The 41,799-nt window shown below is 69.2% G+C and carries 40 protein-coding genes, 1 rRNA gene and 1 pseudogene; 26 read left to right on the top strand and 16 right to left on the bottom strand.

Annotated elements, in window-relative coordinates:
* The 6 genes from rrf to ACWELJ_RS16650 all read left to right on the top strand — a co-directional run.
* A 5S ribosomal RNA gene (rrf, locus tag ACWELJ_RS16675) occupies window positions 1–82 on the top strand; the annotation flags it as partial.
* Window positions 83–203: 121 nt separating this feature from the next.
* Entirely contained in the window at window positions 204–935 is a 732-nt protein-coding gene (locus ACWELJ_RS16670; protein WP_452367015.1) for a rhomboid-like protein, read from the top strand.
* A gap of 63 nt (window positions 936–998) precedes the next feature.
* Entirely contained in the window at window positions 999–1,676 is a 678-nt protein-coding gene (gene nucS, locus ACWELJ_RS16665) for an endonuclease NucS (RefSeq protein WP_354850151.1), read from the top strand.
* Window positions 1,677–1,680: 4 nt separating this feature from the next.
* Window positions 1,681–1,986, top strand: a complete 306-nt coding sequence (locus ACWELJ_RS16660) for an ATP/GTP-binding protein (protein ID WP_452367014.1) — start codon at window positions 1,681–1,683, stop codon at window positions 1,984–1,986.
* Window positions 1,987–2,104: 118 nt separating this feature from the next.
* Window positions 2,105–2,596, top strand: coding sequence for a hypothetical protein (locus tag ACWELJ_RS16655; RefSeq protein WP_452367013.1), 492 nt, complete (start codon window positions 2,105–2,107; stop codon window positions 2,594–2,596).
* 33 nt (window positions 2,597–2,629) lie between these two features.
* Window positions 2,630–3,127, top strand: a complete 498-nt coding sequence (locus ACWELJ_RS16650) for a hypothetical protein (protein ID WP_452367012.1) — start codon at window positions 2,630–2,632, stop codon at window positions 3,125–3,127.
* A gap of 84 nt (window positions 3,128–3,211) precedes the next feature.
* Here the strand turns inward: ACWELJ_RS16650 and ACWELJ_RS16645 are convergent, their stop codons facing one another.
* Together ACWELJ_RS16645 and mce are read right to left on the bottom strand one after the other, a co-directional pair.
* Entirely contained in the window at window positions 3,212–4,183 is a 972-nt protein-coding gene (locus tag ACWELJ_RS16645; RefSeq protein ID WP_357289344.1) for a coiled-coil domain-containing protein, read from the bottom strand.
* Window positions 4,184–4,269: 86 nt separating this feature from the next.
* Window positions 4,270–4,740 carry a methylmalonyl-CoA epimerase gene (gene mce, locus ACWELJ_RS16640; protein ID WP_452367011.1) on the bottom strand — a complete coding sequence of 157 codons (471 nt, stop codon included), beginning with the start codon at window positions 4,738–4,740 and terminating at the stop codon, window positions 4,270–4,272.
* A gap of 114 nt (window positions 4,741–4,854) precedes the next feature.
* Between mce and ACWELJ_RS16635 the strand changes: the two genes are divergently transcribed.
* The 3 genes from ACWELJ_RS16635 (at window position 4,855) to ACWELJ_RS16625 (ending at window position 7,470) form a co-directional block, all read left to right on the top strand.
* Entirely contained in the window at window positions 4,855–6,039 is a 1,185-nt protein-coding gene (locus ACWELJ_RS16635) for an acetyl-CoA C-acetyltransferase (RefSeq protein ID WP_452367010.1), read from the top strand.
* 143 nt (window positions 6,040–6,182) lie between these two features.
* Window positions 6,183–6,554, top strand: coding sequence for a DUF3817 domain-containing protein (locus tag ACWELJ_RS16630; protein ID WP_452367009.1), 372 nt, complete (start codon window positions 6,183–6,185; stop codon window positions 6,552–6,554).
* Window positions 6,555–6,612: 58 nt separating this feature from the next.
* Complete coding sequence (locus tag ACWELJ_RS16625) at window positions 6,613–7,470, top strand: tetratricopeptide repeat protein (protein WP_452367016.1); 858 nt, start codon at window positions 6,613–6,615, stop codon at window positions 7,468–7,470.
* A gap of 70 nt (window positions 7,471–7,540) precedes the next feature.
* On the opposite strand, the gene ACWELJ_RS16620 is transcribed toward ACWELJ_RS16625, so the two are convergent.
* Window positions 7,541–8,902 carry a TrpB-like pyridoxal phosphate-dependent enzyme gene (locus ACWELJ_RS16620; RefSeq protein ID WP_452367008.1) on the bottom strand — a complete coding sequence of 454 codons (1,362 nt, stop codon included), beginning with the start codon at window positions 8,900–8,902 and terminating at the stop codon, window positions 7,541–7,543.
* Window positions 8,903–9,023: 121 nt separating this feature from the next.
* Here ACWELJ_RS16620 and ACWELJ_RS16615 point away from each other — a divergent pair, with 121 nt between their 5' ends.
* On the top strand, window positions 9,024–9,644 hold the full coding sequence (locus ACWELJ_RS16615; RefSeq protein ID WP_452367007.1) for a TIGR03086 family metal-binding protein: 621 nt from the start codon (window positions 9,024–9,026) through the stop codon (window positions 9,642–9,644).
* 5 nt (window positions 9,645–9,649) lie between these two features.
* On the opposite strand, the gene glgB is transcribed toward ACWELJ_RS16615, so the two are convergent.
* The 3 genes from glgB to ACWELJ_RS16600 are packed head-to-tail and all read right to left on the bottom strand — an operon-like array spanning window position 9,650 to window position 14,494.
* Complete coding sequence (glgB, locus tag ACWELJ_RS16610) at window positions 9,650–11,821, bottom strand: 1,4-alpha-glucan branching protein GlgB (RefSeq protein ID WP_452367006.1); 2,172 nt, start codon at window positions 11,819–11,821, stop codon at window positions 9,650–9,652.
* Complete coding sequence (locus tag ACWELJ_RS16605; RefSeq protein WP_452367005.1) at window positions 11,818–13,821, bottom strand: maltotransferase domain-containing protein; 2,004 nt, start codon at window positions 13,819–13,821, stop codon at window positions 11,818–11,820. Before ACWELJ_RS16605 ends, glgB begins: the two co-directional genes overlap by 4 nt.
* Window positions 13,822–13,843: 22 nt before the next feature.
* A complete protein-coding gene (locus ACWELJ_RS16600) occupies window positions 13,844–14,494 on the bottom strand; it encodes a PaaI family thioesterase (RefSeq protein ID WP_452367004.1) in 651 nt (216 codons plus the stop codon).
* 91 nt (window positions 14,495–14,585) lie between these two features.
* Between ACWELJ_RS16600 and glgP the strand changes: the two genes are divergently transcribed.
* Entirely contained in the window at window positions 14,586–17,159 is a 2,574-nt protein-coding gene (glgP, locus tag ACWELJ_RS16595) for an alpha-glucan family phosphorylase (protein ID WP_452367003.1), read from the top strand.
* Between the two features lie 6 nt (window positions 17,160–17,165).
* Here the strand turns inward: glgP and ACWELJ_RS16590 are convergent, their stop codons facing one another.
* Window positions 17,166–19,220, bottom strand: a complete 2,055-nt coding sequence (locus tag ACWELJ_RS16590) for an AMP-binding protein (protein ID WP_452367002.1) — start codon at window positions 19,218–19,220, stop codon at window positions 17,166–17,168.
* Window positions 19,221–19,489: 269 nt separating this feature from the next.
* Between ACWELJ_RS16590 and ACWELJ_RS16585 the strand changes: the two genes are divergently transcribed.
* Both ACWELJ_RS16585 and ACWELJ_RS16580 read left to right on the top strand, forming a co-directional pair.
* A complete protein-coding gene (locus ACWELJ_RS16585) occupies window positions 19,490–20,857 on the top strand; it encodes an NCS2 family permease (protein WP_452367001.1) in 1,368 nt (455 codons plus the stop codon).
* A gap of 144 nt (window positions 20,858–21,001) precedes the next feature.
* Entirely contained in the window at window positions 21,002–21,529 is a 528-nt protein-coding gene (locus tag ACWELJ_RS16580) for a DoxX family protein (RefSeq protein ID WP_452367000.1), read from the top strand.
* A gap of 162 nt (window positions 21,530–21,691) precedes the next feature.
* Here ACWELJ_RS16580 and ACWELJ_RS16575 read toward each other — a convergent pair whose 3' ends face one another.
* The 3 genes from ACWELJ_RS16575 to ACWELJ_RS16565 all read right to left on the bottom strand — a co-directional run bounded on the left by ACWELJ_RS16575 (window position 21,692) and on the right by ACWELJ_RS16565 (window position 26,081).
* Window positions 21,692–23,737 carry an ATP-dependent DNA helicase gene (locus ACWELJ_RS16575; protein ID WP_452366999.1) on the bottom strand — a complete coding sequence of 682 codons (2,046 nt, stop codon included), beginning with the start codon at window positions 23,735–23,737 and terminating at the stop codon, window positions 21,692–21,694.
* 159 nt (window positions 23,738–23,896) lie between these two features.
* A complete protein-coding gene (locus ACWELJ_RS16570) occupies window positions 23,897–24,466 on the bottom strand; it encodes an isochorismatase family protein (RefSeq protein ID WP_452366998.1) in 570 nt (189 codons plus the stop codon).
* 301 nt (window positions 24,467–24,767) lie between these two features.
* The gene (locus ACWELJ_RS16565; protein WP_452366997.1) at window positions 24,768–26,081 is read right to left on the bottom strand and encodes a nicotinate phosphoribosyltransferase; all 1,314 of its coding nucleotides are present in this window, start codon (window positions 26,079–26,081) and stop codon (window positions 24,768–24,770) included.
* A 164-nt stretch (window positions 26,082–26,245) separates the two neighbouring features.
* On the opposite strand from ACWELJ_RS16565, the gene clpS reads away from it, so the two are divergent.
* From clpS to ACWELJ_RS16515, 10 genes are all read left to right on the top strand, one after another.
* On the top strand, window positions 26,246–26,572 hold the full coding sequence (clpS, locus tag ACWELJ_RS16560) for an ATP-dependent Clp protease adapter ClpS (protein ID WP_452366996.1): 327 nt from the start codon (window positions 26,246–26,248) through the stop codon (window positions 26,570–26,572).
* A 22-nt stretch (window positions 26,573–26,594) separates the two neighbouring features.
* On the top strand, window positions 26,595–27,164 hold the full coding sequence (gene aosR / locus ACWELJ_RS16555; protein WP_452366995.1) for an oxidative stress transcriptional regulator AosR: 570 nt from the start codon (window positions 26,595–26,597) through the stop codon (window positions 27,162–27,164).
* Window positions 27,165–27,224: 60 nt separating this feature from the next.
* On the top strand, window positions 27,225–28,286 hold the full coding sequence (locus ACWELJ_RS16550; protein ID WP_452366994.1) for a P1 family peptidase: 1,062 nt from the start codon (window positions 27,225–27,227) through the stop codon (window positions 28,284–28,286).
* Window positions 28,287–28,417: 131 nt separating this feature from the next.
* Window positions 28,418–28,837 (top strand): Mov34/MPN/PAD-1 family protein, encoded by a 420-nt coding sequence (locus ACWELJ_RS16545; protein WP_452366993.1) that lies wholly within the window; start codon window positions 28,418–28,420, stop codon window positions 28,835–28,837.
* Window positions 28,838–28,887: 50 nt separating this feature from the next.
* Window positions 28,888–29,166, top strand: coding sequence for a MoaD/ThiS family protein (locus ACWELJ_RS16540; RefSeq protein ID WP_452366992.1), 279 nt, complete (start codon window positions 28,888–28,890; stop codon window positions 29,164–29,166).
* Between the two features lie 2 nt (window positions 29,167–29,168).
* A complete protein-coding gene (locus ACWELJ_RS16535) occupies window positions 29,169–30,131 on the top strand; it encodes a PLP-dependent cysteine synthase family protein (protein WP_452366991.1) in 963 nt (320 codons plus the stop codon).
* Between the two features lie 40 nt (window positions 30,132–30,171).
* Window positions 30,172–30,891: a rhomboid family intramembrane serine protease gene (locus ACWELJ_RS16530; protein WP_452366990.1), complete on the top strand. Its 720-nt coding sequence runs from the start codon at window positions 30,172–30,174 to the stop codon at window positions 30,889–30,891.
* Between the two features lie 75 nt (window positions 30,892–30,966).
* Entirely contained in the window at window positions 30,967–31,731 is a 765-nt protein-coding gene (locus ACWELJ_RS16525) for a cyclic nucleotide-degrading phosphodiesterase (RefSeq protein WP_452366989.1), read from the top strand.
* A 22-nt stretch (window positions 31,732–31,753) separates the two neighbouring features.
* Entirely contained in the window at window positions 31,754–32,524 is a 771-nt protein-coding gene (gene rph, locus ACWELJ_RS16520; protein ID WP_452366988.1) for a ribonuclease PH, read from the top strand.
* Window positions 32,521–33,126, top strand: coding sequence for a non-canonical purine NTP pyrophosphatase (locus ACWELJ_RS16515; protein ID WP_452366987.1), 606 nt, complete (start codon window positions 32,521–32,523; stop codon window positions 33,124–33,126). The genes rph and ACWELJ_RS16515 overlap by 4 nt, the downstream gene beginning before the upstream one ends.
* Window positions 33,127–33,215: 89 nt before the next feature.
* Here ACWELJ_RS16515 and ACWELJ_RS16510 read toward each other — a convergent pair whose 3' ends face one another.
* Genes ACWELJ_RS16510 through ACWELJ_RS16500 form a run of 3 tightly spaced genes read right to left on the bottom strand, consistent with a single transcriptional unit; the run spans window position 33,216 to window position 34,993 of the window.
* Entirely contained in the window at window positions 33,216–33,620 is a 405-nt protein-coding gene (locus tag ACWELJ_RS16510; protein WP_452366986.1) for a DUF3817 domain-containing protein, read from the bottom strand.
* On the bottom strand, window positions 33,617–34,075 hold the full coding sequence (locus ACWELJ_RS16505; RefSeq protein WP_452366985.1) for a transcriptional regulator: 459 nt from the start codon (window positions 34,073–34,075) through the stop codon (window positions 33,617–33,619). Before ACWELJ_RS16505 ends, ACWELJ_RS16510 begins: the two co-directional genes overlap by 4 nt.
* 42 nt (window positions 34,076–34,117) lie before the next feature.
* Entirely contained in the window at window positions 34,118–34,993 is an 876-nt protein-coding gene (locus tag ACWELJ_RS16500) for an oxidoreductase (RefSeq protein WP_452366984.1), read from the bottom strand.
* A gap of 172 nt (window positions 34,994–35,165) precedes the next feature.
* On the opposite strand from ACWELJ_RS16500, the gene ACWELJ_RS16495 reads away from it, so the two are divergent.
* Window positions 35,166–37,205, top strand: coding sequence for an MDR family MFS transporter (locus ACWELJ_RS16495; protein ID WP_452366983.1), 2,040 nt, complete (start codon window positions 35,166–35,168; stop codon window positions 37,203–37,205).
* Window positions 37,206–37,234: 29 nt separating this feature from the next.
* Here the strand turns inward: ACWELJ_RS16495 and ACWELJ_RS16490 are convergent, their stop codons facing one another.
* From ACWELJ_RS16490 to ACWELJ_RS16480, 3 genes are all read right to left on the bottom strand, one after another.
* Window positions 37,235–38,440 carry an FAD-dependent oxidoreductase gene (locus ACWELJ_RS16490; RefSeq protein WP_452366982.1) on the bottom strand — a complete coding sequence of 402 codons (1,206 nt, stop codon included), beginning with the start codon at window positions 38,438–38,440 and terminating at the stop codon, window positions 37,235–37,237.
* Window positions 38,441–38,642: 202 nt separating this feature from the next.
* Window positions 38,643–39,311 carry a PadR family transcriptional regulator gene (locus tag ACWELJ_RS16485; RefSeq protein ID WP_452366981.1) on the bottom strand — a complete coding sequence of 223 codons (669 nt, stop codon included), beginning with the start codon at window positions 39,309–39,311 and terminating at the stop codon, window positions 38,643–38,645.
* Window positions 39,312–39,368: 57 nt separating this feature from the next.
* Window positions 39,369–40,166, bottom strand: coding sequence for a helix-turn-helix domain-containing protein (locus ACWELJ_RS16480; protein ID WP_452366980.1), 798 nt, complete (start codon window positions 40,164–40,166; stop codon window positions 39,369–39,371).
* 155 nt (window positions 40,167–40,321) lie between these two features.
* Here ACWELJ_RS16480 and ACWELJ_RS16475 point away from each other — a divergent pair, with 155 nt between their 5' ends.
* A complete protein-coding gene (locus ACWELJ_RS16475) occupies window positions 40,322–41,344 on the top strand; it encodes a zinc-dependent alcohol dehydrogenase family protein (protein WP_452366979.1) in 1,023 nt (340 codons plus the stop codon).
* A 167-nt stretch (window positions 41,345–41,511) separates the two neighbouring features.
* Window positions 41,512–41,799, top strand: a pseudogene (locus tag ACWELJ_RS16470) (hypothetical protein); the annotation flags it as partial.

Here is a 41,799-nt window from a genome sequence, read left to right as displayed (position 1 = left end):
CATTCCGAACCCGGAAGCTAAGGCCACCTGCGCCGATGGTACTGCACTCGACAGGGTGTGGGAGAGTAGGACACCGCCGGAACATCATTCGCGAAGGCCCCCAGCAATCTGCTGGGGGCCTTCTGCGTATTCTGATGTCACCCGGGTATATACCCACAGAGAGTTCCCAGCCGAAAACCGGTCCCGGCTGGATGAGAAAGACAATGATCGACAGCATGGTCCTCGCGCCCGCGTCTCCGCGGCCCGTCACCGCCCGCCGCTTCCGGTGGTCGGCCCTCTGGCTGCCCGCCACCTACAGCTACGTGGGTGTGCTGATGGCGGTGGCTGTCGCCCTGACCATGGTGAGCGCGCCCCGCGAGACGCGAATCCTGCTGCATGCCAGCACCAACCTGCACAATCTCACCAATGGCCGTTTCGCGACATTGTTCTCCAGTGCCTTCCTGGTCGGTGAGGGCGCGGCCACGGTCTTCTTCATCGTCCCCATGCTGGCCTGCCTGCTCGCGTTGGCGGAGCGCCGGTTCGGGGCCGTGAAGCTTGTGCACACTTTCTTCGTCGGCCATATCGGCGCGACCGTCCTGGTCGCGCTGGGTCTGTGGGTGGCTGTGCAGTCGCAGCTGATTCCCGGCAGCATCGCCATGGCCCAGGACGTGGGTGTCAGTTATGGCTCGATGACCGTGGTGGGCGCCCTGGTGGCCGTGCTGCCGCCGCATCGCCGGTGGGTGTGGGCGGGCACCTGGCTGTCGTTCGCGCTGGGCGGGGTGGTGCTGTGGCACACCTTCACCAATGTCGGTCACTTCCTGGCGCTGTGCCTGGGGCTGGGGATCGGGCGGTTGACGATTCGCCGGCAGGGTGGGGCGGTACGGCCGTTGAACGTTCCGGAGTACCTGTTGCTGGCGGGCGGGTCGCTGTTCGCCTGCCTGATGCTGCTGGGCTGAGTCCGACGCCGCGGGGTCGAGGCCGCGTCACCGCGGCCGCCGCCCGGTCACTAGACTCGACCGGTGCGCCTTGTGATTGCTCGTTGCCAGGTCGATTACGTTGGCCGTCTGACCGCCCATCTGCCCATGGCTCGTCGTCTGCTGATGATGAAGGCCGACGGCTCGGTGCTGGTCCATTCCGACGGTGGTTCCTACAAGCCGCTCAACTGGATGAGCCCGCCGTGCTGGCTGGAGGAGCGGGAAACCGATTCCGAGACAACCCAACTGTGGGTGGTGTCCAACAAGGCCGGCGAGGAACTGCGCATCACCGTCGAGGACATCGAGCTGGATTCCAAGCACGAGCTGGGCGTGGACCCGGGTCTGGTGAAGGACGGCGTCGAGGCGCACCTGCAGGAGCTGCTGGCCGAGCACATCGAGACCCTGGGTCCCGGTTACACCTTGATCCGCCGTGAGTACATGACGGCCATCGGCCCGGTCGACATCCTGTGCCGCGACGCCGACGGCGCCACGGTGGCGGTGGAGATCAAGCGTCGCGGCGAGATCGACGGCGTGGAGCAGCTCACCCGCTATCTCGAACTGCTCAACCGCGATCCGCTGCTGGCGCCTGTCGCGGGCGTCTTCGCCGCCCAGCAGATCAAGCCGCAAGCCAAGACCCTCGCCGCGGACCGCGGCATCCGCTGCCTCACCCTGGATTACGACGCCCTGCGCGGCACGGACTCCAGCGAATTCCGCCTCTTCTAGGGTTATGCCCCGCCGCAAGCCCCGCCCGAAGGATTCGGCGCGATCCCATCGGGATCCGCGCCCCCTGGGCGATGTCTTCGGTCGCACCGAGCCCGGCCCCGGCACCGACGAATCCTTCATCGTCCGAACGGTTCCCGGCACCCGCGCCACCAAGTCCTACCGCTGCCCCGGCTGCGATCAGGTTATACCGCCCGGCACACCGCATATCGTCGCCTGGGCCGCGTACGAGGGCGAGGACGATCGCCGGCACTGGCACACGGGCTGCTGGAAGGGCCGCAACACTCGAACCATCACCCGCCGCTGGTCCTGAGCCCAAGTAACCAGGGGCCGCGGTTCGGACGTGTGCTCCCTCCGGTATCGCTACTCTCCCATGAACTGAAGAGTGCGTATTTCAGATGGAGTTCGGGATGAGAAGAGTTCGGATTGGATTGGCGCTGACCGCTTTTGCGGCCATCGCCGGTAGCGTTGCGGGAAGTCCCCTCGCCACCGCGGACATTCAGGCGGTGCAGGTGAACGCCAGTGATGCCGATTACGCCGGCTTGAGGCCCTGGACCATCGAGGTGGCTATGACCTGCGACCCGGCCGCCACGCCTATCGCCCCACCAATCTATTTCACGGATAACGGACAGCCGATGGCTGGGAGTCCGTTGGTGGCGGGAAACAGATATCCCGTCGGTGATGGTGTCCCTGCACAGCCCGAGTGCTTCGCGACCGGCGCCAGCCCCCAGTACCCCCAGTATCAGGCGCTGTCGCAGATGTCGTACCTGCCGAAGACCGTCGGCACGCACCATATTGTTGCCACCCAATACAAGCCGGATGGATCGGTCCTGAGCACGAACGCCCAGGACGTGACCGTTGCCGCACTGCCGCACTGCTTCGTCAATGTCGGAAGTGCGCAGCTCCCCAAACCCTGTTTCTGAGTCCTGGTGCGGAACTCTCATGAGGAGTTCGGGTTGAGAAGAAGTCGAATCGGGTTGGCGCTGAGCACATTCGCCGCAGTCACGCTGAGTCTGTCGGGAAATTCGATCGCGGCGGCCGACATTCAGTCGCTTTCGGTGAACGCCACCAGTCGCAGCTATGACGCCGGCATGTTGGCCTGGACGGTCGAAGTGTGGGCCACCTGCGACCCGGCCAGTACGCCGATTGCTCCGCCAATCCATCTGACGGACAACGGGGCACCGATATACGGGAGTCCGGTGGCTGTTGGTACGGGAGTCAGCCAGTGGCCGGGTTGTACCTTTACCTCCGGCACTCGGCATATGGCGATAACCAGGACCGCCTACCTGCCGAGAACCCTTGGCGCGCACCATATCGTCGCGACGCGGTACAAGCCGGACGGATCGGTCCTGAGCACGATGTTGCAGGACGTGAACGTGACCGAGTCACCCTGCGCGGTCATCGGCAGTGTCGCATTCCCCATCTCCTGCATGTCCAGTGGTTCCGGGTCCTGATCACCGATAGGTGCGCATAAGGAAGGCCACCTCCCGTCGGGAGGCGGCCTTGGTACGGAACGGGTTGTCGCCCGGTGTGGTGGATTAGCCGGAGATGTCGGCGTTCTCGCGCTCGTCGACGATCTCGTCGTCGTCCTGCGCCTCGGAGATGGCCTTGCGGCCGCCCTTGGCGAGGGAGCGCTGTTCCGGTGCGCCGTCGAGGAGTTCGCTTTCGCGGTTGACGGCGGCGAGCATGGCCGGGACCGAGTCGAGCTGGCCGCGGATGCCGAGCAGCTGGGCCAGGACGCGGCCGCGCAGGACGCGCATTTCCTCGGCGAGTTCCTTGGCGTGCGCGATCTTTCGATCCGCGGTGTTGGTCGCCGAGGTGATGAGGCGGTTGGCCTCGTCGGTGGCGTCCTTGATGCGCTGGGCGGCCTCGGCGCGGGAGGTGGCCTCGAGCTCCTCCATGGCGCGGGTCAGCTTGGTGCGCCGCTCGGCCATGGTGACCTCGAAGTCCTGCTGCGTCGCCTTGCGCTTGGCGTCGGACTCCTTGGTGAGGCGGTCGGCCTCGGCGTTGGCCGCCTCGACGATCTTGGCGGACTCGGAGCGGGCGTTGGCGAGGGTCTGCTCGAATTCGATTTCGAGAGCTTCGCGCTTCTCCTTGGTCTCGGAGAGGAGCGATTCGTACTTCCCACGCATTTCGGTGGCCTGCTGCTCGGCGATCGAGATCATCTCGGCGGCCTCGGCCTGGGCCTGGGCGCGGACCTCGGAGGCCTCGTCGGAGGCCAGGCGCAGCATGCGGGAGATGCGATCGGACATGCCTTCGGCGGTCGTCGGCGGCACGGACAGCCGGTCGACTTCCTTACGGAGCTCGTCGATCTCGTCCCGGGCATCCTCGAGCTGGGCGGCCAGGTTGCGGGCCTGGGCGGCGGCGGCATCGCGGTCGGTGGCGGTGACCCTTAGCTCGGCATCGAAACGGTCGAAGTAGTTACGCACCTCGTCACGGTCATAACCCTTCCGCACAACGGTAAAGGGCAGCGCGACGAAGCGATTGCGATCGGGCTCAGTGGACGACATGCCCCACAAACTACAGCCTGACCGTCGCGGATGGTGACCCGACCGCGAATGTTGTTACGCCCTCTTTAGGAGGGCGGAACACGGTACTAGTGAGTAGTTTTCGCGGCCGGTTCGACGAGTTCGACCAGCACACCGCCAGCATCCTTGGGATGGATGAAATTGATGCGGGAACCAGCGGTTCCGCCACGCGGCTCTGCGTACAGCAAACGCAAGCCCCGTTCACGCAGTTGCGCGGAAACCGCCTCGACATCGGTGACACGATACGCGAGCTGCTGCAGGCCAGGACCGTTTCGGTCGATGAACTTCGCGATGGTGGACTCCTCGTTGAGCGGAGCCAGCAACTGGAGAGCGACCGAGCCCTCGGGCGTGCCGGGGACCGACAGCATGGCCTCGTGGACGCCCTGCGACTCGTTGATCTCGCGGTGGGTCTCCACCATGCCCAGATTGTCGCGGTACCAGGCGACCGCGGAATCCAGGTCCGGCACGGCGATTCCCACGTGATCGACGGCCACGACGTATTCCGACGGGATGAATTCGGTGTTCTCGGTGTTGCTCACACCAGGAACGGTAGCGCGCACCCGCATACCCCCGCCGAAGTGCATCGAGTTACCGTGGAGTACGGCTCCGATGGTTGGCGGAGCCGTGACGACACACAGTAAGTGAGGCCCCACGTGACGACTACCTCCGTGATCGTGTCCGGCGCGCGCACCCCGGTGGGCCGGCTGCTCGGATCGCTGAAGGACTTCAGCGGCTCCGACCTGGGCGGCATCGCCATCAAGGCGGCGCTGGAGAAGGGCGGGGTCGCTCCCGAACAGGTCGACTACGTGATCATGGGCCAGGTGCTCACCGCCGGCGCGGGCCAGATCCCGGCCCGGCAGGCCGCGGTCGCCGCGGGGATTCCGATGGACGTCCCGGCGCTGACCGTCAACAAGGTGTGCCTGTCCGGCATCAACGCAATCGCCCTGGCGGATCAGCTGATTCGCGCCGGCGAGTACGAGATCGTGGTGGCCGGCGGCCAGGAGTCCATGACCAACGCCCCGCACCTGCTCGAGAAGAGCCGCGAGGGTTACAAGTACGGCGACGTGAACCTGCGCGACAGCATGGCCTACGACGGCCTGTACGACATCTTCACCGACCAGGCCATGGGCGCGCTCACCGAGCAGCGCAACGACACCGACAAGATCAGCCGCGAGGAGCAGGACGCCTTCGCCGCCGCCTCGCACCAGAAGGCCGCCGCGGCCTGGAAGAACGGCCTGTTCGCCGACGAGGTCGCGCCGGTCTCCATCCCGCAGCGCAAGGGCGACCCGATCGTGTTCGCCGAGGACGAGGGCATCCGCGCCGACACCACCGCGGAGTCGCTGGGCAAGCTGCGCCCGGCCTTCCGCAAGGACGGCAGCATCACCGCCGGTTCGGCCTCGCAGATCTCCGACGGCGCGGCCGCCGTGATCGTCATGTCGAAGGCCAAGGCCGAGGCGCTGGGCCTGAGCTGGATCGCCGAGATCGGCGCGGCCGGCGTCGTCGCGGGCCCCGACTCCACCCTGCAGGACCAGCCCGCCAACGCCATCGCGAAAGCCTGTGCCAAGGAAGGCATTTCGCCCGCCGACCTGGACCTGGTCGAGATCAACGAGGCCTTCGCCGCGGTCGGCATCGCGTCCACCCGCACGCTGGGCATCGACCCGGAGAAGGTGAACGTCAACGGCGGCGCCATCTCCATCGGCCACCCGCTGGGCATGTCCGGCGCCCGCATCGTGCTGCACCTGGCCAACGAGCTCAAGCGCCGCGGCGGCGGCGTCGGCGCGGCCGCCCTGTGCGGCGGTGGCGGCCAGGGTGACGCCCTGATCGTCCGCGTGCGGTAGCGACACTCGCGACAGCGCTGGCCCCCGGCTCCGAGATGGAGCCGGGGGCTTTGTCGAACTCGGCACCACTCGATCCCGGGGCGTAGCCCCGTGTGACCAGCTCCACTACGGGGCGTCGTAGCTATTCGGGCAGAATGGGGGGCATGGGTGATGTGTTCGACCTGTCCACGGTCGCTAAGCGCGTGCGGTTCTTCGGCCTGCTGGAAGTTCCCTCCTGGGTGCTGCTGTTCATCGGCTCGGCCCTGAAGCGCGCCGACGCGCTGGGCATCGCCGATCAGCCGATCAAGTGGCCGGTGATGGTGTTCGGCATGTTGCACGGCGTCGTGTTCCTGGCGTACGCGATCAACTGCCTGCTGGCCTCGCGTGAGTTCGAATGGCCGGGCAAGACCACGCTTCTCGCGCTGGCATCCTCGGTGGTGCCGTTCACCTCCGTGCTCTTCGAGCGCTGGGCGATCAAGACGGGTCAGCTGGGTGAACTCAGCGGAGCCGCGGCGCCCGCCGCCGCCGCTTCGTGACAAACTGGATGTCGTGACTCGACCTGCACGCCGTCCTTCCGCCGCCGCAGCCGCCGCCATGTCGGGCGCTGTGGACCTGTCCGCTCTCAAGCAGCCGGCCGCCCCCGCGGGGGAGGTCCCGGGTGACCACGCCGTCACCGAGGCCAATTTCGAGGATCGAGTGCTGCGGCGCTCCACCCAGGTGCCGGTGGTGGTGGCGCTGTACTCGCAGCGCAGCCCCGGCAGCATCGAGCTGGTGAAGCTGCTCGAGCAGCTGGTCGCCCGCGGCACCGGGGACTGGGATCTGGCCACCGTCGAGGCCGAGGCGAACATGCGCATCGCGCAGGCCTTCGGCGTGCAGGGCATCCCGACCGTGGTCGCGGTGGCCGCGGGCCAGCCGCTGGCCGACTTCACCGGCAATCAGCCGGAGGAGCAGGTGACCCAGTGGCTCGCCGCCGTGGTGGACGCCGTGCGCGGCAAGCTCCCCGGCGTCGGCGAGGGTGACGCCGCCGAGCCCGAAGCCCCCGAGGACCCCCGTTTCGTCGCGGCCGAAGAGGCTTTGGAGCGCGGCGAATTCGACGCCGCGATCGCCGCCTACCAGGAGATCCTGAACGCCGAGCCGAACAATGCCGAGGCCAAGGCCGCGCTGCGGCAGGTCCAGTTCATCTCCCGGGTCCAGGATGTCGACCCGGCCGCCGTCGCCAAGGCCGACGCCGACCCGGCCGATCTGGACGCCGCCATCGCCGCCGCGGACGTGGAGATGTTCAACCAGCAGCCCGAAGCCGCCTTCGACCGCCTGATCGCCCAGGTCAAGCGCACCGCCGGCGATGACCGCACGCGCGCCCGCACCCACCTGCTGGAGCTCTTCGAGCTCTTCGACCCCGCCGAGCCGCTGGTCGTGGCCGCCCGCCGCAAGCTGGCCGCCGCCCTGTACTGATTCCGGGATCAGGGAGCTCCCACCGCGGGGATTCGGACAGAATTCCGCGGTGGGAGCTCCCTGATCTGGTTCAGAGCTGGGGGAGTCCGGCGAGCGCCTCGTCGATCCGGGGCTGGGGCAGTTCGAAATCGGGGATATCGCCCGCCAGATAGCGTTCGTAGGCGGTCATGTCGAAGTGGCCGTGCCCGCACAGTGCGGTGAGCAGCACCTTCTCCTCCCCGGACGCGGTGCAGCGGTTGGCTTCCTCGATGACCGCCGCGAGTGCGTGCGAGGGCTCGGGGGCGGGCAGGATGCCTTCGGACTTGGCGAAAGTGACCGCCGCGGCGAAGCATTCGCGCTGCTGCTTGGACACCGCCTCGAACAGCCCGAGCTCGTACATGTGCGACAACAACGGCGACATGCCGTGATAGCGCAGGCCGCCCGCGTGCACCGGATCGGGGATGAAGTCGTGGCCCAGGGTGTGCATCTTCATCAGCGGCGTGAAGCCCGCGGTGTCGCCGAAGTCGTAGGCGTAGATGCCGCGGGTGAACGACGGGCAGGCGGCCGGTTCGACGGCACGGATGACGGGATTCCCTCGGCCCGCGAGCTTTTCGCGTAGGAACGGCAGGAACAGGCCCGCGAAGTTGGAGCCGCCGCCGGTGCAGCCGATGATCACGTCCGGGGCGCGCTCGCCCGCGGCGGCGAACTGCTTCAGCGCCTCCTCCCCGATGACGGTCTGATGCAACAGCACATGGTTGAGCACGCTGCCCAGCGCGTATCGGGTGAGCGGGTCGCTCGCGGCCACCTCCACCGCCTCGCTGATGGCGATGCCCAGACTGCCGGGTGAATCCGGGTGGTCGGCAAGGATTTTCGCGCCCGCCGCGGTGACCGGGGAGGGGCTGGCGTGCACGGTGGCGCCCCAGGTCCGCATGAGGGTGCGCCGGTGCGGCTTCTGGTCGTAGGAGGCGCGGACCATCCACACCTCGCAGTCGATGCCGTACTGCGCGCAGGCGAAGGCCAGTGCGCTGCCCCACTGGCCCGCGCCGGTCTCGGTGGTCAGGCGGCGGGTGCCTTCGGCGGCGTTGTAGAACGCCTGCGGCACAGCGGTGTTCGGCTTGTGTGAGCCCGCGGGGGAGACTCCTTCGTATTTGTAATAGATGCGTGCCGGGGTGCCGAGCGCCTTCTCGAGCCGGCGCGCCCGGAACAGCGGTGTCGGCCGCCAGAGCCGGTACACGTCGATGACCTCGTCCGGGATGTCGAGGTAGCGGTCGGCGCTCACTTCCTGCCGGATCAGCTCCATGGGGAACAGCGGGGCCAGGTCCTCGGGTCCGACGGGTTGCCCGGTGCCGGGATGCAGCGGGGGCGGCGGGGGTGCGGGCAGGTCCGGGATGACGTTGTACCAACGCCGCGGGATCTCGGATTCGTCCAGTGTGATCTTGGTGCGCTCGTCCACGGGGCCCTCCCGGGCTTGATCCGACTGTCCGTTCAGGGTGCGCCCGAACCGGACCTGTTGGTGTGGAATTCGCCGGATTGTTCCTGTACACGGTCGACCGGAAATTAGTAAGCTAGTGCGTATGATAAGCACTTACGAAGAATTGCTGGCCTCGGGAACGGAACTGCTCGCGCTGGACGCTCGCGCGGTGCGCACGAGCATCGATGTGGTGGCCGGGGTGACCCCGGGCGACCTGGACGCGGCCACGCCGTGCGCGGGCTGGACGCTGCGAGATCTGCTGGAGCACATGATCGTTCAGCACCACGGATTCGCGGCGGCGGCCCGCGGCGAGAGTGACCTCGGGCTGTGGAAGCCGCGGCCGCTGAGCGCGGACCCGGTCGGTGAATACCGCGCGGCGGCCGAGCACGTGCTGGCCACCTTCGCCGAGCCGGGCGTGCTGGAACGGCGGTTCCCGCTGCCCGAGGTCCGCGACGGCATCGTCATCCCGGGGACGTTGGCGGTGAGCTTCCACTTCATCGACTACGTGGTGCACGCCTGGGATGTCGCGCGGGCGCTCGGCCGGACCGTGGCCTTCGACGATGACCTGGTCAGCGCGGCGCTGCCGGTGGCCGAGGCGGTCCCGCGCGGGGCGGAGCGGGAACGGCCGGGTGCGTCCTTCGCGCCCGAGGTGGAAGGCCCGGGAACGACGGGGCTCGATCGGATTCTGGCGGTGCTGGGCCGCGCCCCGGGCTGGCCGGAGTAGACCGGTCAGCCGCGCGGGACCGGTGGCGTGGTCGAGAGCCAGATGGCGCTGTGCGGCGGCAGGGTGAGGGCGGCCGAGACCGGTCGGCCGTGCCACGATCGCGGTTCGGCCGGGATCGGCCCGCTGGTGCCCGCGCCGCTGCCGCCGTAGGCGACCGCGTCGGTATTGAGCACCTCGTACCACGAAACCTGTTCGCACTCCGGCAATCCGATGCGATAGCCGCTGAGCTGCCGCCCCGAGAAGTTGTACACGCAGGCGAGGATCGACCCGTCGGTGCCGTACCGCAGGAACGACAGCACATTGTTGTCGCGGTCGTCGGCGTCGATCCAGGCGTAGCCGCCCGGCGAGGTGTCCTGACTCCACAGCGCCGGATTCGCGACATAGAGCCGGTTGAGATCGCCGACCAGGGCCTGGATGCCGCGGTGCAGCGGGTTCTCCAGTTCGTGCCAGTCCAGCCCCCGGTCGTGGTCCCATTCCCGGAACTGGCCGAAGTCCTGGCCCATGAACAGCAGCTGTTTACCGGGGTGCGCCCACAGGTAGGCGAGCAGCGCGCGCACGCCGCCGGCCTTGGCGTAGTCGTCGCCGGGCATGCGGGTCCACAGCGTGCCCTTGCCGTAGACGACCTCGTCGTGGCTGATCGGCAGCAGGTAGTTCTCGCTCCAGGCGTAGGTGAGCGAGAAGGTGACCTCGTTGTGGTGCCAGCTGCGGTGCACCGGATCGCGGGCCAGGTAGCCGAGGGTGTCGTGCATCCAGCCCATGTTCCATTTCATGGTGAAGCCGAGCCCGCCGACCTCGGTGGGGCGGGTGACGCCGGGCCAGGTGGTGGACTCCTCGGCGATGGTCAGCACGCCCGGATGATGCTTGTGCACGGTGGCGTTCATCTCCTGGAGGAAGGCGACGGCCTCCAGGTTCTCGCGGCCGCCGTGGATGTTCGGCTCCCAGTCCGGGCGCGAGTAGTCGAGGTAGAGCATGGAGGCGACGGCGTCCACGCGCAGGCCGTCGAGGTGGAATTCCTCGATCCAGTAGAGCGCGTTGGCGACCAGGAAGTTGCGGACCTCGTGGCGGCCGAAGTTGAAAACGTAGGTGCCCCAGTCGAGTTGCTCGCCGCGGCGCGGGTCGGCGTGCTCGTAGAGGGCGGTGCCGTCGAAGCGGGCCAGCGCCCATTCGTCGCGCGGGAAGTGCGCGGGCACCCAGTCCAGCAGCACGCCGATGCCCTGGCGGTGCAGGTGATCCACCAGGAAACGGAAGTCGTCGGGGGAGCCGAAGCGGGCGGTCGGCGCGAAGTAGGAGGTGACCTGATAGCCCCACGAGCCGCCGAAGGGGTGCTCGGCGACGGGCAGGAGTTCCACGTGGGTGAAGCCCTGGGCGAGCACGTATTCGGCGAGCTGTTCGGCGATCTCGCGATAGCCCAGACCCGGCCGCCAGGATCCGAGGTGCACCTCGTAGATGCTGATCGGCGCGCGCAGCGGGTCGGTGCGGGCGCGCTCCCGCAGCCATTCCCCGTCGCCCCAGCCGAATTCGCTCGCGGTGATCACCGAGGCGGTGGCGGGCGGCACCTCGGTCGCGAAGGCCATGGGGTCGGCGTGATCGGCCACGCGCCCGTCCGCCCCGTGCACCCGGTACTTGTAGAGCGCCCCGGGTCCGATACCGGGCAGGAACAGCTCCCACACGCCCGAATCGCCGAGTCTGCGCATGGGCGCGGTGTTTCCGCTCCAGCCGTCGAAGTCCCCGATCACCGCGACGCCGCGCGCGTTGGGCGCCCACACCGCGAACGCGGTGCCGGTCACCTCGCCGTCGAAGGAGGGGTAGGTCTTGGGATGCGCGCCGAGCACCTCCCACAGCCGTTCGTGGCGGCCCTCGCCGAGCAGGTGCAGGTCGATGTCGCCGAGGGTGGGCAGGAAGCGGTAGCCGTCGGCCTCGACCACGGTGCGCCCGCCCGGATAGGCGGCGACGACGCGGTAGTCCCACAGCTCCGGGAACGGCAGGACGGCCTCGAACACCCCGTGATCCCGGTGTGCCAGTGGATGATCCACGTCGCCGACGCGCGCCGCGACCGTGTCCGCGTGCGGGCGCAGCACCCGGATGACGGTGCCGTCCGGATGCGGGTGGGCCCCCAGCACGGTGTGCGGATCGGGATGCGTGCCCGCCGCCAGCAGCAGGAGGTCACGCCGGTTCATCGGAACGATCTGCGATAGGCGAGCTCGGTGCGCGCGGCGGCCGGGACGGGCGGCAGGGTGAGGATGTGGGCGGCCGCCCGATGCGGGTCCAGGCGCACGTAATTGCTCTGGCCCCAGTGGTATTCCTCGCAGGTGATCTCGTCGGTCACCACCGGCCGGTCGTGCCATTCGCGGCCGATGGCGGGCAGGTCCAGCGACACCATGCCGTGCTCGGTCCCGAACGGGTTCAGATTGACCACGACCAGCACCGCGTCACCGGTGGTCGGATCCAGCTTCGAGAACGCCAGGATGGCGTCGTTGTCCACGTGATGGAAGTGGATGCAGCGCACCTGCCGCAGCGCCGGGTGCGCGCGCCGGATCTCGTTGAGCCGGGTCAGCCACGGTTCCAGGGACTCCCCGCGCGCGGCCGCGGCGGCGAAATGCCGTGGGCGCAGCTGATATTTCTCGGAGTCGAGGTATTCCTCGCTGCCGGGCCGCACCGCCTGGTGCTCGTAGAGCTCGAAGCCGGAGTAGACGCCCCAGGTGGCGCCGAGTGTGGCGGCCAGCACGGCCCGGATCGCGAACATGCCGGGCCCGCCGTACTGCAGGCTCTCGTGCAGGATGTCGGGGGTGTTCACGAACAGGTTGGCGCGCGCCTCGTCGGCCTTGGCGGCGAGTTCGCGCCCGAACTCCTCGAGCTCGTGCTTGTGGGTGCGCCAGGTGAAATACGTGTAGGACTGGGTGAATCCGCGGCGCGCCAGCCCGTACATGCGGGCCGGGCGGGTGAACGCCTCGGACAGGAAGATGATCTCCGGGTGCTTGCGGTGCACCGCGGCGATCAGCCATTCCCAGAAGTCGGCGGGCTTGGTGTGCGGGTTGTCCACCCGGAAGATGGTGACGCCCAGGCCGATCCAGTGCCGGACCACGCCCAGTACCGCGGCGTAGAGCCCGTCGGGGTCGTCGTCGAAGTTGAGCGGGTAGATGTCCTGGTACTTCTTGGGCGGGTTCTCGGCGTAGGCGATGGTGCCGTCGGGCAGGGTGATGAACCATTCCGGGTGCGCGGTCACCCAGGGGTGGTCGGGCGCGCACTGCAACGCCAGGTCGAGGGCCACCTCCAGGCCCAATTCCCGGGCGGCCGTGACGAAGTCGACGAAGTCGGCCTCGGTGCCCAGTCGCGGGTGGATGGCGTCGTGGCCGCCCTCGTCGGAGCCGATGGCCCACGGCGAGCCCACATCCTCGGGGCCCGCGGTGAGGGAATTGTTGGGCCCCTTGCGATTCACCTTCCCGATCGGGTGGATCGGCGGCAGGTACACCACGTCGAAGCCCATGGCGGCGATGCGCGGCAGCTCCTCGGCGGCGGTGGCGAAGGTGCCGTGCACCGGTTTGCCCGCGGCGTCCCAGCCGCCGGTGGAGCGCGGGAAGAATTCGTACCAGGAGCCGTACAGCGCTCGCTGCCGGTCCACCTGCACGGTGTGCAGCGGCCCGTGGGTCACCAACTCCCGCAACGGGGTTGCCCGCAGGATCTCGCCGACCTCGGCGCTGAAAGCGGGCGCCACGCGCGCCGGCAGCTGGGCGTCGCCGCGCAGGGCGGCGGCCGCGGCGCGCAGGATCTGCCACTGCTGCTTGGGCACCGCGAGCGCGGCCTTGTCCAGCAGGCGCGCCCCGAGCTCCAGATCGTTGGCCAGGTCGACGGCGCTCTGCCCGACCGCCAGCTTGGCCTCGACGCCGGAGCGCCAGGTGGCGATGGGATCGCTCCAGCCCTCGATGCGGAAGGTCCAATGGCCGGGGGTGCTCGGGGTGAACACCGCGTTGAACACGTCCGGCTCGTACTCCGGGCTCATGCGAATGCGTTGCGTGCGTGCCGAACCCGGGCCCGTCACCGCGAGGGTGGCCGCCACGGCCTCGTGTCCCTCGCGCCAGACCACCGCCCGGACCGGCACCACCTCGCCGACCACGGCCTTCGACGGCCGGCCGCCGGGGATCGCGGGGGCGGTGTCATCGATGGCGATGCGGCCGGTCACGCCTTCGAACTTACCGGAGCGGCTACTGCTGGCCCGGCTTCAGGAGCAGGAACAGGCCGTGCGCCTCGGCACACAGCCGGTCGCCGTCGTGCAGGGTGGCGCGCACGAACACCTTGCGGCCCTCCTGCCGCTCCACCCAGCCGTGCACCGTCAGCTCGGTGTTCAGCGGCGTGATGGACCGGTAGTCGACGTGCAGGAAGGCGGTGCGGGTGACCGCGCGGGTGTTCAACGCCACGGTCATGCCGAGCAGGTCGTCGAAGCCCAGCGCGATGTGGCCGCCGTGCGCCGCCGCGTTGCCGCCCAGGTGGAAGGTGCGGAAGGTGATGCGCGCGTGCACGCCCTCGGCGCTCGCGTCGTCGATCAGGAACGGCGGCAGGGTGATATTGCCGCGCGCGGGCAGATCGTTGCGGTGCCAGGCGGGCGCGTCCCACTCGTCGCCGACCGCGGAGTCCAGCTTGGCGTTGAGCTCCTTCAGCGTGGCGATGGCCTCGAGGGCGACCTCGTCGGTCGGGGCGGCCAGCCGGACCCGGTCCATGAGCCCGCGCACCTGCTCGATGAACTCCCCGTAGTGCGGCCCACCCCGGCTGGCGTCCCGGCCGAGGGTCTGGATCGGCCGAAACCCGCCCTCATGGTGTTCCTCGGGGGCCAGTTCCTCGACCTGCTGCTCGCTCATGTGAAACACGTTATCGGTTGCTTACCGGATGCTCGCGCCGGGGCACCGCTAGTGAGCTGCGCAGACTGTTCCCCAGGTAGGGTCTACAGAGGTGAAGGCATTGCGTCGATTCACCGTTCGTGCCCATTTGCCGGAGCGGTTGTCAGCTCTCACCGAGCTCGCGACCAATCTGCGCTGGTCCTGGCATGGGCCGACACAGGACGTATTCGCGGAGCTGGATCCCCGGCTGTGGGTCGAGGTCGGGAACGATCCGGTGCGGATGCTGGGCGAGGTGCCGGCCGAACGGCTCGACGAGCTGGCCGACGATGAGGCCTACACGCGGCGTGTGGATGCCGCCGCCGAAGACCTGCGTGACTACCTGGCCCGGCCCCGCTGGTTCCAGAAGCAGGAGCGCGGGCCGCGTGGGATCGCCTACTTCTCGATGGAGTTCGGCGTCACCGAGGTGCTGCCCAATTATTCCGGTGGCCTGGGGATTCTCGCGGGCGACCACCTCAAGGCCGCCTCCGATCTGGGACTGCCGCTGATCGGCGTCGGATTGCTGTACCGCTCCGGCTATTTCCGGCAGTCGCTGACCGCCGACGGCTGGCAGGCCGAGCGCTATCCGGCGCTGGACCCGATGGGCCTGCCGCTGCGGCTGCTCACCGACGGCGACTCCGGCGCGCCGGTGCTGATCCACGTGTCGATGCCGGAGGGCCGGGTGCTGCGCGCCCGGGTGTGGATCGCCCAGGTCGGCCGGATCCCGCTGCTGCTGCTGGACTCCGACATCGCCGAGAACGATCCGGAACTGCGGGCCGTCACCGACCGCCTCTACGGCGGCGATCAGGACCACCGCATCAAGCAGGAGATCCTGGCCGGGATCGGCGGCGTGCGCGCGGTGCGCGCCTACACCCGCGCCCACGGCCTGCCCGATCCGGACGTCTTCCACATGAACGAGGGCCACGCCGGATTCCTCGGCATCGAACGGATCCGCGAATTCATGGTCGCCGGAATGGATTTCGATACCGCGCTGACCGCGGTCCGGGCGAGCACGGTCTTCACCACCCACACCCCGGTGCCCGCGGGCATCGACCGTTTCGCGGGCGCGCTGGTGCGCCGCTACTTCGGCGGCGCGCACGGCGAACGCGAATCCCCGGTGCTGCCGGGCGTTTCGGTGGATCGCATCCTCGCCCTGGGGCGCGAGGCCGACCCGTCGGTGTTCAACATGGCCCACCTGGGCCTGCGACTCGCCCAGCGGGCCAACGGCGTGTCGAAACTGCACGGTGAGGTCAGCCGCGCCATGTTCGCGCCGCTGTGGCCGGGCTTCGACGCCGCCGAGGTGCCGATCGGCTCGATCACCAACGGTGTGCACGCCCCCACCTGGGCCGCGCGCGAATGGATCGACAAGGCCCGCGAGCTGATCGGCGACGAACTGGTCGAGGAGGCCCGCGGCTGGGAACGGCTCTGCGATGTGGACCTGCGCGAACTGTGGTCCACCCGCAATGCCCTGCGCGGCGTCCTGGTCGACGAGGTGCGCCGCCGGCTGCGGGCCTCCTGGCTCGACCGTGGCGCCGCCCCGGCCGAACTGGGCTGGGTCGACGAGGTTTTCGATCCGCGGGTGCTGACCGTCGGCTTCGCCCGCCGCGTCCCCACCTACAAGCGGCTCACCCTCATGCTGCGCGACCCGGACCGGTTGCGCGCCCTGCTGCTCGACCCGGACCGACCGGTGCAGCTGGTGGTGGCGGGCAAATCGCATCCCGCCGACGAGGGCGGCAAGGCGCTGATCCAGCAGATCGTCCGGTTCGCCGACGATCCCGCGGTGCGGCACCGCATCGTCTTCCTGCCCGACTACGACATCTCCATGGCCCGCTACCTGTACTGGGGTTGCGATGTCTGGCTCAACAATCCGTTGCGCCCGCTCGAGGCGTGCGGCACCTCCGGCATGAAGTCCGCCCTCAACGGCGGCCTCAACCTGTCCATCAAGGACGGCTGGTGGGACGAGATGTGCGACGGCGAGAACGGCTGGTCCATCCCGACCGCCGACGGCGTCCGCGACGAACACCGCCGCGACGACCTCGAGGCCGCGGCGCTCTACGAACTGCTGGAACGCGCTGTGCTGCCGCGCTTCTACGACCGCGACCACGCCGATCTGCCGGTGCGCTGGATGGAGATGGTCCGCCACACCCTGCGGACCCTGGGCCCGAAGGTGCTGGCCTCGCGCATGGTCCGCGACTACGCCGTCGACTACTACGCGCCCGCCGCCGCGGCCTTCGGCGCCGTGTCGGCCGACGACTTCAAGGGCGCGCAAGAGCTGTCGGTGTACCGCCGCCGCGTCGAATCCGCCTGGCCCACCGTGAAAGTCCTGCAGGTGGACAGCGCCGGGCTGCCCGACATCCCGGTGATCGGCGCGGAACTGGACCTGCGGGCCCGCATCGACCTCGGCGGGCTGACCCCCGCCGACGTGAGCGTGCAGGCGGTCCTGGGCCGGGTCACGCCCAGCGACGACCTCACCGATGTCCACACCTGCACCATGCGGCACGCCGGAAACGATTCCGGCGCGGACGTTTTCACCATCCGGACGCCGGTGCCGATCTCCGGGGCGGTCGGGTACACCATCCGGGTCCTGCCGCATCATCCGCTGCTGGCCTCGGACGCGGAACTGGGCCTGATCGCCTCGCCCAGCCCGTAGGCGGGCTCAGGCGGGCGCGATCAGCGTCCGCTTGAGAATCTTCCCGGTCGTATTGCGCGGCAACGCCTCCAGGAAGGTGACGTCGCGCGGCACCGAGAAGCGGCTCACCCGGTGCCGGATGTAATTGCGCACCATCTCCGAGTCCAGCCCGGAACCGGGCCGCGGCACCACGAAAGCCGCCAGGCGCTGGCCGAATTCGTGATCCGGCACGCCGACCACCGCCACCTCGCTCACCTGCGGCAGATGCGACAGCGCCTCCTCCACCGCGCGCGGGAAGACGTTCTCGCCGCCGGAGATGATCATCTCGTCGTCGCGCCCGGCCACGAACAGCTTGCCCGACGCGTCGAGATAGCCGATATCGCCGGTGTCGAGCATGCCGTCGGCCTCGTCGGGCGGGGTGGCGTCGGTGTAGCCGTCGAAGAGCATGTGATTGCCGACGAAGATGCGCCCGGTCGCCCCCACCGGCACCGGCCGCCGATCCGGGCCCAGCACGGCCAGTTTCGTGCCCAGCGGCGGCCGGCCCGCGGTGGTGGGGGACACCCGCAGGTCCGCGGAGTCGGCGATGGACGCCCACGACACCTCGGTGGAGCCGTACACGTTGTAGAGGATGTCGCCGAAGGTGTCGAGGAAGCGCAGCACCGTCGCACCGTCCAGCGGCGCACCGCAACTGGCGACGATGCGCAGGCTGGACAGGTCGTAGCGGGCGCGCACCGCCTCGGGCAGATCCAGGATCCGGTTGATCATGATCGGCACCACCACCAGTGCCGTCACCTTGTGCTCGGCGATCCGGCGCAGCGTGTCCTCGGCGTCGAAATGGTCGGCCAGCAGCACGGTCGCCCGCACCGCCGTCGACATCTGCAACGCCCCGAGTCCCCAGGTGTGGAACAGCGGCGCCGGGATGAACATGGTCTCGTTGGTGCCGAACGGAATTCGCGACAGCAGCGCGGCCACGGTCCCGAATCCCTTGGGGTGCGGCCGGCGCGCGCCCTTGGGCGTCCCGCTGGTGCCGGAGGTGAGCACCACCAGCCGGCCCGGGCGCGGCGCCTTGCGCGGCGGATCCTGCCGCATGGCGATCAGGTCCTCGATGCTGGTGCGGCCCGCGTCGGGCGGGGTGTCGTCGGTGGTGAAGCGGGGGATCTCGGCGGGGACGTGGCGCACCAGATCCTCGAACTCGGTGTCGGCGAACAGCGCCGCGAGCCGGTGCCGTTGCACGATCTCCTCGATCTGCCGCGCGGGCAGACCGGTATTGAGCAGCACCGCGTCCGCGCCCGACTTGCCCGCCGCCACCATGCACTCGACCATGCCGGTGTGATTGCGGCACAGCAGCCCGATCGAGGTGCCCGGCCCGAAGCCGAGCGAGGTGAACGCGCCCGCGAGTGCGCTACTGCGCGCGTGCAATTGGTCGAAGGTGCTCGAGTACCGGTCGTCGATCACCGCCGCCCGGCGCGGGGAGTGCGCGGCCGCCGCCGCGTACCCGCCGCCCAGACTGAACCCCCACTTGGCCAGGCCGCCGATCTGCCGCAGCCCCACATCGGGCCGATAGGTGCGCACCACCCCGGAGCTCACCATCTGCCGGACCACCCCGGCCTGCAACCGCATTCGCGAATCCTCGGCGTTGACGACGAGTGCCGTCGGCGTGCCCTGGATCAGGTCGGCCACCCGTTTCAGCCCGGCCAGCGTCCACGCCACCACCGTCGCGTTCGGCAGCTGGGTGAGCAGCGGATGCACGGCCGCGGCCTTGAAGAAGGTGACGTAGATCCGGGTGTGGCCGGTGTCGCCGCGCAGCCGCACCGTCGCGAAGCTGCCGTGCTCGGGATAGTGCAGTTCGAAACCCTCACCCGGCCGGGTGAGGTGCAGGTGTACCCGCACCACCAGGGTCTCGGTGCCGGCGCCGCCGACCCGAAAATTCCACGCGGGGTGCGCGTCGATGGTGTCGGCGGGCTCGCACGCGCCGATTCCAGGAAATAGCCGGGGGTAGATCCGCGGGTCGATCAGGACGTCCCAGAGCGCTTGGCGGTCGATCGCGAACTCCGCGACCGCGTCGATGACATCGGTAACCACTGGCGTACAACTTCTGCCTGGCCGGTTCCCCTGATCAACCCCGGCGGATTACGTATTTGTAACGTCCCAGACAATGGCGGTCAAGGATCTCTAATTACCGGCCGGTAATTAGTTTATTTGCGGATCAATTGCGCTGGTGATGGCCCGAAACCAACGCTCTGGCAGGTGTGATTGCCCACAGTTCGCCGGGCCGGTGAGCGAACCGACCCGTCGGACCAACTAGCGTGACCAGCAGCCTCTGTCCTCCGGCCGACTGGAGATCCCCACCTATGAGCACCGACGTCCTCACGCGCACCAAGGGGCGCGTCGACCGGTACTTCGGCATCAGCGAACACGGTTCCACCTTCAAGCGCGAGCTGATGGCCGGCACCGTCACCTTCCTGGCCATGTCCTACGTGCTCGCGGTCAACCCGCGCATCCTCGGCGACGGCCCCGGCGGCGACCTCCACGACAAGGGCATGCCGGTCCAGGCCGTGTTCACCGCGACCGCCGTCGCCGCCATCTTCGGCACCCTGGTCATGGGCCTGTGGGCCAAGTACCCGGTCGCGCTGGCGCCGGGCATGGGCCTCAACGCCTTCTTCGCCTACACCGTCGTGCTGCACATGGGCATTCCGTGGCAGGAGGCGCTGTCGGGCACCTTCCTGTCCGGTGTCGTCTTCTTCGTCCTCGCGGTGACCAAGGTGCGCGAGAAGATCATCGAAGCCATCCCCATGCAGATGAAACTCGCGGTCGGCGCGGGCATCGGCATGTTCGTGGCCTTCCTGGGCCTCAAGAGCGCCGGGATCGTCACCGCCGATCCGAACACCTTCGTGCATCTGGGCAACTTCCACCACGGCACCACCCTGCTGGCGCTGTTCGGCCTGGTCGCGACGGTCGTCTTCCTGGTGCTCGGCTGGCACGGCGCGGTGCTGTACGGCATCCTCGCCACCACCGTGGTCGGCATGGTGACGGGCCTGGTGAAGCTGCCGGACTCGGTGGCCGCGCTGCCGCACGGACTGGACCAGACCTTCGGCCAGGCCATCATCCACCTGCCGGGGGCGTTCACCGGGCAGATGGTGGTGGTCGTGCTGACCATGCTGTTCGTCGACTTCTTCGACGCCTCCGGCACCCTGATCGGCGTCGCCAACCAGGCCGGGCTGCTGGGCAAGGACGGCAAGCTGGAACGCGCCGGGCAGGCCCTGGCCGCGGACTCGGTCGGCACCGCCGCGGGCGCGGTGATCGGCACCTCGAGCACCACCGCCTACGTGGAATCCACCGCCGGTGTCTCGGCGGGCGGGCGCACCGGCCTGACCGCGGTCGCCACCGCGGGCTGGTTCCTGGTCGCGCTGTTCTTCTTCCCGATCTTCGCGGTGTTCGCCGACGTCTCGGCGGTGACCGCGCCCGCGCTCATCGTGGTCGGCGTGCTGATGGCCCGGGCGCTGGGCGAGATCGAGTGGAACAAGCTCGAATTCGCGGTGCCCGCGTTCATCACGGTGATCATCATGCCGCTGACCTACTCGATCGCCAACGGCATCGCCATGGGCCTGCTGTTCTATCCGATCGTCATGGTCGCGAAACGGCGTGCGCGCGAGGTGCATCCGATCATGTGGGTGCTGATGGCGGTGTTCCTCTACTACTTCTGGTTCCTGGCCGAGTAGGGATCGATCGAAAAAAGCGGGCGCGAGGCGGAATAGCCTCGCGCCCGCTCTCGTTGGGGACCTGCTGTAGGCTTCGAAACGGACCACGGTCCGGATGGAAATCGCCGGAGCGACGTAGACACCCCGAGAGATGAGGACCCACCCATGACCGCAACCGTGAACGCCACCGCCTCCAAGGCCCTGAGCGGCGCCTCCAAGACCCTGACCGGCACCGATATCGGCCTCGCCATCGTGCGGGTGAGCGTCGGCGTCCTGCTGGCCGTGCACGGCAGCCAGAAGCTGTTCGGCTGGTTCAACGGCTACGGCCTGGACGCCACCGCGGGCGCGTTCGCGGGCATGGGCTACGACCCGGGCAAGTTCTTCGCCACCCTGGCCGGCCTGAGCGAGGTGGCCGGCGGCCTGCTGCTGGCGCTGGGCCTGCTGACGCCACTGGCCGCGGCCATCGTGCTGGGCACCATGATCAACGCGGTGAACACGGCCTGGAGCGGCGGCTTCGCGATGTGGGAGCTGCCCGCGGTCTACGGCCTCGCGGCGGTCGCCTTCGCCTTCTCGGGCCCGGGCCGGATCTCGCTCGACGCGGGCCGTCCGTGGCAGCGTCAGGGACTGGCCTGGAGTGCCGGCGCGATCGCGCTCGGCGTGGTGGCCGCGCTCATCACCCTCGCGGTGAAGTAGCGCGAACCCTATTGGAGAGTTTCGGGTCCCCGCGCCGCGTGCAGGGCTTGGCGCGGGGACTACGGACACATCCGATGTGGGAATTGGGGGTTCACCGGAGTATCGAAATCCAATTTACTTCTGCCCGGAAGTAGGAGCTACTCCTGTGAGGGTTCTCACAGGTCATTTCAATTGTGCGACACTATTTGTCAGTCGTTCGAGAGCTTTTGTCACAACTTGGGGATCGGATGTTTCCCAATAAGGTGGTAATGATGCTCGGAGATAACCGCCATAGCGCGCCGTGGCGAGTCGCGAATCCAGAATTGCGATAACGCCGCGATCGTCCACACTGCGCAGCAGCCGGCCCGTGCCCTGTGCCAGCAGCAGGGCCGCGTGATTGGCCGCGACCGACAGAAAACCATTGCCACCCCGCGATTCGACCGCCCGCTGGCGGGCCACCAGCAGCGGATCGTCCGGGCGCGGGAACGGAATACGGTCCAGGATCACCAGACTCAGCGACGGCCCCGGGACATCGACGCCCTGCCACAGCGAAAGTGTTCCGAACAGTGAGGTTTCCGGGTCGTCGGCGAATTTCCGGACGAGTGCGCCGGTCGCGTCGTCACCTTGGCACAACACCGGCGTATCGAGCCGTTCACGCAGAATCTCGGTGGCCGCCTTGGCCGCTCGCATCGACGAGAAAAGCCCGAGGGTACGCCCGCCCGCCGCGCGAATGAGACGTTCGATCTCGTCCAGGTAGGACTGCGGCAGCCCGTCCCGGCCCGGCGCGGGCAGATGCTTTGCCACATACAGGATTCCGGACTTGGCGTGATCGAACGGCGATCCCACGTCCAGCGAATTCCAGCGCAGCGCCTTCTCGTCCGAGGGGGCCTCGGCGCCATGGGCCAGCGCCGGATCCACCACCGCCGACGACTGCGGCGGCAGCCCCCAGGTCACCGCCAGATTGTCGAATGACCCGCCGATCTGCAGCGTCGCCGAGGCGAGCACCACGGTGGCGGTGCCGAACAGGCGGCTGCGCAGCAGGCCGCCCACCGACAGCGGGGCCATCTGCAGGGTGCGGCGCGGCACCCCGCGGATCTCCTCCGAGGACAGCCAGACCACATCGCGGTGCGCGGCCGGATCGGCCTCCTCGAAGGTGGTCAGCACCCGGACCGCGGCGTCGTGCACCTCCTCCACCGCGGCCAGCGCCTGATTGCGGGCCGCCGCCGACTCCGGATCGGCGGCCTGACCGCCCTGCGGGGCCAGCGCGGTGCGGGCGTTCCAGGCCGCGTCGCGGATCAGCGCCAGCACCGGGGCCGCGCCGTCGGGCATCCGGTCCCAGCGGCCGGGCTGCAGGTCGTCGAGCAGACCGTGCCAGGCCTCGGCCGCGCCCTCGAGGCGGTCCACTTCCTGTTCGTCGATGAGCTTGGCGCAGCGTTTGGCGGCGGCGCTGATGCCGCCGGTGGACAGTTCGGCGGTGGCCACGCCGGTCACCCGGTCGACCAGCTCGTGCGCCTCGTCCACGACCACCACGTCGTGTTCGGGCAGCACCTGGATGCCGCTGATGGCATCGATGGCCAGCAGCGCGTGATTGGTCACCACCACGTCGGCCTGGGCGGATTCGGCGCGCGCCTTCTCCGCGAAGCAGTCCTGGCCGAACGCGCAGCGGGACTTGCCCACGCATTCCCGGGAACTGACGCTCACCTGCCGCCAGGCGCGATCGGTGACGCCCGGGGCGAGCTCGTCGCGGTCGCCGTTCTCGGTGTCGGAGACCCATTCGTTGAGCCGCTGCACCTCGCGGCCCAGCTTCGAGATGGCGAACGCGTCGAACAGTTCCTGCTCCGGCTCGTCCGGAATCGCGCTGTTGATCTTGTTCAGGCACAGATAGTTGTTGCGCCCCTTGAGGATCGCGAACTGCGGGACCCGTCCCAGATCGGTCGACAGCGCGTCGGCGAGCCGCGGGAGATCCCGATCCACCAGCTGCCGTTGCAGCGCGATGGTCGCGGTGGACACCACCACGGTCCGGCCCGTCCGCACCGCGTGGCGCAGACTCGGGACCAGATACGCGAGCGACTTACCGGTACCTGTCCCCGCCTGCACCGCCAGATGCTCACCGGTGTCGATGGCGTGCGCGACGGCCGCGGCCATCGTCTGCTGCCCCTTGCGCTCCTTACCTCCCAACGCCTGCACAGCGGTGGCCAATAATTTCGGAACGGCAGGCAGTTCGGGCACGGCGGCCAGATTACTGCGCCCAGCCGACAACCCCCGCGCAAACCTCGCCGCGCGGGTTCCGGAGGACTGATTTCCGCCGATCCGGCCGGGGATCGACCGTGCCTCGCCGGGAGGGACGGCTCATCCGGCGTGGTGGCGGCTACCGGGCGTGCGAGCCGGTCAGCTCTCCATGGTTCCCGCGAGTTCGATGCCCGAGGCGCGGAGCGTGTCGAGGGCGGTGGCCAGGGTGACGGGGGAGACGGCGGCGGTGAGGCCGAGCAGCACGCGGGTGTCGAAGCCCGCCGCGCGGGCGTCCAGGGCGGTCGCGCGGACGCAATGGTCGGTGGCGATGCCGCAGACGTCGACGGCGTCGATGCCGCGGTCGCGCAGCCAGGCGTCCAGGGCGGTGTCGCCGTCGGTGGCGGTGCCCTCGAAGCCGGAGTAGGCGGCGGTGTAGGCGCCCTTGGAGAAGATCTCCTGGATCGCGGTGGTGTCGAGGGCGGGGTGGAACTCCGCGCCGGGCGTGCCGACGCGGCAGTGCGGCGGCCAGGTGTCGACGTAGTCGGGCTGTTCGGAGAAGTGCGCGCCCGGGTCGATGTGGAAGTCGCGGGTGGCGACGATCGCCGCGTAGTCGGAGACGCCCAGATAGTCGGTGATGCGTTCGGCCACGGCCGCGCCGCCCGCCACGGCCAGCGACCCGCCCTCGCAGAAGTCGTTCTGGACGTCGACGACGATCAGGGCTCGGCTCATGGACTGCCTCCCGGGGCCAGGGTGAACCACAGTGGTTCGAGTCTCGTATCGCATTGTGCCGCTCGGCCGTCGGCCGGTCCACGCGGCCCGGGCCCGAGTCGGGGGATTCCCATGAGGCGCGCTGTCGTCACCGCGGTACTGCTGTTCTGCTATTTCGTGCTGGCCTCGGTCGGACTGGGGTTGGTCGACGGGACGGTGCGTGCGCACGGGGTGCTGTATCCGGCCCTGCATGCCGCGCCCTTCGCGGTCGCGGCGGCGGTGGCCATCGTGGTGCTGCTCGATGTCCAGCGGCGCCGGCGGGTCAGCTCTGGAAGGTCGTCGGGATCGCCGGTTCGCCCGCCGACAGCTTCAGACCCTCCCAGGGCAGACTGATCAGGCCCTTCGCGACCAGTTCGCGGCTCTGGGCCAGGGTGGGCAGGCCGGGCAGCACCTTGCCGTCGCGGACCAGGGGAACCTGGAGGTCGCGGACCTCGAAGCGGCCGGATTCGGGGCGGTCCGCGACGGCCGGGTAGACGATCTCCTCGACCACGGTGCCGGTGTCGCGGGACAGCCGCACGGCGCGCTTGGTGCCGCCGCGAGACTCCTTGTGGGAGCTGCGTTTCGCGACCGGGACGCCCTCCACCTCGACCAGCTTGTAGACCATGCCCGCGGTGGGCGCGCCGGAGCCGGTGACCAGCGAGGTGCCGACGCCGTAGACGTCGACCGGTTCGGCGCGCAGCGCGGCGATGGCGTATTCGTCCAGGTCGCCGGACACCACGATGCGGGTGCGGAGGGCGCCCAGGGCGTCGAGCTGTTCGCGCACCTGCCGGGCGAGCACGCCCAGATCGCCGGAATCGATACGCACCCCGCCCAATTCGGGGCCCGCGACCTCGATGGCGGTGGCCACGCCGCGGGTGATGTCGAAGGTGTCCACCAGCAGCGTGGTGCCCACGCCCAGGGCCTCGACCTGGCTGCGGAAGGCCGCCGCCTCGTGCGCGCCGTCGCGGCCGCTGTGCAGCAGGGTGAATGCGTGCGCGCTGGTCCCGGCGCTGGGCACCCCGAAGCTGCGGGCGGCCTCCAGATTGGAGGTGGCGTCGAAGCCGGCCAGGTAGGCGGCGCGGGCGCTGGCGGGGGCGGCGAGTTCGTGGGTTCGGCGCGAGCCCATCTCGATCATGCGGCGGCCGCCGGCCGCGCTGACCATGCGGGCGGCCGCGGCGGCGATGGCGCTGTCGTGGTTGTAGATGGAGAGAATGAGGGTCTCCAGCAGGACGCATTCGGCGAAGGTGCCGCGCACGGTGACGATGGGGGAGCCGGGGAAGAACAGCTCGCCCTCGCGATAGCCGTCGATCTGGCCGCCGAAGCGATAGTCGCGCAACCATTCCAGGGTGCGATCGTCGAGGAACTTGGCCGCGACCGCGAGTTCGGGCTCGCCGAAACGGAATTCGTCCAGGGCGGCCAGCAATCGCCCGGTCCCCGCGACCACACCATAACGACGGCCGTTCGGCAATCGCCGGGCGAACACCTCGAAGGTGCACTGCCGCTGCGCCGAATCGTCGGCCAGCGCGGCGGCCAGCATGGTGAGCTCGTACTGGTCCGTCAGCAAGGCGGTACTGGTCAGTCCGTCAGCGATGATCACGATCCCCACTGTAAGCACACCCGGGCTCGCCTCCCGGACTCCGCGCTACGTGGATGTCGGCGCCACGCCCCCGGCCCGATCGGCGTGTCGGCTGGGCTGTTGTTTCATCGGCGTCGAGTCGTACCCTGGTTGATATGGGTCTGTGTAGAGAAGACGTTGTCGAGATGGCCGCCGGTACGGCGGGCGTCGATGTGACACTGTCGTCGGCACAGGCGACACCGGAGGCCATTGAACACTCCGAGATTCTGGAAGCAGAGGATCGGCCCTGGGTCACCGTCGTATGGGACGATCCGGTCAATCTCATGCACTACGTGACCTATATTTTCCAGAAGCTCTTCGGCTACAGCAAAGGTAAGGCAACCGAGCTGATGCTGAAGGTCCACAACGATGGCAAGGCCGTGGTGTCCGCCGGTTCGCGCGACAAGATGGAGCACGACGTCCAACGGCTGCACGCCGCCGGGCTGTGGGCCACCATGCAACGTGACGAGTGACCGAGGCGACTACGGTGAACCCGTGCGGAAGTGGAGCAGAAAGAACTCCCTGGGCGGGCTGAAGCTGCGTTCGGAAATGGACGCCCACGAGGCGGACGTCCTGCGTTCCCTGGTCGGCGCGGTCGCCGGACTGCTGACCGATCGGGCCGAATCGGCCCCCGAGGACGATCTCGCGGCGCTGACCGGGTTACAGCTGGGCAACTCGACCCCGCCCGCCGACCCGCGGCTGGCCCGGCTGCTGCCGGACTTCCACCGGCCCGAACCCGGTTCCCCCGACGCCGAGCGCGCCGACCTCAACAGCGCGCTGCGCAGCCTGCACGAGCCGGAGATCATCGAATCCAAGGTGGCCGCGGGCCGGGTCGTCCTGGAAACGCTGCCCCCGCACGGCGGCCGCATCGTCATCAACCCCGAACAGGCCGACGCCTGGCTCACCGCCCTCAACGACGTCCGGCTGGCGCTGGGCACGGCCCTCGACATCGACGCCGACACGCCCGAGCATTTCCCGGATGACGACCCCCGCGGCCCGAGCCTCGAGGTCTACCACTGGCTCACCTGGATGCAGGACTCGCTGATCCAGGCGCTCGCGCCGTAGCGCGCCTGCCGACGCTAGCGTGGGCACCGAGCCGGACCCGGTCACCGAGGAGGATGTGCCGTGAACAGTACTGCGGGACCACGTAATTCGATCACCGACGTCGGCGGGGTGCTGGTCGGGCACCACAGCCTGCTGGATCCGAACGCGACCCTGGGCGAGGGCGCGGCTACCGGCTGTACCGTGGTCCGGGTGCCGGGCGGCGCGGTCGCCGCGGTGGACGTGCGCGGCGGCGGCCCCGGCACCCGCGAGACCGACCTGCTGGATCCGGGAAACACTGTGCGGCAGGCGAACGCGATCCTGCTCACCGGCGGCAGCGCCTACGGCCTGGCCGCGGCCGACGGCGTCATGCGGTGGCTGGAGGAGCATCGGGAGGGCATTCCGATGGATCCCGCCGACCCCTCCCGGGTGGTGCCGATCGTGCCCGGCGCGGTCATCTTCGATCTTCCGGTGGGCGCGTGGGGCATCCGGCCCGACGCCGACGCCGGATTCCTGGCCGCCGAGGCCGCGGGGCCGGAGTTCGCGCGTGGTTCGGCCGGTGCGGGCGTGGGTGCGCGGGCGGGCTCGATCAAGGGCGGAATCGGTACGGCCAGTGTGCGTTTCGCCGACGGTCCGGCCGCGGGCGTGACGGTGGGCGCGGTGATCGTGGCCAATCCGGTCGGCTCGGTGTTCGATCCGCGCACCGGATTCCCGTGGGGTGCGGGCACCGACGGTCCCGAGTTCTTCGGGCTGCGCGCGCCCACCGCCGCGCGGCTGACCGCGGCGAACGCGCTGGCGGTGAAGGGCACCGTGCTCAACACCACGATCGGCGTGGTCGCCACCGACGCGGCGCTGGATCCGGCGGCCTGCCGCCGCCTGGCCACCACCGCGCACGACGGCCTGGCCCGCGCCATCCGGCCCGCGCATTCCCCGCTGGACGGCGACACCCTGTTCGCGCTGGCCACCGGTGCGGCCGAGCAGCCGCCGAATGTCCCACTGCCCCCGGCCTTTCCCGCGGATCTGCTGATCCTGGACCAGCTGTGCACGGCGGCCGCGGTGTGTGTGGAGCGGGCGATCGTCGACGCGATCCTGTCCGCGACGGCGGTGGCGGGCATCCCGTCCTACCGCGACCTGTTCGGCGAGTGAGGCGACCCGCGCGCTCCCGGGCGCGCGCGGGTGACCGGCCGCTTCGGGAATACCCGCATATTCTCACCTGTTGACGGGAGCGTTTCGGCCGTTCGGCCGGGTGCTTCGGGCGTGGACGGAAGGATGCGACGGTGCTGGTGATCAGGGCGGACTTGGTGGACGCGATGGTCGCGCACGCGCGCGCCGACCATCCCGACGAGGCCTGCGGCATCCTGGCCGGTCCCGAGGGCTCCGATCGCCCGGAGCGGTTCGTGCCGATGATCAACGCCGCCCGCTCGCCCACCTTCTACGAGTTCGATTCCGACGAGCACCTGCGCCTGTGGCGGGAGCTGGACGCGGCCGACGAGGAGCCGGTGGTGATCTACCACTCGCATACCGCGACCGAGGCCTATCCGAGCCGCACCGACGTGTCCTTCGCCTCCGAACCGAATGCCCACTACGTGCTGGTCTCCACCCGGGATCCGCACGAGCACGAGCTGCGCAGCTACCGGATCCTCGACGGCGTCGTCACCGAGGAGCCGGTCGAGATCGTCGCCGCCTACCCCGCCTAGCCGCTCGCCCGGACCAGACGAGCCGTCCACCGAACAGAGGAGTCCCCCCGATGCCGGTCACCGTGTCCATCCCGACCATCATGCGCCCGATCACCAAGGGCGAGAAGCGAGTTCAGGCGCAGGGCGCGACCCTGGCCGCCGTCATCGCCGACCTGGAGGCCAACTACCCCGGGATGGCGGCCAAGCTGCTCGAGGACGGCAAGCTCAAGCGCTACGTCAATATCTACGTCGACGACGAGGACGTGCGTTTCACCGGCGGCCTGGAGACCGAGGTGTCCGAGGGCGGCTCGGTGACCATCCTGCCCGCGGTCGCCGGCGGGGCCCGCTGACCGTGGCCCGCTACGAGTCGCTGATCGCGACCCTCGGCGACACTCCGCTGGTGGGTCTGAAGAACCTGTCCCCGCGCTGGGACGGTGACGAGCACGTGCGCCTGTGGGCCAAGCTCGAGGACCGCAATCCGACCGGTTCCATCAAGGACCGCCCGGCGCTGCGCATGATCGAGGCGGCCGAGGCCGACGGGCGGCTCACGCCCGGCTGCACGATCCTCGAGCCGACCAGCGGCAATACCGGTATCTCGCTGGCCATGGCGGCCAAGCTCAAGGGGTACCGGCTGGTGTGCGTGATGCCGGAGAACACCTCGGTGGAGCGGCGGCAGCTGCTCACCATGTTCGGCGCGGAGATCATCGACTCCCCGGCCGCGGGCGGCTCCAATCAGGCGGTGGCGCTGGCCAAGCAGATCGCGGCCGAGCACCCGGACTGGGTGATGCTCTACCAGTACGGCAATCCGGCCAACGCGCTCGCGCACTACGAGACCACCGGCCCGGAGATCCTGGCCGACCTGCCCGAGATCACGCATTTCGTGGCCGGTCTCGGCACCACCGGCACGCTCATGGGCACCGGGCGCTTCCTGCGCGAGCAGGTGCCGGGCATCGATATCGTGGCCGCCGAGCCCCGCTACGGCGAACTGGTCTACGGCCTGCGCAATCTCGACGAGGGCTTCGTCCCCGAGCTCTACGACGAATCGGTGCTGACCTCCCGCTTCTCGGTCGGCCCCTACGACGCGGTCCGCCGCACCCGCGAATTGGTGCTGGAAGAGGGCATTTTCGCGGGCATCTCGACGGGCGCGATCCTGCACGCCGCGCTCGGGGTGGCGAAGAAGGCCGAGAAGGCCGGGCGGCGTGCCGATATCGCTTTCGTGGTCGCCGACGGCGGCTGGAAATACCTGTCCACCGGCGCCTACGACGGCACGCTGGAGGAGGCGGAGGAGAAGCTCGACGGCCAGCTCTGGGCCTGATCCGGCGGTACGCTCGGGGGCGGGGCTAGGAGGTCTTGCCATGAGCGGTGGCAGCGGCATGGGCGCGTCGTTCGATCCGGAGCGGATCGCGCGGCTGCGCAAGGAATCGGCCGAACCGGCGGCGGGCCGCAAGCTCGTTCCGGCCGCCGCGGCCGGGCCGGGCGCGCTGAAATCGCTGTGGCAGCGCGCCATTGCGCTGACGTTGGGATTCACCGCGTTGCTGTACGGCGTGGAAGCGGTCGACAGCCTGTCCGGCGGCCGCCTCGAACAGAACGGGGTGCGGCCGCGTTCCGGCGATGGCCTGACCGGCATCCTGTTCGCGCCTGTCCTGCACGCCAATTGGGGGCACCTGCTGGCGAACACGCTGCCGGTGCTGGTGCTCGGCCTGCTCACGCTGCTCACCGGGATCGGGCGCGGGCTCGCGGCGACCGCCATCATCTGGGTGATCGCGGGGGCGGGGGTATGGCTGACGGCCATGCCGCACACCGTGTCGGTGGGCGCCTCGGGATTGGTGTTCGGCTGGCTCACATATCTGATCTGCTGGGGCTGGTTCTCGCGAAATGTGGTGCAGATCGCGGTCGGGCTCGGGGTGCTCGCCGTCTACGGCTCGATCCTGTGGGGCGTGCTCCCGAGCAACCCGGAAATCTCTTGGCAAGGACATCTTTTCGGGGCGGTGGGTGGAGTGGTTGCCGGATGGGTACTCTCTGCTCATGAACGTCGTCATCGTCGCGGGGCTGACGCCGGCCGTCTCGCGTCGTAGGGGTGACGCTGGTCGCGGTCGGCGATTTGGGGGATCCCTCCGTTGAGTGAGAATGCAGCGTGGCAGCATGGGGGAATGCGCCTCACCGTCCTCGGGTGCTCGGGCAGCGTGTCCGGCCCGGATTCCCCGGCGTCGGGTTACCTGCTGACCGGCCCGGATATGACACCGACCGTCATCGATTTCGGCCCCGGCGTGCTCGGCGCGCTGCAGCGTCACCTGGATCCGGGCGAGGTCGACATCTTCCTCACCCACCTGCACGCCGACCACTGCCTGGATTTGCCGGGCCTGCTGGTGTGGCGCCGTTACCACCCGAATCCGCCGACCGGTAAGGCCGTCGTCCACGGCCCGGCCGACACCTCGCTGCGGATCGGCAACGCCTCCGCGGAGATCGGCGGCGAGACCGACGACTGGTCCGATGTCATCGATATGCGGCCCTGGCAGGCGGGCGTCCCGGTGCCGTTCGGCACCGGCCACACCGTCGAGGCGCGGCGCATGTTCCACCCGCCGGAGTCCTACGGCCTGCGTATCACCACCGCGGCCGGCCGCACCCTGGTCTACACCGGCGACACCGCGCTGTGCGACGAGGTCTTCGAGTTGGCCAGCGGCGCAGACGTTCTGCTGTCGGAGGCGTCCTGGACCCACGACCCGGCCAACCGCCCGCCGGGCATCCATCTCTCCGGTCACGAGGCGGGCCTGATCGCGGCCCGCGCGGGCGTCGGCGAACTGCTGCTGACCCACATCCCGCCGTGGACCTCCCGCGAGGACGTCATCGCCGAGGCGAAGGCCGTGTTCAGTGGTCCCGTACACGCCGTGTCCCCGGGTGAGGTCTTCGACATCTGATCGTCCCGTTACGCTGTGCGTCGTGTCGAAACGAGCCGATGGCAGGGCGGATGACCAACTCCGCGACGTAAAGATCACTCGGGGTTTCACTTCGCACCCGGCCGGGTCGGTGCTGGTGGAGTTCGGGCAGACGCGGGTGATGTGCACCGCCAGCGTCACCGACGGTGTCCCGCCGTGGCGGCGTGATTCCGGATTGGGCTGGCTGACGGCCGAATACGCCATGCTGCCCGCCGCCACCCACACCCGCTCGGGCCGAGAGTCGGTGAAGGGCAAGGTCGGTGGCCGTACCCAGGAGATCTCCCGGCTGATCGGCCGTTCGCTGCGCGCCTGCATCGACCTGGCCGCGATCGGCGAGAACACCATCGCCCTGGACTGCGACGTGCTGCAGGCCGACGGTGGCACCCGGACCGCCGCCATCACCGGCGCGTACGTGGCGCTCTCGGACGCGATCACCTATCTGGCCGCGGCCGGGAAACTGGCCGACCCGCAACCGATCTCCTGCGCCATCGCCGCGGTGAGCGTGGGCGTGGTGGACGGCCGCGTGCGCCTGGACCTGCCCTACGAGGAGGATTCGCGCGCCGAGGTCGACATGAACGTGGTCGCCACCGACACCGGCACCCTGGTCGAGATCCAGGGCACCGGCGAGGGCGCCACCTTCCCGCGCTCCACCCTGGACAAGCTGCTGGATTCCGCGCTCGCGGGCTGCGAGCAGCTGTTCGTGGTGCAGAAGGAAGCCCTCGCGCTGCCGTACCCGGGCGTGCTGCCCGAGCCCGAGGAATCCAAGAAGCGATGACCCGGGTCCTGGTCGCCAGCCGCAATGCCAAGAAGCTGAACGAGCTGCGCCGCATCCTGGACGAGGCCGGCGTCGCGGGCATCGAGCTCGTCGGCCTGAACGATGTGGAGCCCTACGCCGAGGCCCCCGAGACCGAGCCGACCTTCGAGGGCAATGCCCTGCTCAAGGCCCGCGATGGTTTCGCCGCCACCGGATTGCCCTGTGTCGCGGACGATTCCGGTCTCGAGGTGGATGCGCTCAACGGCATGCCGGGGGTGCTCTCGGCCCGCTGGTCGGGCACCCACGGCCAGGACGAGGCCAACAACACCCTGCTGCTGGCCCAGCTCGGCGACGTCCCCGACGAGCGTCGCGGGGCCCGCTTCGTGTCGGCCTGCGCCCTGGTCGGCGCCGGCGTCGAGGCAGTCGTGCGCGGCGAATGGCCGGGCGTCATCGGCCGGAAGCCGGTGGGCGACGGCGGTTTCGGCTACGACCCGCTGTTCTTCCCGGACGGCGGCGAGCTCTCCTCCGCCCAGCTCACCCCGGCCGAGAAGGACGCCGCCTCGCACCGCGGCCGCGCCCTGCGGCAGCTGCTGCCCGCGCTGGCGGCCCTGGCCGGTCAGTGAGTCACGGCTGACGAGAACTGAATCACGGCAGACGAGAAAGGGGTTCGAGGATCAAGTCCTCGAACCCCTTTCGTCTGTTCGCGTATCCGCTAGAGGCCGAAGGCCGCTTTCACCTCGCGGGTCCGGTTGTGCTCGAACACGAAGGACAGGAACGGGATGGTGCCGGCCAGGCAGGTCAGGAAGGTGGTCAGCGGCTGCCACCGGGCCTTGATGCCCAGGTCGATGGTGAAGACCAGGTACAGCATGTAGAACAGCCCGTGCACCTGGCCGATGTAGAACAGCCAGTGCGGGGCGGTGCTGCTGTCGTCGAGGAGCAGGTACTTGTAGACCATCTCACCGCACAGCACCAGCAGCCAGATGCCGGTGATGTAGGCGAGCACGCGGTAGCGGGTCAGCGCGCCGCGGATCTTCTCGGGCGCGGCCGAACCGAGCGGGCGGGACGCCGGCGCGGTGGTCTCGGTGGCGACGGGGGCGGAATTGTCGCTGGCGCTCAACCGGCGCTCCTCTCGATGTGGTGCAGTCCGGCGTCACGGACCTGGTCGTCCATGTCGCGGGCGTGCAGGTCGGCCAGATACCTGTTGTATTCGGCGAGCTCTGGATCCTCGTCCCGGGCGGCCTGGGGGCGCTCCGGCAGCAGGCCCGCGGGAATCTCGCGCGGTGCGGCCGGTTTCGGGCGGCGGGGGCGGGGCGTGGCCTCGGTTCCGGGCTCGATGGCCGGGGTTTCGTGCTCCCCGGCTTCCTTCTCGAGCCGCACGAAGCGGACATAGGCCCAGATCACGAATCCGGCGAAGAGCGGCCACTGCAGCGCGTAGCCGAGATTCTGATAGGTGCCGCCGCCCGATTCGAATCGGGTCCACTGCCAGTAGCCCAGACCGAGGCACGCCGTGAACGCCACGACCACGAACACGATCAGGGCCGGGCGGCGTTGGGGAGCGGACACGCACTCCACGGTACCTGCCTACTACGGGTGCCGTAGTAGGCAGGTTGTCGATCAGAACTTGAATGTGACCCCGGTCAAACGCTCGGATTCCTCCCACAGCCGGCGCAGCAGTTCCGGATCCCGGGAGATCTTGCTGGACGGCGAGGCCTCGACCGGGCCCTGGCTGCCGAAGAAGCGGGTCGGACCCCAGTAGGTGTTCGGGTCGGCGTCGGTCTCGGTCGCCGCGAACAGCGAGGAGTAGGCCGCGTGGAACGGCGACTGGCCGATGATCCGGATGAACGGCTTGGAGATCTTGTCCAGGGGGGTTTCGGTCCGGGCGAACAGGTCGGTGGCCGAGACGCCGGGGTGCACGGCGTAGGAGCGCTTGGCCGAGCCGGCCGCGGCGAGCCGGTTCTGCAGTTCCCGCGCGAACATCAGGTTGGACAGCTTGGCCTGCGCGTAGGCGAGGTTGCGCTGGTAGCGGCGGTGCTCGTAGTTGAGATCGTCGATCCACAGCTTGGGGGTCTGCTTGTGGGCGATCGAGGCCAGCGTCACCACCCGGTCGCCGATCTTGTCCAGCAGCAGCCCGGTCAAGGCGAAGTGACCGAGATGATTGACGCCCCATTGGGTTTCGAACCCGTCCTGGGTCCGCGAGAACGGAATGTTCATCAGGCCCGCGTTATTGATCAGGACGTCGAACTCGCCGGTGTTCTCGGCGAACCGCCGGACCGAGTCCAGGCTGGCCAGGTCCAGGCCCGCCACCCGCACGTCGCCGTCGATGCGGTCGGCCACCGCCTGGGCCTTGGCGGCATTGCGGCAGGCCATGATCACGGTCGCGCCCTTGCCCGCGAGTACCTTGGTGGTCTGCTCGCCGAGCCCGCCGTTGGCTCCGGTGATGACGACAGTGCGCCCGGTCTGGTCGGGGATATCGCTGGGCTTCCATGCCATGGCTGTTGACCTCGCAGGTTCGGGGTTCGCAGTGCGGGTCCGCACTCGGATGCCCCGACCTTACTGCAGAGTAAGTTCCAGTGGTAGACCGAACGCGCCGATTGTCTCCCGCAATGCCCGGTTTGCCGTGTCGTTGCCGCATCTTCGCTGGTGAGCGCCACATACTGGGCCGATGACCGGTGCCAGCGTCACCGCCGCCAAGCCTGTCCCACCGCCGCCGCTGAGCCGGGGCCGAAGGAACGTCGTCTTCGGCACCGTCGCGCTCGGCATGCTGATGGCCGCGCTGGACTCCACCATCGTCTCCACCGCGCTGCCCACCATCGTGGCGGATCTCGGCGGGGCCGGGCACATGGCCTGGGTGGTCACCTCCTACCTGGTGGCCGAGGCCATCGCCACCGCCCTGTCCGGCAAGTTCGGTGACCTGTTCGGCCGCAAGCTGGTCTTCCAGATCAGCGGTGCCGTCTTCATCATCGGCTCCATGATCGCCGGGCTCGCGCACGGCATGACGCTGCTCATCGTGGCCCGCGCCATCCAGGGCCTGGGCGCGGGCGGGCTCATGGTCACCTCCATGGCGCTCATCGCCGACGTCATCCCGCTGCGCGAACGCGGCAAGTATCAGGGCGCGCTGGGCGCGGTCTTCGGCATCACCACCGTGCTCGGGCCGACGCTGGGTGGCCTGTTCACCGACCACCTGAGCTGGCGGTGGTGCTTCTACGTGAACGTCCCGCTCGCCGTCGTCATGATCGCGGCCGCCGCCCGGACCATCCCCATGACCCGGGCCGTGGTGAAGCCGATCGTGGACTACCTGGGCATCGCGCTGGTCGCCGTCGGCGTCACCTGCCTGATCCTCGGATTGGAGTGGGGCGGACAGGAATACGCGTGGACCTCGCCCACCATCATCGGCTTGTTCCTGGCGGCCGCGGCGTTGCTGGCCACCTTCGTGGCCGCGGAGTTCCGGGCGCGCGAACCCATGCTGCCCATGCACCTGTTCCGCAGCAATGTGTTCACCGTCTGCTCGATCCTGAGCTTCATCGTCGGCTTCGCGCTGCTGGGGGCCATGACCTACCTGCCCGCGTATCTGCAGTACGTGGACGGCGTCTCGGCCACCGCGTCCGGGCTGCGCACGCTGCCGCTGGTGGTCGGGTTGTTCTTCACCTCCATCCTGTCCGGCAATATCGTCGGGAAGACGGGGCACTACAAGGCTTTTCCGATCATCGGGTGCGCGGTGATGGCCGCGGGCCTCTACCTCATGTCGACCATGGGGCCGGGTACCAGCGTCTGGTTGATGTCGCTGTACATGCTGATCCTGGGCCTGGGCGTCGGTCTGGCCATGCAGGTGCTGACCATCGCCGTGCAGAACAGCGTGCCGTACTCGGATCTGGGGACCGCGACCTCCGGGGTCACCTTCTTCCGGACCATCGGCAGCGCGTTCGGCACCACGGTGTTCGGCACGCTGTACTCCAATCAGCTGCGCCCGAATCTGGAAGCGGCGCTGCTCGAGTCGCGGGTGCCGCCGCAGGTCGCGCAGAGTCCGGCGCTGCTGCGGGAACTGCCGCCGCGGCAGGCCGCGCCGATCATCCACGCCTACGCCGATTCGATCGACTTCGTCTTCCGCTGGGTGGTGCCGGTGGCGGTGCTCGGCTTCGTGGTGGCGTGGTTCCTGAAGCAGGTCACGCTGCGCGACAGTGCGCGCGCCGAGGCCACCGACGTGGGGGAGCAGTTCTCGGTGCCGGACTCCGCCGACCGGCTCGTGCAGCTCGAGCGCTGTGTCGCACGGGTGCTGGGCAAGGTGCGCGACAATACCGTGCCGGATCCGGGAATCCTCGCGGCAGCGGGCAGTTCACTGGGCCGGGACGAGGCCTGGGCGCTGGGGCAGGTGCACATGTACAACCGGTTGCGCGGCACCGCCACCCTCGACGACATCGCCCGGACCCATTGGATCCCGGCGGAACTGATCGATCCGGTGTACGTGAAGGCGGAGCGCGAGGGGCTGCTGCGCCGCGCCGGCGGCGAGCTCGTCCTCACCGACAAGGGCGTCCAGGAAGTGGACCGGGTCCGGATCGCGTGGAAACGGTGGCTCGAAAGTCAGCTCACCGATTGGGATTCCACCGATCCGGTGGATCGGGCGCTGCTGGATCAGGCCATCGACAATATCGCCACCAAACTCCTGGACGAGGCCGACCGGCCCGACGTGCTGCCGGTCGGCCACTGAGTTCGATCAGGCGATCACATCGAGTCCGATCAGGCGTTGACCGCCGCGGGTCGCACCGTGGCGTCCCAATCGATCCGGAACCGCTGCTCGCCGCCGAGCATCTTCTCCGGATCCATCCGCTTGAACATGATCGGCATCATCAGCTGCATGGCCATCCGGGCGACCGGCCCGGCCGCCTTGGTCTGGTTCATGCGCGCCACCCGGGCCGCGACGCCCTCCACCCGCGGCCGCCGCAGCGCCTCGTAGGTGGCGAAAGCCAGTGCCGGATCGTCGATGTCGCGCAGGCAGCGGGCCAGCTCGATGCCGCTCTCGATGGCCAGTGATGCCCCCTGTCCGGAGGTGTTGCTGGGCGCGTGGATGGCATCCCCGGTGAGCACCATGCGACCCCGGTGCCAGTGCGGCACCCGCGGCATGACGTGCAGCGCGCCGATCACCTGCAGCTGGGCCGCGGTGGTGGCTTCGGCCAGCCGCTCACCGGGCACGTCCCCGGCATAGGTCTCGCGCAGGGTGCGCAGCCATTGTTCGGTGGGGACGGCGCGCGCCTCGGTGAGCGAGTAGTACTGCTCGGCAGGCAGATTCGCGCCCCACGCGACCCGGCCGTCCGGCATGGCCCAGTACAGGTAGTAGGCCCGCTTGCCGAAGGAGAAGGCCATGGTCTCCGGCTCCAGTTCCAGGGGGACATCGGTGTACGCGCCGAAGCCGAGCATGCGCAGGTAGGTGGGTCCGGGCGCGTTCGGGTCGACCAGGGTGCGCACGGTGGAGCGGATGCCGTCGGCGCCGATGAGCACGTCCGCGGTGGCGCTGCTGCCGTCGGCGAAGACGGCGGTGACGCCGCCGGCGTGCTCCTCCACCTCGACCAGCCGCTTGTCGTATTCGAAGCGCACCCCGGCCGCGACGGCGGTGTCGTGCAGGATCTCGTGCAGGTCGGAGCGGTCGATCACGCGCAGGGGCTCGATGTCGGCCAGTCCGGGCAGCGGAAACCGCTTGTTGTTGACCGACATCATGGGGCGGCTGATGGGTATCGACTTGGCGCGCACCGGATCTCCGGCCCCGACCAGGTCGAGGGCGGCGACGCCATTGGGTGCGAGGGCGAGGTTCGCGCCGATGCCGTAGGCGGGACCCGGATAGGCCTCGAAGACGGTGGCGTCGATTCCGGCCCGGTGCAGGGCGGTGGCGGTGACGGGGCCGGAGATGCCGCCGCCGATGATGATCGCAGAACGCATGGGTGTGGACATGGGTCTCTCCCGAGAAGTGTTCGAAGGCTTGCCGAAAACCCCGAACCGTCCCGCGCGTGGAGAACCCAGTTATCCTGTAGTTGCCAAACTCGGTGCCGGGTTCGCCTGCACGGACGCGGTTCGAGACGGTGTGTTCCCGGGCTTCGGCGGCGGTGTTGCAGCACCCTCGCCGGGGCCCGGTCCGTTATCAGTCGTGCTGATGTCAGTCGTGCTGAGTGTGCGGTGTGGACGCTCCCCCTTCCGCTTCCGCCAGTTCGGCGAGGTCGGGCGGGAGGACGCCGTCGCGATGCCAGGCCCGCCAGCCCTCGGTGTCGGGGAAGCTGCCGTCGGCGAGCGAATCGCGCAGGGCGCGGGCCCACTCGGCCTCCGCGATGAGCATGGCCAGCTCATAATCGTCTTCGACCAGGAAAAGGCGCGGCAATGAGCCTTCCAGAGCGGCCATCTGGGCGCGGATCTCGGCGATGCTGCTCTCCAGCTTGGTGATTCGCCGCGTCAGCAGGTCGATGACCTCGTCGGGCGGCAGCACCGACACGACCGAGAGCCCGGCCATGAACCGGCGCTGCTCGCGTTCGGGTTCGGCGACGAGTTCCCGCGTCCAGTCGACGAGTTCGGCGCGGCCGGCCTCGGTGATGCGGTAGATGGTGCGTTCGGGCCGCGCGCCGTCGCGCTCGCTGCCGATGATCTCGAGGAAGCCGTGCTTGGTGAGGTTGTCGACGACGGTGTAGAGCGATCCCCATTTGATGCTCATATCGCTGTCCTTGCCCCAGGCCCGCAACCGCGCGGCGATCTCGTACCGGTGCATGGGTTGGAGTACGACGGCGGACAGCACCGCCAGGCCCATCAGATTGGCGACCTTGCGCTTGCGGGCCATCCGGCACCTCCTTACTCGTCTACGAATATACGTCTACGAGTATTGAGGTCGCAAGCACTACTCCGCGGCGAAGCGCGCCCGCAGGAGATCGGCGCTGGCCTGGTCGGCGGGCAGGAACGCCTCCAGGTGCAGTTCCGACAGGGTGATGTCGGTGGCCGTCGCGAACGAGGTGAGGGTGGTGATGAGCCGCAGCTCACCGGCCTCGGACCGGAGTCGCAGCGGCACCGCGAAACCCAGGTGCCCGGGCCCGGGATCCACCGGCGGCAGATAGCCCTCGAGCTCGGCGATGAGCGCGTCCAGCGCCGGATCGGGGCTGCGGACCGCCCGATTGCGCAGGCTGTCGGTGATGTGGCGACCCCACTCCGGCAGGTTCACCACCCGCCGGGCCAGGCCGCCCGGATGCAGGGCCAGGCGCAGCACATTGACCGGTGACTTCAGCAGTTCCGGCGCGCTGCCCTCGGTCAGCAGCTCGAAGGCCGGATTCGCCGCCACCAGCACCCCGAAGGGCCGGGTCACCACCGCCGGATACGGCAGGTGCCCCTGCAGGATGGTGTCGAGGGCGTGCCTGACCGCGCCGAGTTCCGGTGCGTCCAAGGAGGATTCGGGAAACACGGGGGCATACCCGGCCGTCAGCAGCAGCGCGTTGCGTTCGCGCAGGGACAACCCGAGCACCTCTGCCAGCCGCACCACCATGGTCCGCCCGGGATGCGAACGGCCCTGCTCCAGGAAGCTCAGATACCGCTGGCTGGTCTCGGCCGCGATGGCCAGATCCAGCTGGCTGAGCCGTCGCCGCGTGCGCCAGCCGCGCAATTCCTGGGCGAAGGGTGTCGTCGTCGCCACGGCCATGGTTGTCATACCTCCACTGTGCGGACCGGGATGCGGGCACGCGATTCCCTCGAGGGAATGACGTGGACGGCCATCCGATCATTCCCTGGAGGGAATCGCACGGATTCGCCCGACCGCACAGACTCGCTTCTCGACAACCGGACTCGATCCCCACGGAGAAGACCATGAACGGCATTGCCTACCAACTGGAATCGCGGCGCGGCCGCGCCGGGCTGACCACCCGGGCACAGGAGATTCCGGTGCCGGGCCCGCGTCAGATCGTGGTGCGGGTGCGCGCCACCGCGCTCAACCGGCGCGACATCATGCTGATGGAGGGCAGCTATGTGCTGCCCGCCCGTCCCGGCGTCGTGCCGCTGGTCGACGGGGTCGGCGACGTGATCGCGCGGGGTGATCAGGTGACCCGCGCCGCGATCGGCGACCGGGTGGCCGGCACCTACTTCGTCTCCTGGGTCGACGGCCCGCAGCGGCAGGCGGAGTCCGCCCAGCAGTACGGGGCGACGCACGACGGGTGGCTCGCCACCTACGTACTGCTGGAGGAGGATTCGGTGGTCCATGTGCCCGCGCACCTCACCGATGCGGAGGCGGCGTCGCTGACCTGCGCGGGGCTGGTCGCCTGGGCCGCGCTGACCAAGCCGGTTCCGGCGGGACCGGGGGAGACCGTGCTGACCACCGGCACCGGGACGGTGGCGCTGGCGGCGGTGCAGCACGCCACCATGCTGGGCGCGCGGGTCATTTCGATCACGTCCTCCACCGAGAAGGCGGAGCGGTTGCGGAAACTGGGCGCCGACGAGGTGATCGATCGGGTCCAGGTGCCGGACTGGGAGCGGGCGGTGCTCGAGCTCACCGGCGGCGAGGGCGTCCAGCACGCGGTGGAGGCCGTCGGCATGCCCACGCTGCCCAAATCCGTTGCCGCCGCGGCGTACAACGCGCAAGTGACCCTGATCGGGGCGTTCGCGCCGGCGCCCGGACAGCCGCAGCCGCCGAGCCTGTTCGGGGGCAAGTTCGTGTCGATTCGCCGCATCGCGGTGGGCAGCCGGGCGGATTTCGAGGCGATGAACGCCGCGCTGGCCGAGCACGAGGTGCGCCCGGTCATCGACCGGGTCTTCCCGTTCGAGCAGGCGGTCGAGGCCTACCGCTACTTCATGGAGGGTGACCCGTTCGGCAAGGTGGTGATCACCATGGAGTGACCGCCGGCAGCGGGAGCTATTTATTGGCAATCAGTTGGAAAAGATATCCACCTGGAACGATTTCCTTATCATGTGGAAGGTTCTGCAAATCCGCAAATCTGTGTAGCGTGCCTGAAGGAGTGGCTTTTCGGATCTACGGCTATCGCTTCGACCGAAGGAGTTCCCGGGTGACGGTGGGCGCGGTGCAGGACAGACCCGAGGTGGCGGACGAAGGGTCCGCCGAAGGCACCCCGGGTCTGAGCGCACCGGGGGCGATGTCGCCGAAGATGCTGGCCGGACTGATCGTATTGTCGCTGGGCATGGTGGTCGCGCTGATCGGCGGCACCCTGCGGGAGGGGTGGAACAGTCGCGGCGGTCCCGAGGCCCCCGCCGGTCCGGCCCCCAGCACCTCGCAGCAGCCGGTCGCCTCCACCTCGCCGGCCCCGGCCCCCGCCTCCGCTCCGCCACCCGGACCC

The sequence above is a fragment of the Nocardia sp. NPDC004582 genome (assembly GCF_053602115.1).
Note: the sequence above shows the minus strand (reverse complement) of the source record. Positions and strands in the feature narration are given on the sequence as shown.

Coding starts and splice junctions, on each gene's coding strand:
- ACWELJ_RS16670 (WP_452367015.1), top strand. CDS start 204: ATGATCGACAGCATGGTCCTCGCGCCCGCGTCTCCGCGGCCCGTCACC.
- ACWELJ_RS16660 (WP_452367014.1), top strand. CDS start 1,681: ATGCCCCGCCGCAAGCCCCGCCCGAAGGATTCGGCGCGATCCCATCGG.
- ACWELJ_RS16645 (WP_357289344.1), bottom strand. CDS start 4,183: ATGTCGTCCACTGAGCCCGATCGCAATCGCTTCGTCGCGCTGCCCTTT.
- ACWELJ_RS16630 (WP_452367009.1), top strand. CDS start 6,183: ATGGGTGATGTGTTCGACCTGTCCACGGTCGCTAAGCGCGTGCGGTTC.
- ACWELJ_RS16625 (WP_452367016.1), top strand. CDS start 6,613: ATGTCGGGCGCTGTGGACCTGTCCGCTCTCAAGCAGCCGGCCGCCCCC.
- ACWELJ_RS16615 (WP_452367007.1), top strand. CDS start 9,024: ATGATAAGCACTTACGAAGAATTGCTGGCCTCGGGAACGGAACTGCTC.
- glgB (WP_452367006.1), bottom strand. CDS start 11,821: ATGAACCGGCGTGACCTCCTGCTGCTGGCGGCGGGCACGCATCCCGAT.
- ACWELJ_RS16600 (WP_452367004.1), bottom strand. CDS start 14,494: ATGAGCGAGCAGCAGGTCGAGGAACTGGCCCCCGAGGAACACCATGAG.
- ACWELJ_RS16585 (WP_452367001.1), top strand. CDS start 19,490: ATGAGCACCGACGTCCTCACGCGCACCAAGGGGCGCGTCGACCGGTAC.
- ACWELJ_RS16580 (WP_452367000.1), top strand. CDS start 21,002: ATGACCGCAACCGTGAACGCCACCGCCTCCAAGGCCCTGAGCGGCGCC.
- ACWELJ_RS16570 (WP_452366998.1), bottom strand. CDS start 24,466: ATGAGCCGAGCCCTGATCGTCGTCGACGTCCAGAACGACTTCTGCGAG.
- clpS (WP_452366996.1), top strand. CDS start 26,246: ATGGCCGCCGGTACGGCGGGCGTCGATGTGACACTGTCGTCGGCACAG.
- ACWELJ_RS16540 (WP_452366992.1), top strand. CDS start 28,888: ATGCCGGTCACCGTGTCCATCCCGACCATCATGCGCCCGATCACCAAG.
- ACWELJ_RS16530 (WP_452366990.1), top strand. CDS start 30,172: ATGAGCGGTGGCAGCGGCATGGGCGCGTCGTTCGATCCGGAGCGGATC.
- ACWELJ_RS16525 (WP_452366989.1), top strand. CDS start 30,967: ATGCGCCTCACCGTCCTCGGGTGCTCGGGCAGCGTGTCCGGCCCGGAT.
- ACWELJ_RS16515 (WP_452366987.1), top strand. CDS start 32,521: ATGACCCGGGTCCTGGTCGCCAGCCGCAATGCCAAGAAGCTGAACGAG.
- ACWELJ_RS16500 (WP_452366984.1), bottom strand. CDS start 34,993: ATGGCATGGAAGCCCAGCGATATCCCCGACCAGACCGGGCGCACTGTC.
- ACWELJ_RS16495 (WP_452366983.1), top strand. CDS start 35,166: ATGACCGGTGCCAGCGTCACCGCCGCCAAGCCTGTCCCACCGCCGCCG.
- ACWELJ_RS16490 (WP_452366982.1), bottom strand. CDS start 38,440: ATGTCCACACCCATGCGTTCTGCGATCATCATCGGCGGCGGCATCTCC.
- ACWELJ_RS16485 (WP_452366981.1), bottom strand. CDS start 39,311: ATGGCCCGCAAGCGCAAGGTCGCCAATCTGATGGGCCTGGCGGTGCTG.
- ACWELJ_RS16480 (WP_452366980.1), bottom strand. CDS start 40,166: ATGACAACCATGGCCGTGGCGACGACGACACCCTTCGCCCAGGAATTG.
- ACWELJ_RS16475 (WP_452366979.1), top strand. CDS start 40,322: ATGAACGGCATTGCCTACCAACTGGAATCGCGGCGCGGCCGCGCCGGG.